53 protein-coding genes and 3 tRNA genes (1 of these 56 only partly in view) are annotated in these 56904 nt (G+C 55.0%); 36 read left to right on the top strand and 20 right to left on the bottom strand.

Annotation, left to right across the window (positions count from 1 at the left end; genetic code table 11):
* Positions 1 to 40: 40 nt before the first annotated feature.
* The 4 genes from yhcN (K5Y33_RS19470) to argR all read right to left on the bottom strand — a co-directional run bounded on the left by yhcN (K5Y33_RS19470) (position 41) and on the right by argR (position 1989).
* Positions 41 to 307, bottom strand: coding sequence for a peroxide/acid stress response protein YhcN (gene yhcN, locus K5Y33_RS19470; RefSeq protein WP_008101968.1), 267 nt, complete (start codon positions 305 to 307; stop codon positions 41 to 43).
* A 101-nt stretch (positions 308 to 408) separates the two neighbouring features.
* On the bottom strand, positions 409 to 675 hold the full coding sequence (locus K5Y33_RS19465) for a YdgH/BhsA/McbA-like domain containing protein (RefSeq protein WP_210081717.1): 267 nt from the start codon (positions 673 to 675) through the stop codon (positions 409 to 411).
* Positions 676 to 765: 90 nt separating this feature from the next.
* Entirely contained in the window at positions 766 to 1029 is a 264-nt protein-coding gene (yhcN, locus tag K5Y33_RS19460) for a peroxide/acid stress response protein YhcN (protein ID WP_101762851.1), read from the bottom strand.
* A gap of 489 nt (positions 1030 to 1518) precedes the next feature.
* A complete protein-coding gene (gene argR, locus K5Y33_RS19455; protein WP_008101964.1) occupies positions 1519 to 1989 on the bottom strand; it encodes a transcriptional regulator ArgR in 471 nt (156 codons plus the stop codon).
* Between the two features lie 424 nt (positions 1990 to 2413).
* Between argR and mdh the strand changes: the two genes are divergently transcribed.
* Complete coding sequence (gene mdh / locus K5Y33_RS19450; protein ID WP_097095873.1) at positions 2414 to 3349, top strand: malate dehydrogenase; 936 nt, start codon at positions 2414 to 2416, stop codon at positions 3347 to 3349.
* Positions 3350 to 3401: 52 nt separating this feature from the next.
* On the opposite strand, the gene mscM is transcribed toward mdh, so the two are convergent.
* The 3 genes from mscM to rsgA form a co-directional block, all read right to left on the bottom strand.
* Entirely contained in the window at positions 3402 to 6737 is a 3336-nt protein-coding gene (mscM, locus tag K5Y33_RS19445) for a miniconductance mechanosensitive channel MscM (RefSeq protein WP_222234930.1), read from the bottom strand.
* Between the two features lie 15 nt (positions 6738 to 6752).
* Entirely contained in the window at positions 6753 to 7649 is an 897-nt protein-coding gene (asd, locus tag K5Y33_RS19440) for an archaetidylserine decarboxylase (protein WP_101762854.1), read from the bottom strand.
* A gap of 93 nt (positions 7650 to 7742) precedes the next feature.
* A complete protein-coding gene (gene rsgA / locus K5Y33_RS19435; RefSeq protein ID WP_101762855.1) occupies positions 7743 to 8786 on the bottom strand; it encodes a small ribosomal subunit biogenesis GTPase RsgA in 1044 nt (347 codons plus the stop codon).
* 103 nt (positions 8787 to 8889) lie between these two features.
* On the opposite strand from rsgA, the gene orn reads away from it, so the two are divergent.
* From orn to K5Y33_RS19415, 4 genes are all read left to right on the top strand, one after another.
* Positions 8890 to 9438: an oligoribonuclease gene (gene orn, locus K5Y33_RS19430; protein WP_222234929.1), complete on the top strand. Its 549-nt coding sequence runs from the start codon at positions 8890 to 8892 to the stop codon at positions 9436 to 9438.
* 299 nt (positions 9439 to 9737) lie between these two features.
* Positions 9738 to 9813 (top strand) — tRNA-Gly (locus K5Y33_RS19425).
* Between the two features lie 28 nt (positions 9814 to 9841).
* Positions 9842 to 9917: transfer RNA gene (locus tag K5Y33_RS19420), tRNA-Gly, on the top strand.
* 196 nt (positions 9918 to 10113) lie between these two features.
* Positions 10114 to 10189: transfer RNA gene (locus tag K5Y33_RS19415), tRNA-Gly, on the top strand.
* Between the two features lie 435 nt (positions 10190 to 10624).
* On the opposite strand, the gene queG is transcribed toward K5Y33_RS19415, so the two are convergent.
* The gene (gene queG / locus K5Y33_RS19410; protein WP_137386612.1) at positions 10625 to 11764 is read right to left on the bottom strand and encodes a tRNA epoxyqueuosine(34) reductase QueG; all 1140 of its coding nucleotides are present in this window, start codon (positions 11762 to 11764) and stop codon (positions 10625 to 10627) included.
* On the opposite strand from queG, the gene nnr reads away from it, so the two are divergent.
* The 15 genes from nnr to K5Y33_RS19335 all read left to right on the top strand — a co-directional run bounded on the left by nnr (position 11763) and on the right by K5Y33_RS19335 (position 29891).
* Entirely contained in the window at positions 11763 to 13280 is a 1518-nt protein-coding gene (gene nnr / locus K5Y33_RS19405) for a bifunctional ADP-dependent NAD(P)H-hydrate dehydratase/NAD(P)H-hydrate epimerase (RefSeq protein WP_192412269.1), read from the top strand. The genes queG and nnr overlap by 2 nt on opposite strands.
* A gap of 3 nt (positions 13281 to 13283) precedes the next feature.
* Positions 13284 to 13760, top strand: coding sequence for a tRNA (adenosine(37)-N6)-threonylcarbamoyltransferase complex ATPase subunit type 1 TsaE (tsaE, locus tag K5Y33_RS19400; RefSeq protein ID WP_137386610.1), 477 nt, complete (start codon positions 13284 to 13286; stop codon positions 13758 to 13760).
* Positions 13757 to 15415 (top strand): N-acetylmuramoyl-L-alanine amidase AmiB, encoded by a 1659-nt coding sequence (gene amiB / locus K5Y33_RS19395; protein ID WP_137386609.1) that lies wholly within the window; start codon positions 13757 to 13759, stop codon positions 15413 to 15415. Before tsaE ends, amiB begins: the two co-directional genes overlap by 4 nt.
* A 43-nt stretch (positions 15416 to 15458) precedes the next feature.
* A complete protein-coding gene (mutL, locus tag K5Y33_RS19390) occupies positions 15459 to 17306 on the top strand; it encodes a DNA mismatch repair endonuclease MutL (RefSeq protein ID WP_222234928.1) in 1848 nt (615 codons plus the stop codon).
* The gene (gene miaA / locus K5Y33_RS19385; protein WP_110867436.1) at positions 17299 to 18240 is read left to right on the top strand and encodes a tRNA (adenosine(37)-N6)-dimethylallyltransferase MiaA; all 942 of its coding nucleotides are present in this window, start codon (positions 17299 to 17301) and stop codon (positions 18238 to 18240) included. The genes mutL and miaA overlap by 8 nt, the downstream gene beginning before the upstream one ends.
* A gap of 110 nt (positions 18241 to 18350) precedes the next feature.
* Positions 18351 to 18668, top strand: a complete 318-nt coding sequence (gene hfq / locus K5Y33_RS19380) for an RNA chaperone Hfq (RefSeq protein WP_101762863.1) — start codon at positions 18351 to 18353, stop codon at positions 18666 to 18668.
* A gap of 80 nt (positions 18669 to 18748) precedes the next feature.
* On the top strand, positions 18749 to 20029 hold the full coding sequence (hflX, locus tag K5Y33_RS19375) for a ribosome rescue GTPase HflX (protein ID WP_007892011.1): 1281 nt from the start codon (positions 18749 to 18751) through the stop codon (positions 20027 to 20029).
* Positions 20030 to 20256: 227 nt separating this feature from the next.
* Complete coding sequence (hflK, locus tag K5Y33_RS19370) at positions 20257 to 21492, top strand: FtsH protease activity modulator HflK (RefSeq protein WP_101762864.1); 1236 nt, start codon at positions 20257 to 20259, stop codon at positions 21490 to 21492.
* 3 nt (positions 21493 to 21495) lie between these two features.
* The gene (gene hflC / locus K5Y33_RS19365) at positions 21496 to 22500 is read left to right on the top strand and encodes a protease modulator HflC (protein ID WP_101762865.1); all 1005 of its coding nucleotides are present in this window, start codon (positions 21496 to 21498) and stop codon (positions 22498 to 22500) included.
* A 57-nt stretch (positions 22501 to 22557) separates the two neighbouring features.
* On the top strand, positions 22558 to 22755 hold the full coding sequence (locus K5Y33_RS19360) for a DUF2065 family protein (protein ID WP_008103612.1): 198 nt from the start codon (positions 22558 to 22560) through the stop codon (positions 22753 to 22755).
* A 180-nt stretch (positions 22756 to 22935) separates the two neighbouring features.
* On the top strand, positions 22936 to 24234 hold the full coding sequence (locus K5Y33_RS19355; RefSeq protein ID WP_210081723.1) for an adenylosuccinate synthase: 1299 nt from the start codon (positions 22936 to 22938) through the stop codon (positions 24232 to 24234).
* Positions 24235 to 24425: 191 nt separating this feature from the next.
* A complete protein-coding gene (nsrR, locus tag K5Y33_RS19350; protein WP_008103609.1) occupies positions 24426 to 24869 on the top strand; it encodes a nitric oxide-sensing transcriptional repressor NsrR in 444 nt (147 codons plus the stop codon).
* A gap of 16 nt (positions 24870 to 24885) precedes the next feature.
* On the top strand, positions 24886 to 27336 hold the full coding sequence (gene rnr, locus K5Y33_RS19345) for a ribonuclease R (protein ID WP_192412261.1): 2451 nt from the start codon (positions 24886 to 24888) through the stop codon (positions 27334 to 27336).
* Between the two features lie 108 nt (positions 27337 to 27444).
* Positions 27445 to 28179, top strand: a complete 735-nt coding sequence (gene rlmB / locus K5Y33_RS19340; RefSeq protein ID WP_101762868.1) for a 23S rRNA (guanosine(2251)-2'-O)-methyltransferase RlmB — start codon at positions 27445 to 27447, stop codon at positions 28177 to 28179.
* 83 nt (positions 28180 to 28262) lie between these two features.
* Positions 28263 to 29891, top strand: coding sequence for an isovaleryl-CoA dehydrogenase (locus K5Y33_RS19335; RefSeq protein ID WP_222234927.1), 1629 nt, complete (start codon positions 28263 to 28265; stop codon positions 29889 to 29891).
* Here the strand turns inward: K5Y33_RS19335 and bsmA are convergent.
* Together bsmA and K5Y33_RS19325 are read right to left on the bottom strand one after the other, a co-directional pair.
* Positions 29865 to 30191, bottom strand: coding sequence for a biofilm peroxide resistance protein BsmA (bsmA, locus tag K5Y33_RS19330; RefSeq protein ID WP_222234926.1), 327 nt, complete (start codon positions 30189 to 30191; stop codon positions 29865 to 29867). The genes K5Y33_RS19335 and bsmA overlap by 27 nt on opposite strands.
* A 54-nt stretch (positions 30192 to 30245) precedes the next feature.
* A complete protein-coding gene (locus K5Y33_RS19325) occupies positions 30246 to 32177 on the bottom strand; it encodes a methyl-accepting chemotaxis protein (protein ID WP_222234925.1) in 1932 nt (643 codons plus the stop codon).
* 158 nt (positions 32178 to 32335) lie between these two features.
* Between K5Y33_RS19325 and yjfP the strand changes: the two genes are divergently transcribed.
* Complete coding sequence (gene yjfP, locus K5Y33_RS19320) at positions 32336 to 33085, top strand: esterase (RefSeq protein ID WP_222234924.1); 750 nt, start codon at positions 32336 to 32338, stop codon at positions 33083 to 33085.
* Between the two features lie 46 nt (positions 33086 to 33131).
* On the opposite strand, the gene K5Y33_RS19315 is transcribed toward yjfP, so the two are convergent.
* A complete protein-coding gene (locus K5Y33_RS19315; protein WP_222234923.1) occupies positions 33132 to 33341 on the bottom strand; it encodes a hypothetical protein in 210 nt (69 codons plus the stop codon).
* A 386-nt stretch (positions 33342 to 33727) separates the two neighbouring features.
* Between K5Y33_RS19315 and rpsF the strand changes: the two genes are divergently transcribed.
* The 4 genes from rpsF to rplI are packed head-to-tail and all read left to right on the top strand — an operon-like array spanning position 33728 to position 35168.
* On the top strand, positions 33728 to 34123 hold the full coding sequence (gene rpsF, locus K5Y33_RS19310; protein WP_101762874.1) for a 30S ribosomal protein S6: 396 nt from the start codon (positions 33728 to 33730) through the stop codon (positions 34121 to 34123).
* A 6-nt stretch (positions 34124 to 34129) separates the two neighbouring features.
* On the top strand, positions 34130 to 34447 hold the full coding sequence (priB, locus tag K5Y33_RS19305) for a primosomal replication protein N (protein ID WP_007892027.1): 318 nt from the start codon (positions 34130 to 34132) through the stop codon (positions 34445 to 34447).
* A 4-nt stretch (positions 34448 to 34451) separates the two neighbouring features.
* Positions 34452 to 34679: a 30S ribosomal protein S18 gene (rpsR, locus tag K5Y33_RS19300; protein WP_002210155.1), complete on the top strand. Its 228-nt coding sequence runs from the start codon at positions 34452 to 34454 to the stop codon at positions 34677 to 34679.
* A 39-nt stretch (positions 34680 to 34718) separates the two neighbouring features.
* Positions 34719 to 35168, top strand: coding sequence for a 50S ribosomal protein L9 (gene rplI, locus K5Y33_RS19295; RefSeq protein WP_008103594.1), 450 nt, complete (start codon positions 34719 to 34721; stop codon positions 35166 to 35168).
* Between the two features lie 179 nt (positions 35169 to 35347).
* Here the strand turns inward: rplI and K5Y33_RS19290 are convergent, their stop codons facing one another.
* Positions 35348 to 36001, bottom strand: a complete 654-nt coding sequence (locus K5Y33_RS19290; protein ID WP_222234922.1) for a LysM-like peptidoglycan-binding domain-containing protein — start codon at positions 35999 to 36001, stop codon at positions 35348 to 35350.
* Positions 36002 to 36217: 216 nt separating this feature from the next.
* Here K5Y33_RS19290 and fklB point away from each other — a divergent pair, with 216 nt between their 5' ends.
* The 3 genes from fklB to K5Y33_RS19275 all read left to right on the top strand — a co-directional run bounded on the left by fklB (position 36218) and on the right by K5Y33_RS19275 (position 37521).
* Positions 36218 to 36838, top strand: coding sequence for an FKBP-type peptidyl-prolyl cis-trans isomerase (gene fklB / locus K5Y33_RS19285; protein ID WP_008103590.1), 621 nt, complete (start codon positions 36218 to 36220; stop codon positions 36836 to 36838).
* Between the two features lie 128 nt (positions 36839 to 36966).
* On the top strand, positions 36967 to 37215 hold the full coding sequence (locus tag K5Y33_RS19280; RefSeq protein WP_101762875.1) for a type II toxin-antitoxin system Phd/YefM family antitoxin: 249 nt from the start codon (positions 36967 to 36969) through the stop codon (positions 37213 to 37215).
* On the top strand, positions 37216 to 37521 hold the full coding sequence (locus K5Y33_RS19275; RefSeq protein WP_101762876.1) for a type II toxin-antitoxin system RelE/ParE family toxin: 306 nt from the start codon (positions 37216 to 37218) through the stop codon (positions 37519 to 37521).
* A gap of 3 nt (positions 37522 to 37524) precedes the next feature.
* Here the strand turns inward: K5Y33_RS19275 and K5Y33_RS19270 are convergent, their stop codons facing one another.
* Positions 37525 to 39471 (bottom strand): bifunctional 2',3'-cyclic-nucleotide 2'-phosphodiesterase/3'-nucleotidase, encoded by a 1947-nt coding sequence (locus tag K5Y33_RS19270; RefSeq protein WP_222234921.1) that lies wholly within the window; start codon positions 39469 to 39471, stop codon positions 37525 to 37527.
* Between the two features lie 293 nt (positions 39472 to 39764).
* On the opposite strand from K5Y33_RS19270, the gene cysQ reads away from it, so the two are divergent.
* On the top strand, positions 39765 to 40511 hold the full coding sequence (gene cysQ, locus K5Y33_RS19265; protein WP_101762878.1) for a 3'(2'),5'-bisphosphate nucleotidase CysQ: 747 nt from the start codon (positions 39765 to 39767) through the stop codon (positions 40509 to 40511).
* 97 nt (positions 40512 to 40608) lie between these two features.
* On the opposite strand, the gene K5Y33_RS19260 is transcribed toward cysQ, so the two are convergent.
* Positions 40609 to 41172: a YtfJ family protein gene (locus K5Y33_RS19260; RefSeq protein ID WP_101762879.1), complete on the bottom strand. Its 564-nt coding sequence runs from the start codon at positions 41170 to 41172 to the stop codon at positions 40609 to 40611.
* Positions 41173 to 41485: 313 nt separating this feature from the next.
* On the opposite strand from K5Y33_RS19260, the gene K5Y33_RS19255 reads away from it, so the two are divergent.
* Positions 41486 to 41692 (top strand): DUF1107 domain-containing protein, encoded by a 207-nt coding sequence (locus K5Y33_RS19255; protein ID WP_007892150.1) that lies wholly within the window; start codon positions 41486 to 41488, stop codon positions 41690 to 41692.
* 64 nt (positions 41693 to 41756) lie between these two features.
* Here the strand turns inward: K5Y33_RS19255 and K5Y33_RS19250 are convergent, their stop codons facing one another.
* Positions 41757 to 43106: a hemolysin family protein gene (locus K5Y33_RS19250; protein WP_110867426.1), complete on the bottom strand. Its 1350-nt coding sequence runs from the start codon at positions 43104 to 43106 to the stop codon at positions 41757 to 41759.
* Positions 43107 to 43557: 451 nt separating this feature from the next.
* Between K5Y33_RS19250 and K5Y33_RS19245 the strand changes: the two genes are divergently transcribed.
* Genes K5Y33_RS19245 through K5Y33_RS19235 form a run of 3 tightly spaced genes read left to right on the top strand, consistent with a single transcriptional unit; the run spans position 43558 to position 49420 of the window.
* Complete coding sequence (locus tag K5Y33_RS19245) at positions 43558 to 45297, top strand: autotransporter assembly complex family protein (protein ID WP_192236143.1); 1740 nt, start codon at positions 43558 to 43560, stop codon at positions 45295 to 45297.
* Positions 45294 to 49064 (top strand): translocation/assembly module TamB domain-containing protein, encoded by a 3771-nt coding sequence (locus K5Y33_RS19240; RefSeq protein ID WP_222234920.1) that lies wholly within the window; start codon positions 45294 to 45296, stop codon positions 49062 to 49064. The genes K5Y33_RS19245 and K5Y33_RS19240 overlap by 4 nt, the downstream gene beginning before the upstream one ends.
* 2 nt (positions 49065 to 49066) lie before the next feature.
* Positions 49067 to 49420: a gamma-glutamylcyclotransferase gene (locus K5Y33_RS19235; RefSeq protein ID WP_101762883.1), complete on the top strand. Its 354-nt coding sequence runs from the start codon at positions 49067 to 49069 to the stop codon at positions 49418 to 49420.
* A 53-nt stretch (positions 49421 to 49473) separates the two neighbouring features.
* Here K5Y33_RS19235 and ppa read toward each other — a convergent pair whose 3' ends face one another.
* From ppa to K5Y33_RS19220, 3 genes are all read right to left on the bottom strand, one after another.
* On the bottom strand, positions 49474 to 50004 hold the full coding sequence (ppa, locus tag K5Y33_RS19230; protein WP_007892166.1) for an inorganic diphosphatase: 531 nt from the start codon (positions 50002 to 50004) through the stop codon (positions 49474 to 49476).
* A gap of 100 nt (positions 50005 to 50104) precedes the next feature.
* Positions 50105 to 50554: a DUF441 domain-containing protein gene (locus K5Y33_RS19225; RefSeq protein ID WP_007892168.1), complete on the bottom strand. Its 450-nt coding sequence runs from the start codon at positions 50552 to 50554 to the stop codon at positions 50105 to 50107.
* A gap of 70 nt (positions 50555 to 50624) precedes the next feature.
* Positions 50625 to 51038: a lysozyme inhibitor LprI family protein gene (locus tag K5Y33_RS19220; protein WP_101762885.1), complete on the bottom strand. Its 414-nt coding sequence runs from the start codon at positions 51036 to 51038 to the stop codon at positions 50625 to 50627.
* Between the two features lie 169 nt (positions 51039 to 51207).
* On the opposite strand from K5Y33_RS19220, the gene K5Y33_RS19215 reads away from it, so the two are divergent.
* A complete protein-coding gene (locus K5Y33_RS19215) occupies positions 51208 to 52779 on the top strand; it encodes a methyl-accepting chemotaxis protein (RefSeq protein ID WP_192412243.1) in 1572 nt (523 codons plus the stop codon).
* Positions 52780 to 52830: 51 nt separating this feature from the next.
* On the opposite strand, the gene fbp is transcribed toward K5Y33_RS19215, so the two are convergent.
* Positions 52831 to 53838 (bottom strand): class 1 fructose-bisphosphatase, encoded by a 1008-nt coding sequence (gene fbp / locus K5Y33_RS19210; RefSeq protein WP_008103565.1) that lies wholly within the window; start codon positions 53836 to 53838, stop codon positions 52831 to 52833.
* Between the two features lie 166 nt (positions 53839 to 54004).
* On the opposite strand from fbp, the gene mpl reads away from it, so the two are divergent.
* A complete protein-coding gene (mpl, locus tag K5Y33_RS19205; protein ID WP_101762887.1) occupies positions 54005 to 55360 on the top strand; it encodes a UDP-N-acetylmuramate:L-alanyl-gamma-D-glutamyl-meso-diaminopimelate ligase in 1356 nt (451 codons plus the stop codon).
* A 128-nt stretch (positions 55361 to 55488) separates the two neighbouring features.
* Here mpl and yjgA read toward each other — a convergent pair whose 3' ends face one another.
* Positions 55489 to 56031, bottom strand: a complete 543-nt coding sequence (gene yjgA, locus K5Y33_RS19200; protein ID WP_179452057.1) for a ribosome biogenesis factor YjgA — start codon at positions 56029 to 56031, stop codon at positions 55489 to 55491.
* Positions 56032 to 56147: 116 nt separating this feature from the next.
* On the opposite strand from yjgA, the gene pmbA reads away from it, so the two are divergent.
* A protein-coding gene (gene pmbA / locus K5Y33_RS19195; protein WP_222234919.1) for a metalloprotease PmbA crosses the window boundary here: on the top strand, positions 56148 to 56904 show its 5' portion. Its footprint extends 584 nt past the window's final position; the window shows 757 of its 1341 coding nt (coding positions 1–757); its start codon is at positions 56148 to 56150; its stop codon lies beyond the right edge, outside the window.

The raw sequence follows: 56904 nt of genomic DNA, 5'->3' as shown, positions 1-56904 counted from the left end.
GGCGAGCGGGGCCAAAGGGTTCGTCTTAATTGACGAGGAATTACTTATACAGCTCAGCTGTCACGTGGTAGCTGTCGCCGGTTTTCGCTTCAATCACTTTGTAAGCGCTGGCACCTTGCTCATCCGCTTTCTGAGAAAGCTCGGCACGATAGTCCATTGGCGAACCGCCGGTTCCGCTGATTGAAATGGTGCTGCCGGTAGGTTGCAGATTCTGCGCCTGTTGTTCGGTGACCAGTTGTGCTGCAGAAGCACCAAAGGCGAACAGGGAAAGCAGGGTAGCAGTTGCGATGGTTGTTTTGATTTTCATAATTTTCTCCTCGTTTAATCAACAACCTGCGGCAGAAAAGGGGTGGCGGGTCGTCGATCTATTGCCTGGCGCCATCAAGGCACCGGACGTTCAATTAGTGATTATTTGTACAGTTCAGCAGTTACGTGGAAAGTATCGCCACGGTTGCTTTCGATGATGCGGTAATGGCTGGCACCCTGCGCATCGGCTTTCTGTGACAGTTCCTGACGCACGTTGGTCTGGTCGCCGTCAACACCGCTCACGCTGATGGTTTGGTTCAGAGATTGCAGCTGTTCAGCTTGTTGGTTTGAAACCAGGCTGGCGGCACTCGCGCCAAAAGAAAGAACAGAAGCCAGGCCCAGTACTGCGATAGCTAATTTGCTTTTCATGATTCACTCTCCTGAAATGGGGGCCGGCAACCTGAGAGGCAAGAGCGTCTCAAACGGGTTGCCGTTCACATTGCTTTTTAAGTCAATAACTTATTTGTACAGCTCAGCGGTTGCGTGGTAGCTGTCACCGGTATTCGCCTCAACCACGCGATAGGCTTTAGCACCTTGCTGGTCGGCTTTATCGTTTAACTGCTGACGGATATCCATTGGAGAACCGCCCACGCCGCTGACGCTGATGGTGCCCGCAGGTTGCAGATTCGCTGCCTGTTCGGCATTAATAGAATCTGCTGCAAAAGCACCAAATGACAGGGCAGAGAGAACACTTAAAGTCGCGATAGTAGTTTTAACGTTCATGATAATTTTCCTCGTCGTCTATTTTTATCTTTTTCTTTCGTGTGATTTGCATCACGAAAACAAGTATAGATCTAATCACCCATGAAATTAATACCGAGCTAATAATGTTTGGTTGTAATTCTTTATCCTTATGGCACTTTTTTAGAACCTGAAGTTATAAAAAACGCCTGGATCTTAACCATAGGTGGTTATTTCACCGTAAAAACAATGATCTACATCAAATTATCTTTTAGTGCGAAAGATCGTGGTTGATCTCGCTGGCTGATACAGATAGAGAAGGGAAAGACACTGAGCACAATGTGTAAAGCAGCGTAAAATAGCGCATAAGGTTAAACGGGCATAAAGGTCGTACCAATGATAGCGGCTGAAAAGAACCGACAGGCATATGGATAACTTATTATTTACAAAGGGATTTGTAACAGAATGGTTATAAATGAAGCGCAAAGGGCAAGATAACCGGCAGAGGAACTGCCGGTATGCAGCAGGGTTTTATAGCTCTTGTTCGAATAAAACCAGGATCGCGTCGTACAGCTGTTTTACCGAGAAGGTGCGCGCGGGGGTAATAAAAATGGTGTCATCACCGGCAATGGTGCCGAGAATGCCTTCCGCTTTGCCCAGCGAATCCAGCAGGCGCGCAATCAGCTGCGCCGCGCCCGGACTGGTGTGAATCACCACTAACGCATCGTTGTAATCGATATCCAGCACCAGATTCTTCAGCGGGCTGGTGGTGGTGGGCACGCCGAGTTCAGCAGGCAGGCAGTAAACCATCTCCATCTTGGCGTTGCGCGTGCGCACCGCGCCAAACTTGGTCAGCATGCGAGAAACTTTGGACTGATTAATATTCTCGAAGCCGTCTTCCTGCAGCGCCTGCACGATTTCGCCCTGGGAGCTGAATTTCTCTTCCTTCAATAAGGCTTTAAACGCCTTAATCAAGTCGTCTTGTTTCGATGGGTTTCGCATAAGCTACCAATTAAAAAGGGGTTGCAGAGGGCAACAGGCCCACGGCAGATAAATTATTATGCATTTAGATGAATTTTTATGCAATAAGTCTGGTAAGAGAATCGCGGTAATGACCTGCGGGGCGGGCATCATAACAGAATATGATGTTGCACCAAAATCGCGGGTGGACGCGCAAAGCGAAGGTTGCAAAGTTGTTATATTATTGAAGTGGTAACAACAATATCGATGATCATTGCCGTCCATTGTCTTCTGGCTGCGAATGAATCATTCAGGCGACTTCTGAAGTGGAGATGTCTCGGGAGCCGATTGCGGCGTAGTGTTTAGTGCGCGACAGGTTTAGTCGCTATCGCCTGAGAAGTTGATTAAACTCGTAACCTGATGGATTTTCGGCATATCTCTGCCCCACCTTAATAAGGAGTTCAGGATGAAAGTTGCCGTTCTCGGTGCCGCTGGTGGTATTGGCCAGGCGCTCGCACTGCTGCTCAAAACGCAATTACCCGCAGGCTCAGCTCTCTCACTTTACGATATCGCTCCGGTAACGCCCGGTGTGGCGGTCGATCTCAGTCATATCCCAACGGCAGTCACCGTGGAAGGGTTTAGCGGTGAAGATGCTACACCTGCGCTGCATGGTGCTGATGTGGTGCTGATCTCCGCGGGTGTGGCACGTAAGCCGGGCATGGATCGCGCCGACCTGTTTAACGTCAACGCCGGTATCGTGCGTAACCTGATCGAACAGGTTGCCAGTACCGCGCCAAAAGCGCTGATTGGCGTCATCACCAATCCGGTGAATACCACGGTGGCGATTGCGGCCGAAGTGCTGAAAAAAGCCGGCGTGTATGACAAGAATCGCCTGTTTGGCGTTTCCACCCTCGATATCATCCGTGCCAATACCTTTGTCGCGGCGCTAAAAGGCAAGCAGCCTAACGAGATTGAAGTGCCGGTGGTGGGCGGGCATTCTGGCGTAACGATTCTGCCGCTGCTGTCGCAGGTGAAAGGCGTGAGCTTCAGCGAGCAGGAAGTGGCGGATCTCACCAAACGTATTCAGAACGCGGGCACCGAAGTGGTGGAAGCCAAAGCCGGTGGCGGATCGGCGACGCTGTCGATGGGACAGGCAGCGGCCCGTTTTGGCCTGTCATTGATTCGTGCCCTGCAAGGCGAAGCCAACGTGGTGGAGTGCGCGTATGTGGAAGGCGATGGCGAATATGCCCGCTTCTTCTCGCAGCCGCTGCTGCTGGGCAAAAACGGCATCGTTGAACGCCGTCCGCTGGGCACGCTGAGTGCCTTTGAACAGCAGGCGCTAAACGGCATGCTGGAAACGCTGAAGAAAGATATCGCGCAGGGCGAAGAGTTTGTGAAGTGATAAACTCCGAGCGGCAATAAAAAACGCCCGGCATCTGCCGGGCGTTTTGTTTTTATAATCCGCCAGATTTGAAGGTTTTATTGGCGGGCGCACCGTTAGTCGCGGGGTTTTGCTTTCCTAACGTCTCCATGCGTACCTGGAATGGTGGGAACGGCATCTCAATGCCGTGCTCCTCAAAGCCGCGCAGAATCAGTTGATGCAGTTCATGGCGCAGCGGCATGCGATGCCCCATCTCCGCCGCGTGCACGCGCAGTTCAAACAGCTGAATACCTTGCTGCAGATCGACCAGGAACACATCCGGCGCCGGCATATCGAGCACGTAGGTGCAGCGATCGGCCGCTTGCTTAAGAATGTTGGTCACTTCATCGCTGTTGACTCTGGCGGGCGCTGGAATCGTCAGCACCACACGCGTGACCGAATCCGACAGCGACCAGTTCACGAACTGCTCAGTAATGAAGGCCTTGTTCGGCACGATGATCTCTTTGCGGTCCCAATCGGTGATGGTGGTGGCACGCGTGTTGATGCGCGTGATGCTGCCAGTCAGGTCGCGAATGGTCACGGTATCGCCAATACGGATCGGTTTCTCAAACAGGATAATCAGGCCGGAGATAAAGTTAGCGAAAATCTCCTGCATGCCGAAGCCCAACCCCAGACCCAACGCCGCAACCAGCCACTGCAGCTTCGACCACTCAATGCCCATCATTGAGAAGCCAATCAAGCCGCCAATCAGCATCAAAGCATACTTGGTCAAAGTGGTAATGGCGTAGCCGGTGCCCGGCGCCAAACTGAGATGCTGCAACAGCGCCAGCTCCAGCAGCGCGGGCATGTTACGCACCAGCTGCGTGGTGATGATCAGCACCAGAATCGCAATCAACACCGCACCCAGCGTAATCGCCTGCACGCTGTCCACGCCCTGAATGGTGGTGCTGGCATTCCACAGCGGAATGTTATCAAGGAAGCTAAACGCCGAGTGGATTTCTGACCACAGCACAATCACCGAAACCAGCGCAATCAGCGTCAGGATTGAACGCACCAGACGCAGCGACTGTGCGCTGATCTCATCGAGATCAATGCTTGGCTCATCGATTTCGATGGTGTCGGCATTCGCTGGCGATGATTGCTCTTTCTCTTCTTCACTGCGCGCGCGGTTGGCCAGCATATCGGCACGACGCTGACGTGCACGGTCAAAGGCGATGCGGCGGCGCTGAATCAGCATCCAGCGGCGGATGATGTGATACACCACCAGCAGGAAGAACCAGATGCCCACCGAGGTTTCCAGACGCGCCAGCAGCGCCTGCGCGGTGGCGAGATAACCGATGCAGGAGGCGAGGGCAGCCACCAGCGGCAGGGCGATCATCAGGTTCCACAAAATGCGGTTTACGAAGTTATCGCCGTTGCCCTCTTTATCCAGATAGAGCGGAATACCGGCGCGTTTCAGGCTAACGGTAACGATACTCAGCGCGCCACAAATCAGGATGAAGCACACGCGTCCCAGCGTGCCGGAGAATTGCGGATCGTCGAGATTGGCAAAGGCGATCAGCAGCATGATCAGTGGCACAATCAGCCCTACCGATAGCGAGTAATAGCGCATGGCACGCGCCACGCGCGCTTGCGGCCAGCGGAAATGCACCACAAACAAGCCATCGGGACGTGCAAACGCGGCGCTGATCATAAAGGCCCACAGCAGCGGCAGCGTGGCGGTGATGCCATCGCCAATCGCCACGGCGAACGGATAAGGCCAGGCATGTTGTAAACCGTAACCGAGCGCGGCCCACAATACCGGCAGCGGCACCGCCACCAGAATTGACCAAAATACCGTGCGCAGCGTCAGGCTGAAGCGATCCTGCGTCACTTTGCCGACGCGGCTGGCGGAGCGCTCCATAAAGGCGTTGTAGTGACGACGCGAGCTGATGCTGAAGCCAACCAGCAGAATCGCACCAATAATCGGTAACACGGTTTCGCGATTGGTAAACATCATCGCCAGCGCTTTGCCGAGTTGGCCGGCGGTATCCAGCGACAACAGACGCTTGAGATCCTGCGCCATCTCCACCGGGAAATTCAGGCCGATGGTATTAACGTCAGCGGTCCAGAACAGATAGCGATGCGTCGCATCTTTAACTTCGGCTAAGGCATCCTGCAGCTGCGTATTGGAAACTTTGAGCTTAGTGATTTCCAGAATCAGCGTATCGCAACCGGAAATCAGTGAGTTCAGCAGTTCGCGCTGGGTTTTGAGTTGCGCTTCGAGGATGCGCACCTGATCGCTGCTGAACGGCGTGCCGTCATCCTGTTTGGCTTTGCGCAGTTCCTGCTGGCGCTCCAGCAGATCCTCATAATGCAGACGCTGCACCCGCAGCTGGCCCATTTCGCTGTCAATCTGCTGAGATTTCGGCATCTCTGGCAGACGGGCAACCTGCGCACGCAAGGCTTCGCCCAACAGATTGGACGCCCCCAGCCATTGCGACTGCTCACGCAGCGTGCTCAGCGCCTGACGCACCTGCAAGGTCTGATTGGTGGCCAGACGCTGCTGCGAAGCGACTAAATCCATGCGCTGCGCTTGCTGATTGAGGTCTGCGGAGAGTTCGCGGTTAACGCGGAACTGATCGCTGATCGAACTCGGCAGATCGCCGCTGTTTTCCGCCAACTGCTCGGTGCGCTCCAGCGCCAGTTCAGCTTCGCGCTGGCGCTGATTGTTGAGCTGATTGCGCAGCGCCTGCAGATAGTTATCCAGTTGAGTCGCTTTGCGCTGATGTACTTCGGCGCGCATGCGCGCCAGTTCCTGACGGTTATTCGCCGAAAGCTGCGCCAGCTCTAACTCGTCCACGCGCGCTTTGTTGGCGGCGTTTTCCGCCTGACGCGCGTAAATCTGCGCCTGCGCCAGCGGCGTAGTCGCCGTCGAAGCGCTCTGCGCGCGACGATCGCTTTCGGTCATCGCCCGGCGTGCATCGGTTTGCTGCTGCGGCAGCTGCGACAGTGAATCGCTGATCTCGCGCGCGCGATCCTGCTCCTGCTGCGCCTGGCGGCCTTCCTCCAGCAGCTGGCTGCTGACCTGCAACAGCTCCTGATCCAGCTCGGCGCTGCTCATATTGCTGCGCACCGCCTTACTGCTGTCCGTCAGCGTGGCGATCTGCTGACGTAATTCGCGCGCCAGCCGCGGGAAATCATCAATCACCTGCTGATACTGCTTCGCGCGCTCCAGCGACTCATCGCGCTCGTTGAGGAAATTGATCGCCGATTCGAGCGCCTGCACCTGTTCAGTTTGCGCGGGTGAGCTTTTCGCCGATTTAGCCGCATCCAGTTCCTGCTTTAGCTGGCTGGATTGCGGAACGGTGGCTGCAAATACAGAACTGCTGAGCACAAGGCTCAGCAGCAAGGAGAGGAAAACACGCACGGGAGAGATTCCGGGTTATTTGCTAAGTGAGACGCTGTCGCCAGGCTGAGGCAGGGCGATGGCCAGCGGCTGACCGAGGCGGGTTTTGCTTTCGGCTTCAAGGCTCTCTGCCAGCTTCACGCGATTCGGCGCGAACAGGTTGATCACCGTTGAACCCAACTTGAAGCGACCCATTTCCTGGCCTTTCAGCAGCACCACCGCACCATCATGATCGGCAGACGGATAGCGCCAGCGTTTAATCACACCTTCGCGCGGTGGCGTAATGGTGCCCGCCCACACGGTTTCGATGCTACCCACAATGGTGGCACCGACAAGGATCTGCACCATCGGGCCATGATCGGTATCGAATACGCAGATCACGCGCTCGTTACGCGCAAACAGATTCGGGATGTTACGCGCGGTCAGCGGGTTGACGGAGTAGAGATCGCCCGGCACATAGATCATTTCGCGCAGGATGCCGTTACACGGCATATGCACGCGGTGATAATCGCGCGGGGCGAGATAAGTGGTAACAAACTCGCCGTCATGAAACTGATCCGCCAGATCGTCGTTACCGGCCAGCAGCGCCTGCAGGCTGTAAGTGTGGCCTTTGGCCTGGAAGATCTGATCGCCGGCAATGCGGCCCAGCTGGCTGATCGCGCCATCCGCGGGCAGCGCCAGTAATGAGGCATCAGTATCGATCGGACGCGCGCCCTCTTTTAACGGACGCACGAAGAAATCATTGAAGGTGCGGTAGCTGCCGGTATGGGGCTTGCTGGCTTCCGCCATATCCACTTTGTAGTACCAGACAAATAGGTCGATGACCGCTTTAGTGAGCCAGCCACCACGGCGGCTGGCACCCCAACCGGCGAGTTCGGTGAGGCCTTTTTTAGGCAAAATATGATTCAGGCCGAGTTTAAAACGATCAAACACCGTTGCCTCCTGGCTTAATTACGTGTCGTTAACAAAAAAGGGGGCGGATTGTAGCAGCGCCCCAGCGCGTTGGCGAATGTGCCGTTGTACTGCTTAATCTGCGTCGGAGGAAAAGTTTTTACGCGTCTTTACCTGCGCCATACTTTCCAGAATTCGGTGGTAGTTATCGAAGCGGGAGATATCAATCTTGCCCTCTTCCACCGCTTCGCGAATGGCACAGCCAGGATCGGTATCGTGCTTACAGTCGCGGAAACGGCAACCGCCAAGGAATTCACGGAATTCGACAAAGCCGCGCGTCACTTGTTCCGGCTCCAGATGCCATAAACCAAACTCACGCACGCCCGGTGAATCGATCACATCGCCGCCCGCCGGGAAGTGGTAAAGGCGTGACGCGGTGGTGGTGTGCTGACCTAATCCAGAAACGTTCGACACATCGTTGGTCAGAATTTCAGCCGCTACCTCCAGGCCAAGCAGGTTATTCAGCAGGCTCGATTTACCCACGCCAGATTGGCCGGCAAAGATGCTGACGCGGCCGGTTAAGGCGCTTTCCAGTTCAACCAGGCCATCTTTGGCGTGGCTGGAAACCATCAAGACGCGATAACCAATGTTGCGATAAATCTCCATCTGCTCATCAACAAACGCGCGGCCTTCGGCATCTAAAAGGTCGGTTTTGTTGAGCACCAGCAGCGGTTCCACGCCAAGGGTTTCGCTGGCGACCAGGTAACGATCAATGATGTTGAGTGACAGCTCTGGCAGGATCGCCGAAACGATAATAATCTGATCGATGTTGGCGGCGATGGGTTTCACGCCGTCATAGAAGTCTGGGCGCGTAAGCACCGTCTTACGTTCGTGTACCGCTTCGACGATCCCTTTGCCGCCGCCAATGGCAGCGCGCCATAAAACGCGATCGCCAGTGACCAGCGAGCGAATGGTGCGGCGGATGTTACAGCGATGCACAACGCCTTCGCTATCTTCCACGTCTGCGTGCATGCCGAAACGGCTGATCACCACGCCATCAGCTGCTTCTCCAAACAGACTATCATCCGGCTCCGGCTTATCGCTCCGTTGCTGCAGACGACGCTGATGGTTGGCGCTTACGCGACGTTGTTGACCTTTCGACAGTTTGTTTTTACTCACGCATCCTCTCACGGCTTTCGCCAGGTTTCGCCCTGCTGGGCAAAACGTCTATGATACACCTGAAATGAGTTTAATGACGACTTTGGCAACAGGCGGGAAACGCATGACAGCTGGAAATGAAAACAACCTGATTTGGATCGACCTCGAAATGACCGGATTGGATCCGGAACGCGATCGCATTATTGAGATCGCTACCATCGTGACCGATGCCAACCTTAACATCCTGGCAGAAGGCCCGGTGTTCGCGGTGCATCAATCTGACGATCAGTTGGCGTTGATGGATGACTGGAACGTGCGCACGCACACCAATAGCGGATTGGTGGCGCGCGTCAAAGCCAGCGAGCACGATGACCGTGCGGCGGAACTGGCCACCATCGAGTTCCTGAAACAGTGGGTGCCGGCGAACACCTCGCCGATTTGCGGCAACAGTATTGGTCAGGATCGTCGCTTCCTGTTTAAGTACATGCCTGAACTGGAAGCCTATTTTCACTATCGCTATCTTGATGTCAGCACGCTGAAAGAGCTGGCGCGCCGCTGGAAACCGGATATCTTGCCAGGTTTTAAAAAGTCCGGTAGCCATCAGGCACTGGATGATATTCGCGAGTCCGTCGCCGAGCTGGCGTACTATCGCGAGCACTTACTGCAGCTTTAACCGCCGCGGGTGCGCAGGAAATCATCAGGTTGTCGATAAAAGCAGCGAACGCGCGGAAAGCGCAAAATTTTGCTTTTAGACTCTTGCGACTGAAAGGATTTCTCGTATAATGCGCACCCCGTACCGGTGAAGAATTTCATGCGGAACGGAGAAGTAAAGTAGTACGGCGAAGTTCAGAATCGAGTAGTTGAGTTGGGTACAAGGCGGCAACTGAGCGAATATCTGGGAGCTTACTTCAGTAAGTGACCTGATTGAGTGAAGGAAGCCAACGCAGTAACCAACACAAATACGATGATTATGCGGGAATAGCTCAGTTGGTAGAGCACGACCTTGCCAAGGTCGGGGTCGCGAGTTCGAGTCTCGTTTCCCGCTCCAAACTTTCGTTGAGTAGTAAACCTCTAATGCGGGAATAGCTCAGTTGGTAGAGCACGACCTTGCCAAGGTCGGGGTCGCGAGTTCGAGTCTCGTTTCCCGCTCCAGAGTTTGTAGTAAACCATCCAAATCACGGATTTAGTCGTTAGCGTGATTGTTGTGACAAAATACGAAGAGTCAGAATCGAGTATTTTAGTTTGCAACAAGGCGGCAACTGAACGAATCCCTGGGAGCTTACATGAGTAAGTGACCTGGGTGAGTGAAGGCAGCCAACGCAGTAGCAGACTAAAATACGAAGATTATGCGGGAATAGCTCAGTTGGTAGAGCACGACCTTGCCAAGGTCGGGGTCGCGAGTTCGAGTCTCGTTTCCCGCTCCAGATTTTCATATTCACTAATGTTATTTGCCCTTAGGCGCAATCAGAATTAAAACTGCTGCAGATCTTTTTTGATCGCATGCGACACCGTTTTTTTCTGGAAATTTTGCACGCCTCGCTAGCAGCGATAATGCTTGTTGTCTGATGCAGTTATCTTACAGGTTATCCACAATGCGCCTGCAAGCTTCTGACGGCGTTTTCCCCGTTGTTTAAAACTGTTTTGAACAGAGTTATCCACAAGCTCTGGACAAACCCCTGCGCGCTAAATACGACGTGAATATTTACAATAATCGCTTAATTGATTGATTTGTAAGTGGTTATAACTATTTCAGACTGTGATCTTGCCCTTAAGACGAAATTACGATCTCCGTCACGATTCAGTGGGATAATTTTATTCACAGCATGTGGAAAAGCGTTTTATCCTGTGCGACTGCTCAATCACGCATCACGTTGCAGGCCTTTTTCGACCGCGCGCACCAGCCGCTGTTTCTTCGCTGGCTGCACTTCTACCGCTTGCGCCGCGCGTTTCTGCAACTGCTGTGCAATCGCCCATTCAATATGCTCATCAAGCAGGGGATGTTCGCCGCTGCGCAATGCTAATGCCGCCATATTTTCTTCTGCCCAGGGCGCATTACCCAATGCCACCGCAATATTTCGCAACCAGCGCAAATGCCCAATACGCCGAATCGCTGAACCTTCGGTGATACGCAGAAATTTGGCTTCATCCCATTTGAACAGATCGGTGAGCGGCGGCGCATGCAGCACCGCGCGCGGCGAGAAATCATCTTCATCGGTTAACTGGCCGTAACGATTCCACGGGCAGATCAGCTGGCAATCATCGCAGCCATAAATTCGATTACCAATCAGCGGACGGAACTCTTCAGGAATTGCGCCTTCCAACTCGATGGTGAGATAGGAGATGCAGCGACGCGCATCGACCACGTAAGGTTCGACGATAGCGGAAGTGGGGCAGATAGTGATACAGGCGACACAGCGTCCACACTGCTCTTCCTGGGGCTGATCGACCGGTAACGGCAGATCAATCAGCAGTTCGCCGAGGAAGAACCACGAACCCGCTTCACGGTTGAGGATCAGCGAATGTTTGCCGGTCCAGCCTAAACCGGCTTTAGCGGCAATCGGGCGTTCCAGAATCGGTGCGGAATCGACGAACGGACGAAAATTGCGTTCGCCACAGTGCGCCTGAATCATTTCTCCGAGCTTTTTCAGTCGATTGCGCAATACTTTGTGATAGTCGCGGCCCAGCGCATAACGGCTTACATAGCCCAGCTGCGGATTTTTTAAGGTGCTGGCAAAGGCGGCTTTAGCTGGAAGGTAATTCATGCGTACGCTAATCACGCGCAGCGTGCCAGGTAGCAGCTCATGCGGCCGCGCACGCATCATGCCGTGGCGCGCCATCCAATCCATCTCGCCGTGATATTGCTTATCCAGCCACGCCTGCAGTTTGGGCTCTTCGGCGCTCAGATCGGTATCGCAAATACCCACCTGCTGGAAGCCGAGGTCGCGTCCCCACTGTTTAATTTGTTCAGCGAGCTGTTGAAGATCGAGAGGATATGACATGAGAAACCAGGCAATTGAAGCAAACGCGCGCAGTTTAACACACTCTGTCTGGCCTGCGCAGGCGATGGCGCAACTGGAACGCGATGCCGCCGATAGCCTGGGCTTAACGCTGTTTGAGCTGATGCAACGTGCGGGCCAGGCCAGCTATGAATTAGGCCGCCAGCTGTGGCCGCAGGCGCAGCATTGGTTGATCCTGTGCGGGCACGGCAACAATGGCGGCGATGGTTATGTGGTGGCGCGACTGGCGCAGGCAGCAGGATTGAACGTGACGCTGCTGGCGTGCGCAGGCAGCAAAGCCTTGCCAGAAGAGGCGCAGCAGGCGCAAGACGCATGGCTGGCGGCGGGCGGTGTGATTCACGCGGCGGATGCGCCCTGGCCGGAGCAGGTTGAGGTGATTGTCGATGCGCTGCTCGGCACCGGCCTGAATCGCGCGCCCGCCGATCCCTACGATCGCCTGATCACACTCATCAACGCGCATGCCGCACCGGTGCTGGCGATCGATATTCCCTCTGGTTTGCTGGCGGCTAATGGCACGGCGCCGGGCGAAACGGTCATCGCCGATCACACGCTAAGCATGATTACGCTGAAACCCGGCCAACTGACCGGCAAGGCGCGCGATTACGTTGGCGTTCTGCACAACCATGAGTTGGGCTTGTCGGCATATCTTGCCGCTGAGCAGGCTCCGATTTCACGCTATGACGCCGGGGATTTAACGCGCTGGCTGAAACCACGTCGCGCTACTTCACATAAAGGTGATCAGGGGCGGCTATTGGTGGTCGGCGGTGACAGCGGCACGGCGGGCGCGATTCGCATGACCGGTGAAGCCGCCCTGCGAACCGGCGCCGGACTTGTGCGCGTGCTGACACATGAAGATAATATTGGCCCGATTCTCACCGCGCGACCGGAGCTAATGGTTGATGCGCTGAGCGATGAACGGCTGGATCAGGCGCTGGAGTGGGCGGATGTGATCGCTGTTGGGCCGGGGCTCGGCCAGCGCGATTGGGCTCAGAAGGCACTGAAAAAGATCGCGGCCAGTGAAAAGCCGATGCTTTGGGATGCGGATGCGCTTAACCTGCTGGCAATCAAGCAGGATAACCGTCAGAATCGCATCATTACGCCGCATCCCGGCGAAGCTGCGCGCTTGCTGGGGGTGAAAACCAGCGAGATTGAGAGTGACCGCTTACACGCTGCGCGCGCCTTGGCGAAACGCTACGGCGGCGTGGTGGTTCTGAAAGGCGCGGGCACGGTGATTGCCAGCGCGGCGGGTGACATCGCCATTGCCGATGTGGGCAACGCGGGCATGGCGTCTGGCGGCATGGGCGATGTGCTGAGCGGGATTATTGCCGCTCTGCTCGGCCAGAAACTGACATTACTTGATGCAGCCTGCGCAGGCTGTGTCGCGCATGGGGCAACAGCCGATGCCGTCGCGCGTCAGCGCGGTACTCGCGGCATGTTAGCCACTGATTTGTTCGAGCTGCTGTGGCAGTTTGTTAATCCAGAGATGATCCAACAATAAAGCATGAAGACCTGTGTTATCCCTTTGCCCGATGAGGCGGCAACCCTGAATCTGGGTGCGCAATTGGCGCGCGTCTGCAACAGCGCGCTGGTGATCTATCTTTATGGCGATTTGGGTGCCGGTAAGACCACCTTTAGCCGTGGTTTTCTGCAGGCGCTCGGCCATCAAGGCAATGTAAAAAGCCCAACGTATACGCTGGTCGAGCCCTACGAGCTCGGCTCTCGCACGCTGTACCATTTCGATCTCTATCGTCTTGCCGATCCCGAAGAGTTGGAGTTCATGGGCATCCGCGACTATTTCACCGGCGATGCGCTCTGTCTGGTGGAGTGGCCGCAGAGGGGCACCGGCGTGCTGCCTGAGCCCGATTTAGCGCTGACGTTGCGCTACGTGGATGCGGCGCGTGAAGCCGAAATAAGCGCGATTTCCGCCACGGGCGAAGCGCTGTTAACCCAATTCCAGCAAGGCAGGGATCCGGCATGATGTCACGGATGAAAATCATTGTACTGGGCTTGCTGTGCCTGTTTTCTGCCTCGGCGTTGTCTGCCACGTTATCGGATATCAAAGTCGAAAATGGCGATAGCCAGGCTACCGTCACGCTGAGCTTTAACGGTCAGCCCGTGTATGGCTTTTTTCCGCTGCACAATCCCAATCGTGTAGTGCTGGATATTCGTCAAAGCGGCGCGATTAAAGGATTGCCGCTCAATTTTAGCGGCGAAAATATTGTGCAGCGCATTCGCCATAGCCAGCCGAAGGATAAGCAAAGCCTGCGTTTAGTGTTCGAACTGACGCAGCCCGCGCAGACGCGCGCCAGCACGCAGCGCGATGGCAGTAATTATCGCGTGGTGTTCACCATTCGTGGGACGCAGCCAGCGAAGCGCCCGGCCGCTGCCGCGCCTGTTACCACCGCGCGTGAAAGCCAGCCGAGCAGCAGCAGCCAGGGCAATCCGTTTAACGCCAATCAGGTGACAGCGGTGACCAGCAGCAATACCACCGTGCGTCCCGGCAACTCGGTTAGTCGCAACGATGTGGTAATTGTGGCGATTGATGCCGGGCACGGCGGTCAGGATCCCGGCGCATCCGGCCAGCACGGTTTGCACGAGAAAAATGTCACCATCTCAATTGCGCGTAAGTTGAAAGCGCTGATGGATCAGGATCCGATGTTCAAACCGGTGCTGACGCGTAACGGCGACTATTTCATCTCGGTAATGGGCCGCTCAGAAGTGGCGCGTAAAGAGAACGCGAACCTGCTGGTATCCATTCACGCCGACGCCGCGCCAAATCACTCAGCCACCGGCGCATCGGTTTGGGTGCTGTCTAACCGCCGCGCCAATAACGAAATGGCGAACTGGCTGGAACAGAAAGAAAAACAATCTGAGCTGCTGGGCGGCGCAGGGGATCTGCTGGCGAACAGCCAGGCCGATCCCTATCTTAGCCAGGCAGTGCTGGATTTGCAGTTTGGTCATTCACAGCGTGTAGGTTATGACGTCGCCGTCAAAGTCCTGCAGCAGTTGCGCGGTATTACGCCGCTGCATAAGCGTCTGCCGGAACATGCCAGCCTTGGCGTTTTACGTTCCCCGGATATTCCCTCTTTACTGGTCGAAACCGGCTTTATTAGTAATGCCGCGGAGGAGCGGCTGCTTGGCAGCAGCGCGTATCAGGAGAAGATTGCTCAGTCGATTTATAAAGGCCTGCGCAATTATTTCCTTACGCATCCGCTGCAATCGATCCCAAAGGAGGAAAACCGGCCGCTGGACAGCGCACCAGCGGTTAGCGTCGCCAGCAACCCGGCGACCGGTACGGTGCAATATACCGGCGCGACGCAGCGCCATACCGTCACGCGTGGCGAAACGCTGTCGGGCATCGCGGCAAAATATGGCGTGAGCATGGCGACGTTACGTGAGATGAATAGCCTGAAGCGCGATGTGGTTTGGGTGGGACAGCGCCTGAAGGTGCCCGCGAAATCCAGCGTCAGCGTGGCGGCGAGTCGTCCAACCCGGCATAAAGTGGTGCGCGGTGATTCCCTCACGGCGATTGCCGCGCACTATGGCGTGAGCTCGAAAGCCATCATGCAGGCGAATAATATGAAGTCGAGCAATGTGATGCTGGGGCAAAACTTAAAAATTCCGCAATCCTGATTGTTGGCTCCCCGTGAGCCAACCAGCCAGAAGGATCACCACCATGCCAATACAGATTTTACCGCCGCAGCTGGCGAACCAGATTGCCGCAGGCGAAGTGGTTGAGCGCCCGGCGTCGGTCGTAAAAGAGCTGGTGGAAAACAGCCTTGATGCCGGTGCCACGCGCATTGACGTCGATATTGAGAAAGGTGGCGCGAAGCTCATCCGCATTCGCGACAACGGCTGCGGTATCGCCAAAGCCGAGCTTGCAATGGCATTGGCGCGGCATGCGACCAGCAAAATTGCTTCGCTTGATGACCTTGAGGCGATCATGAGCCTCGGCTTTCGTGGCGAAGCGCTCGCCAGTATCAGTTCCGTTTCTCGTTTAACGCTGACTTCACGCACCGCCGACCAAAGCGAAGCCTGGCAAGCCTACGCGGAAGGGCGCGACATGGATGTGACGGTGAAACCGGCTGCGCATCCGGTAGGTACCTCGCTGGAAGTGCTCGACCTGTTCTATAACACGCCCGCTCGCCGCAAATTCATGCGCACTGAAAAGACCGAGTTTACCCATATCGATGAGGTGATTCGTCGTATTGCGCTGGCACGCTTTGACGTCGCTATTTCGCTTAGCCACAACGGTAAGTTAATGCGTCAGTATCGCGCGGTCAGTGAAGATGCGCAGCGGGAGCGGCGTTTAGGGGCCATTTGCGGCACCACGTTTATGCAGCACGCTTTACGCATTGAGTGGCAGCACGATGATTTAGCGCTGCGCGGTTGGGTCGTCGATCCTCAGGGTTCGCGCCAGGTTACCGATCTGCAATATTGCTACGTCAACGGACGCATGATGCGCGACAAGCTCATCAATCACGCGATTCGTCAGGCTTATCAAACGCAGCTTGGTGACGATCAGCAGCCAGCTTACGTGCTCTATCTGGAGATCGACCCGCATCAGGTGGATGTCAACGTCCATCCGGCTAAGCACGAGGTGCGTTTTCATCAGTCGCGTCTGGTACATGATTTTATCTGGCAAGGCGTGATGAGTGCGCTGCAAGCCAGCCGCGCGCCGGAATTGCCCATCGCCCACGCCGAAGAACCAGCGCCAAAGTGGCAGCCAGAAAACCGTCAGGCGGCAGGCGCGAACCACTTTGCACAACCCAGCAACACGCCACGCAGCGGCGGCGCTTCTGCGGCCGCGAACTGGCAGAACAAAGAGCCGGTTTACAGTGCGCGTGAAGGTAATGCCTATAAGCAGTTGATGAAAACGCCGATGGTAGAAACGCCGCGCGCTGCGCCAGTTCCTGCCGCGGCTCCGGTACGTCTGCCGGAAAAGCGTGAAGCTCCGCTGGCCGCCCATGCGCAAAGCTTCGGCCGTGTGTTGAGTGTTTTGCAGGATCGATATGCGCTGCTGGAACGTGGTAGCGCATTGCAATTGTTATCGCTGGCCGTGGCGGCGCGCTGGCTAAAACAGGCCCAGCTTGAACCAGGGGAAGAAGGTTTAAAACCGCAGCCGCTGCTGATCCCGGTGCGCCTGAAAATTGCTGCGCCCGAGCTGGCTGCCATCGCCGATCATGCCGCGCTGCTGAGCCAGATGGGCATTGATTTACAACGAGAAGGGCAACACGTGACGTTGCGCGCGGTGCCTTTACCGTTACGAACACAAAATTTACAAATCTTGATTCCAGAACTGTTAGGCTACCTGGCCCGGCAGCAAGAGGTTTCTGCATCCACGTTGGCCCAATGGCTGGCGCGTCGAGATGATGCAGAAGACGCTCACTGGAATCACTCGCAGGCGATTGCACTGCTGGCAGAGCTGGAAAGGCTTTGTCCGCAACTGCTGAAGTCGCCGCCTTCAGGTCTGTTACAGACCATTGAGATTGAGAGCGCGCTAAACGCGTTGAAGCATGAGTGAACTAAACCAGGCTAGCCGGCCAAAGGCAATTTTTTTGATGGGGCCTACCGCCTCCGGTAAGACGGCATTAGCGATTTCGCTGCGTCAGCAACTTCCGGTGGAACTTATTAGCGTTGACTCTGCCTTAATCTATCGCGGGATGGATATCGGCACGGCGAAACCGTCGGCAGAAGAGTTAGCACTGGCGCCCCATCGTTTGCTGGACATTCGCGATCCGGCGGAAGCGTATTCCGCCGCAGAATTTCGTCGCGATGCGTTGGCAGAAATGGCGGATATCACCCGGAAGGGGAAGATTCCGTTGCTTGTTGGTGGAACCATGCTCTACTTCAAGGCATTACTTGAAGGATTGTCGCCGTTGCCCTCGGCCGATCCCGAGGTGCGTCAGCGAATAGAGCAAATGGCGGCGGAGAAAGGGTGGGAAGCCTTGCACCGTCAGCTGTGTGAAATCGATCCGGTCGCCGGTAGTCGTATTCATCCGAATGATCCGCAGAGACTTTCGCGAGCACTGGAAGTTTTTTTTATTTCGGGTAAAACTTTAACGGAACTGACAAAAACCTCCGGCGAAGCGTTACCCTACGACGTGTACCAGTTTGCTATCGCACCTGCGAGTCGTGAACTGATACATCAACGCATTGCGTTGCGTTACGACCAGATGCTAGCGTCAGGATTTGAAGCGGAGGCTCGTGCACTGTTTGCGCGAGGTGATTTGCATACGGACATGCCTTCCATTCGCTGTGTAGGTTATCGCCAGATGTGGTCTTATTTGTCAGGTGAAATCGATTACGACGAAATGGTTTATCGGGGAATTTGCGCCACTCGGCAGCTCGCTAAACGCCAGATGACCTGGTTACGTGGCTGGCCTGAAGTACACTGGTTAAACAGTGATGAGCCAGAGTTAGCGCGTAATGCGGTGCTTAAGGTAGTTAGTGCGTAGCAGGGATGATTGTGTACAATTGGTCCGTTATCGTGCGCAAATTTTTACGCAGTTTTTCTGAACCACGGTTCTTAAAGCAACAAACAACAAGCATATAAGGAAAAGATAGAATGGCTAAGGGGCAATCTTTACAAGACCCGTTTTTGAACGCATTGCGTCGTGAACGTGTACCGGTTTCGATCTATTTGGTGAATGGTATTAAGCTGCAAGGGCAAATTGAATCCTTTGATCAGTTCGTCATTCTGTTAAAAAACACGGTCAGCCAGATGGTGTATAAACACGCCATCTCTACAGTGGTTCCTTCTCGTCCAGTGTCGCACCATAGCAATAACGCGGGCGGCAGCGGTGGTAGCAGCAACTATCATCACAGCGGAAGCAATCAAAGCGCTCAGTCGCAGCCACAACAAGACGGCGATAACGCAGAATAATTTTGCGCTGCCGTAAAGCCAGGGCTGGAGAACGAGCACGTTTTCCTGTCCTGGTTATTTTATTTTAGCGAGGTTATAGCTTGTTTGACCGTTATGATGCCGGTGAGCAGGCCGTACTGGTACACATCTGGTTCTCCCAAGACAAAGAGCTGGAAGATTTGCAGGAGTTTGAAACTCTTGTCTCTTCTGCGGGCGTTGAAGCGCTGCAAGTCATTACGGGCAGCCGTAAAGCGCCACATCCCAAATATTTTGTCGGTGAAGGAAAGGCAGTTGAAATTGCCGATGCGGTAAAAGCGAGTGGAGCATCGGTCGTTTTATTCGATCATGCCTTAACTCCTGCTCAGGAACGTAATCTTGAACGGCTGTGCGAATGTCGCGTAATCGATCGCACCGGCTTAATTCTCGATATATTCGCCCAGCGCGCCCGCACCCATGAGGGTAAATTGCAGGTCGAGCTGGCACAACTACGCCATTTAGCAACCCGTTTGGTTCGCGGATGGACACACCTTGAACGCCAGAAAGGCGGTATCGGTTTACGTGGTCCGGGTGAAACTCAGCTGGAAACGGACCGACGCTTGCTGCGTGGCCGTATCAGTCAGATTCTCTCCCGTCTTGAACGCGTCGAAAAACAGCGCGATCAGGGCAGACAAGCGCGCGCCAAAGCTGACGTGCCAACCGTTTCGCTGGTGGGTTACACCAACGCCGGTAAATCCACCCTGTTCAACGCGATTACCTCTGCGGATGTGTACGTAGCGGATCAACTGTTCGCGACACTTGATCCGACATTGCGCCGTCTGAATGTGGCGGATGTGGGTGAAGTGGTTTTAGCAGACACCGTTGGTTTTATCCGTCATTTGCCGCACGACTTAGTCGCGGCGTTTAAAGCCACGCTGCAGGAAACGCGTCAGGCGACATTGCTGCTGCATGTGATTGACGCCGCCGATTTGCGTGTGAATGACAACATTGATGCAGTAAATGAAGTTCTGGAAGAGATTGAAGCTGACGAAATTCCGGCGCTGTTGATCATGAACAAAATCGATATGCTTGAGGACTTTGTGCCGCGTATCGATCGCAACGAAGAGAACCAGCCGATTCGTGTGTGGTTATCTGCACAGAGCGGCGTGGGTCTGCCGTTGCTGTGGCAGGCGCTCTCTGAGCGTTTAGCCGGTGAAATCGCGCAGTACGATTTACGTCTGCCGCCGGAAGCGGGCCGTTTGCGCAGTCGTTTTTATCAGTTGCATGCTATAGAAAAAGAATGGAATGAAGATGATGGCTGTGTGAGTTTGCACGTGCGTATGCCGATAGTTGATTGGCGTCGTCTGTGTAAACAAGAGCCGTCGCTAGCCAGTTATATTGTTTGAAATTGCCCAAACGCCTTTACTCAATATCTTTTAGATTGTCGTCATTATCGTTGCAGGCCGAATGTGCAGGATTTACCCGAATATTTCGGATTCCAGCAAGGCGGCAACTGAGTGAATCCCCAGGAGCTTACATCAGTAAGTGACTGGGGTGAACGAAGGCAGCCAACGAAGCTGCAATCCGAAAGATGAAGGGTAAAAAACGTAAATACAATAAATGGAGTAGAAACATGGCGTGGAATCAGCCCGGAAATAACGGACAGGACCGCGACCCGTGGGGAAGCAGCAATAATCAAGGCGGCAACTCTGGGGGAAATAAAGGAGGTCGCGATCAGGGACCACCTGATCTGGATGATATCTTCCGAAAGTTGAGTAAAAAACTCGGCGGACTGGGCGGTGGCAAACAGAATGACAATGGCCAGCGCAGCGGCGGTAGCGGTGGCAAAGTAGTTGGCATTGTTGCCGTAGCGGCAGTCGTTATCTGGGCGGCTAGCGGTTTCTACACCATCAAAGAAGCGGAACGTGGCGTCGTCACGCGCTTTGGCAAATTTAGCCATCTGGTTGAGCCAGGCCTCAACTGGAAACCGACTTTCGTCGATCAGGTTCGCGCCGTAAACGTAGAAGCCGTACGTGAACTGGCGGCGTCTGGCGTGATGTTGACGTCGGATGAAAACGTAGTGCGCGTTGAGATGAACGTGCAGTACCGCGTGACCGATCCTGAGCGTTATCTTTATGCCGTGACCAGTGCCGATGACAGCCTGCGTCAGGCCACCGACAGCGCCTTGCGTGGCGTGATTGGTCGCTCAACCATGGACCGCATCCTGACGGAAGGTCGTACCGTGGTACGTAGCGAAACTCAGCGTGAGCTTGACGAGACTATCCGTCCGTACAACATGGGTATTACCCTGCTGGACGTAAACTTCCAGGCGGCACGCCCACCAGAAGAAGTAAAAGCCGCGTTTGATGATGCGATTGCCGCGCGTGAAAACCGTGAACAGTATGTTCGTGAAGCTGAAGCTTATTCGAACGAAGTTCAGCCGCGTGCTAATGGTCAGGCGCAACGTATCCTCGAAGAGGGTCGTGCTTACAAAGAACGTACGGTGTTAGAAGCGCAGGGTGAAGTGGCGCGTTTTGCTCGCTTGCTGCCTGAATATAAAGCTGCACCAGAAATCACGAAAGAGCGTCTCTATATTGAAACCATGGAACGTGTGCTGAGTCATACCCGCAAGGTATTGATCAGCGATCGTGGTAATAATTTGACAGTCCTGCCATTGGATCAACTGATGCGCGGTGGTCAGGCATCTGGCCAGGGCGGTCAGAAAATGACGAATTTAATGAAGTCTCCTTCGTCGTCCGATAGTAATGCGAGCCGTGGAGATTCTTCATCTTACAGTCCAGACAGCATCATGGATCAGCGTCGCGCCAACGCGCTGCGCAACGATACCCAGCGCCAGGGGAGGGAGTAATCGATGCGTAAGCCAATCATCGCCGTAATTATTGTAGTGCTGGTGGTGCTTTACGCGTCACTGTTCGTGGTGCAGGAAGGCCAACGCGGCATCGTGCTGCGCTTTGGTAAGGTTCTGCGTGATGACGAAAACAAACCGCTGGTGTACGCACCGGGTCTGCATTTCAAAATTCCGTTTATCGAAACCATGAAATCACTTGATGCGCGCATTCAGACCATGGATAACCAGGCTGACCGCTTTGTTACCAAAGAGAAGAAAGACCTGATCGTTGATTCTTACATCAAGTGGCGCATCAGTGACTTCAGCCGTTACTACCTGGCAACCGGTGGTGGCGACGTTTCTCAGGCAGAAGTGCTGCTGAAACGTAAGTTCAGTGACCGTCTGCGTTCTGAAATGGGTCGTCTGGATGTGAAAGACATCGTGACTGATTCACGTGGCCGTTTAACCACCGACGTGCGTGATGCCCTGAACACCGGCAGCGCTGGCAATGATGATGACGTTCAGACGCCAGCAGCGGATGATGCGATTGCGAGTGCGGCAGCACGTGTAGAACGTGAAACCAACAGCAGTGAGCCGGCACCAAACCCGAACAGCATGGCTGCGTTAGGTATTGAAGTTGTCGACGTGCGCATCAAGCAGATTAACCTGCCGACTGAAGTGTCTGACGCGATCTACAACCGTATGCGCGCCGAGCGTGAAGCGGTAGCGCGTAGTCAGCGTTCACAAGGTCAGGAAGAGGCAGAGAAACTGCGTGCACAGGCCGATTATCAGGTTACGCGCACGCTGGCAGAAGCACAGCGTGAAGCGCTGATTTCGCGCGGTGAAGGTGATGGTGAAGCGGCAAAACTGTTTGCTGATGCCTTCAGCCAGGATCCGGATTTCTATGCCTTTATCCGCAGCCTGCGCGCCTATGAGAATAGCTTCTCAGACAACCAGGATGTGCTGGTGCTGAGCCCGGATAGCGATTTCTTCCGCTATATGAAAGCGCCCTCTAACGCCACGCGTTAAGAACTGATATAAAGTCCAGGCCGACAATGTTGTCGGCCTTTTTTTTGGGAAAAAATCATGAATTCAACCATCTGGATGGCGCTGGCTTTGGTTTTGGTGCTGGAAGGACTTGGACCGATGTTTATGCCACGTGCGTGGCGGCGGATGATTCTGGCGATGACGCAGTTGCCCGATCGTCTCTTGCATCGTTTTGGTGGCGGTTTAGTGGTGGCCGGCGTGGTGATTTACGCCATGATCAGCATGCATGCGCGTTAATCAGCCTGAAATTATGTGAGGCCGCCCGACTCAATTGTGTCTGTTGGCCGCTGTTCCCCCAACATGTTGTGAGCTGAGCAAAACTCAGGCAAAAAACAGCGCAATCGTATGCTAAAAGTGCTGAAAGAGTAAAAGTCAGGTGGTAGAATCCATTTTTAAGCAATCGGTGATTTTGAAAAAATGGGTAAGAACGTCGTCGTACTGGGCACCCAATGGGGTGACGAAGGTAAAGGTAAGATCGTAGACCTTCTGACAGAGCGCGCGAATTACGTCGTGCGTTACCAAGGTGGCCATAATGCAGGCCACACACTTGTCATCAACGGTGAAAAAACCGTCCTCCACTTAATTCCATCTGGCATCCTGCGTGAAAACGTCACCAGCATCATTGGTAACGGCGTTGTCCTGTCGCCTGAAGCGCTGATGAAAGAGATGAAAGGTCTGGAAGAGCGCGGTGTGCCGGTACGTGAACGTCTGTTGATCTCTGAAGCCTGCCCATTGATTCTGCAGTACCACGTAGCAATGGACGTGGCGCGCGAAAAAGCGCGTGGCGCTAAAGCTATCGGCACCACCGGTCGCGGTATCGGTCCTGCCTATGAAGATAAAGTGGCACGTCGCGGTCTGCGCGTGAGCGATCTCTTCAACAAAGAAACCTTTGCGGTGAAGCTGAAAGAGATCGTCGATTTCTACAACTTCCAGCTGGTTAACTATTACAAAACCGACGCAGTTGACTACGAAAAAGTGCTGAGTGATACGCTGGCGGTGGCCGATATCATTACCAGCATGGTGGTTGATGTGTCTGATCTGCTGGACGGCGCGCGCAAGCGTGGCGACCTGATCATGTTTGAAGGTGCGCAGGGTACGCTGCTGGATATCGACCACGGTACCTATCCATACGTGACCTCATCAAACACCACCGCAGGTGGCGTAGCGACGGGTTCAGGTATTGGTCCACGCTATGTTGATTACGTGCTGGGTATCGTGAAAGCCTACTCAACGCGCGTTGGTGCCGGTCCATTCCCAACCGAACTGTTCGATGAAACCGGTGAGTTCCTGTGTAAACAAGGTAACGAGTTCGGCGCGACCACCGGTCGTCGTCGTCGTACCGGCTGGCTGGATGCGGTTGCCGTTCGCCGTGCCGTACAGATCAACTCCCTTTCAGGTTTCTGCATGACCAAACTGGACGTGCTGGATGGCCTGAAAGAAGTGAAAATCTGTGTGGCTTATCGCATGCCAGATGGCCGCGAAATGACCACCACGCCGCTGGCAGCTGAAGGCTGGGAAGGCATTGAGCCGATTTACGAAACCATGCCAGGCTGGAGCGAGACCACATTCGGCGTTAAGACGCTGGAAGGTCTGCCGCAAGCTGCACGTGACTACATCAAACGTGTAGAAGAAGTGACCGGTGTGCCGATTGATATTATTTCTACCGGCCCAGACCGCAGTGAGACCATGATTCTGCGCGACCCGTTCGACGCATAATCTCCTCAGGCCGGACTCTGTCCGGCCTTTGTATTTCTAATCTTTGACTCCACTCACTCTATTTTTTCTTGCAAATATCGATACTTGCCGGAAAAAAACGCACCGGCCACCACGCTCTGGTTTATCATCATATTTAAACATCACGCCGACCGGCGCATAACCATAACGTTCGATGATTCACTGAGGTATATGTGCAGCTAACAAGTTTTACCGATTATGGTCTGCGTGCCCTGATTTACATGGCGACGTTACCGGAAGGTAAGCAGACCAACATTACCGAAGTCACCGATACCTACGGGGTGTCGCGTAACCATATGGTTAAAATCATCAATCAACTTAGCCGGGCTGGCTTTGTCGCCGCAACACGCGGTAAAAACGGCGGAATTCGTTTAGGCATGGACCCGGAAAAAATCGTCATTGGCGATGTGGTGCGAAGAATGGAGCCATTGCAGCTCGTGAACTGCGACGAGTGTGTGATCACGCCAGCCTGTCGTTTGCGTAAAGCATTGCACGATGCGGTCCAGCTATTCCTCAAGGAACTGGACAAGTATACGCTGGCCGATTTGGTCAAAGATAACGATTCGCTGTACCAACTTTTATTGTCCGAACCGCCGGTGGCAATCCAAATTAAATGACATCGGAGGAACCGTAATGTCAAAAGATCCTTATCAGGATAGAGAAGCTGAAAAATACGAAAACCCAATTCCAAGCCGCGAATTTATTCTGGCACTGCTGGAAAAACGCGAAAAGCCGACCAGCCGCGATGACATCGCGCAGGAATTGAATATCACCAGCGAAGAGCAGTTGGAAGCGCTGCGTCGTCGTCTGCGCGCCATGGAGCGCGATGGCCAGCTGGTGTTTACTCGCCGTCAATGTTACGCCCTGCCAGAACGTCTTGATCTGCTTCGCGGTAAAGTGATTGGCCATCGCGATGGCTATGGCTTCCTGCGCGTAGAAGGTCAGAAAGATGATTTCTATCTCTCTGCTGAGCAGATGAAATTCTGCCTGCACGGCGACGTGATTCTGGCGCAGCCAGGCAGCGCCGATCGTAAAGGTCGTCGTGAAGCGCGCGTGGTGCGCGTGCTTGAGCCACGTAACAGCCAGATCGTCGGCCGCTACTTTACCGATGCAGGTACTGGTTTTGTGGTGCCGGATGACAGCCGCCTGAGTTTCGACATCCTGATCCCGCAAGAAGAAACGCTTAACGCGCGTATGGGTTCAGTGGTGGTGGTTGAAATCACCCAACGTGCGACGCGTCGCACCAAAGCGATCGGCAAAGTGACCGAGCTGCTGGGCGACGATATGGGCACCAGCCTTGCGGTCGATATGGCGGTGCGCACCCATGAAATCCCGCACACATGGCCGGAAGAAGTTGAGAAGCAGATCGCTAAGCTGAAAGAAGAAGTACCGGAAGAAGCGAAGCTGGGACGTGTTGATTTACGTAAGTTGCCGCTGGTCACCATTGATGGTGAAGATGCACGTGACTTTGATGATGCGGTTTTCTGCGAGAAGAAACGCGGCGGCGGCTGGCGTTTATGGGTGGCCATTGCCGACGTCAGCTATTACGTACGTCCGGGCACGCCGCTGGACGATGAAGCGCATCAGCGCGGCACCTCGGTCTATTTCCCGTCGCAGGTTATCCCGATGCTGCCGGAGATTCTCTCCAACGGCTTGTGCTCGCTGAATCCGCAGGTTGATCGTTTGTGCATGGTGTGTGAGATGACCATCTCCTCCAGCGGCAAACTTACCGGTTTCAAACACTATGAAGCGGTGATGAATTCCCATGCGCGACTGACCTACAACAAAGTGTGGAACATTCTGCAAGGTGATGCCGATCTGCGTGAACAATACGCGGCTCAGGTTCCTCATCTGCACGAGTTGCACAACATGTATCAGGTGCTGGAAACCGCGCGCGAGCAGCGTGGCGGCATTTCGTTTGAGACCGATGAACCCAAGTTCATCTTCAACGCCGAGCGTCGCATTGAGCGCGTTGAGCGCACCTCACGCAATGATGCGCATAAGCTGATTGAAGAGTGTATGATTCTCGCCAATATCGCCTCGGCGCGTTTTGTTGAGAAAAATGAAGAGCCTGCGCTGTTCCGCGATCACGATCGTCCAAGCGAAGACAGCATCAAAAGCTTCCGTACCGTACTGAACGAGCTGGGCTTAAGCCTGCCGGGTGGCACTAAGCCACACCCGACCGATTATGCCGCCTTGCTGAAGCAAGTGGCCGATCGCCCAGACGCAGAAATGCTGCAAACCATGCTCCTGCGTTCGATGAAACAGGCGGTTTACGATCCTGAAAACCGGGGTCACTTCGGCCTGGCGCTGGCGTCGTACGCGCACTTCACCTCGCCGATTCGCCGCTATCCGGATTTGCTGCTGCATCGCGCCATCAAATATCTGCTGGCAAAAGAGCGCGGCGAAGTGGACGGCATCACCACGCCGACCGGCGGCTATCACTACGACATGCAGCAGATGCTGCAGCTGGGCCAGCACTGTTCACTGACCGAGCGCCGTGCTGATGAAGCCACGCGCGATGTTGCCGATTGGCTGAAGTGTGACTTCATGCAGGATCAGGTCGGCAACGTGTTCAACGGCGTGATCTCCAGTGTGACCGGCTTTGGTTTCTTCGTGCGTCTTAACGAACTGTTTATCGATGGTTTGGTGCACGTTTCCTCGCTGGATAACGACTATTATCGCTTCGATGCGGTGGGTCAGCGTCTGATTGGTGAATCCGGCGGCCGTACTTATCGTCTGGGCGATGCGGTGGAAGTGCGCGTTGAAGCCGTGCATATGGACGAGCGTAAAATCGACTTCGCGCTGATCTCCAGCAAGCGTGTACCGCGCGGCGAAGGCAAAACCGAACGTGAGCGTGAGAAACGCGGTGGCAAACCGCCAGCCAAGCGTCGTCGTGATGCCGGCAAGAAGGGCACTTTCGAACCTGATTCAGCGTTCCGCGGCGAAAAGAAAAAGCCTGCGGTTGCTGAAAAACCGGCTAAAACCGAGAAAAAAGGCAAAAAAGTCTCCGAGAAAACCCGTAAAATCGCCGCCGCCACCAAGTCTAAGCGCGCGTCGAAGAAGCAGCCTGACGAAGCCTGATAGTTTGGTCGCCTTGCAGGGCGACCTGACGAAACCGTTGTAGGGTGCGCATTCATGCGCACCTGAATCTCCGTATTCAACGATCTAAATCCAACCTTGAGCAAAGTAATGAGTGAAATAATTTTTGGTATTCATAGCGTGCAGGCGCTACTGGAACGTGATCCTCAGCGTTTTCAGGAAGTCTTTATCCTTAAAGGCCGCGACGATCGTCGCCTGCAGCCGCTGATCCTCGCACTGGAAGCTCAGGGAATCCCGGTGCAGGTGGCGAACCGTCAATGGCTAGATAGCCAGGTTGAAGGCGGCGTGCATCAGGGCATCGTGGCGCGCGTGAAGCCGGGCAAGCAGTATCAGGAGGGTGATTTACCGGATCTGCTGCAGAGCCTTGAGAAACCGTTCCTGCTGGTGCTGGATGGCGTTACCGATCCGCACAACCTCGGTGCTTGCCTGCGCAGCGCGGATGCCGCGGGCGTGCATGCGGTCATCGTGCCAAAAGACCGCGCAGCACCGTTGAATGCCACCGCGAAGAAAGTGGCCAGCGGCGCAGCGGAAAACGTGCCGTTGATTCGCGTCACCAACCTGGCGCGCACCTTGCGCTTGCTGCAGGAATACCACGTCTGGGTGGTTGGCACCGCAGGCGAAGCCGATCACACCGTTTACCAAAGCAAAATGACCGGCCCAATGGCGCTGGTGATGGGCGCGGAAGGTGAAGGTATGCGTCGTTTAACGCGTGAACATTGCGATGAGCTGATCAGCATCCCAATGGCAGGCAGCGTCTCGTCACTCAACGTGTCAGTTGCCACCGGCGTGTGCTTGTTTGAAGCCGTACGTCAGCGTCAGGCGTGATCCCCACCGCAAAAAATTTTCCAGGCCAGGCATAACTGCACATCCTCTTCATACTTGAAAAATGAGTATGAGGAGGACGTTGTATGAACTGGCAAACCCACACCGTATTCAACCAGCCCGATCCGCTCAGTAACAGCAACCTGTTCACGCGCGATATCGCCCTGTGCGAGGCCGTTGCACGCGAAGGTGCCAGCTGGGATCGCGAATGGCTGGCTTCCGTCGGCTTGCAACTTGGCAGCGCCGAATCCCTTGAACTAGGCCGCTTGGCGAACGTCGAAGCGCCTGAACTGCTGCGCTACAACGCGCGCGGTGAACGCCTCGACGAAGTGCGTTTTCATCCCGCCTGGCATCTGCTGATGCAGGGATTGTGCGCCAGTCGGCTTCACAATCTCAGCTGGCAGCCCGACGTTCAGCCACAGGCGATGGTGGCGCGTGCCGCACGATTCATCCTGCATGCCCAAGTGGAAGCCGGCTCGCTCTGTCCGGTGACGATGACGCACGCCGCCATTCCGCTGCTGCAGAATCATCTGCCTGAACCCTACGCTGACTGGCGCGAAGCGCTGCTCAGCGATCGTTACGATGCGCATCATCTGCCTGGCAACAAGAAACGCGGTCTGTTGATTGGCATGGGCATGACGGAAAAACAGGGCGGCACCGATGTGTTGAGCAACACCACACGCGCCGAACCGCTCGGCGTGCGCGGGCCGGGCGAAGCGTATCGCATCACCGGCCATAAATGGTTTTTCTCGGTCCCGCAAAGCGATGCGCATCTGATTCTGGCGCAAACGTCACAGGGATTGAGTTGCTTCTTCCTGCCACGCTTGCTGCCGGACGGCACGCGCAACGCTATTCGCATCGAACGCCTTAAAGACAAGCTCGGCAATCGCTCCAACGCCAGCGCTGAAGTGGAATTTCAGGATGCTATCGGCTGGCTGATGGGCGAAGAGGGCGAAGGGGTGCGGCTGATCCTCAAGATGGGCGGTATGACGCGCTTCGACTGCGCGCTGGGCAGTCACGGACAGATGCGCCGTGCGCTGTCGATTGCCGTGCATCATGCGCAGCAGCGTCAGGTGATGGGCAAGAACCTTATCGATCAACCGTTGATGCGCGCGGTGCTGGCGCAACAGGCGCTGCAGCTGGAAGGACAAACCGCACTGCTGCTGCGGCTGGCGCGTGCCTGGTCAACACCGGCCAGCGAACATGAGCGCTTATACGCACGCCTGTTCACACCTGCCGCCAAATATGTGATCTGCCAGGCGGGCATGCCTTTTGTGGCAGAAGCGATGGAAGTGTTGGGCGGCATTGGCTATTGCGAAGAGAGCGAGCTGCCGCGTCTTTATCGTGAGATGCCAGTGAATAGCATCTGGGAAGGCGCCGGCAATGTGATGTGCCTGGATGTCCTGCGGGTGCTCGGACGTCACGCCGAGGTGATGACCATGCTGCATGATGAGTTTGATGCGGTGAAGGGCAGCAATCGTCACTTTGATCGCCGCTGGCGGCAATTACGCTTGCAGCTCGCCAACCCGCGTGAAGGGCAGGCGCGAGAAATCACGCGCGAGTTACTGCAGCTGGCAAGTGCCGCGATTCTGCTGAAAGTGGCAGAGCCGCCGCTGGCCGATGGCTGGTGTCAGCAGCAGCTTGATCTGCGCGGCACACGGGCATTAAGCGACGATCTCTGCGCGCGCTTACTGTTGCGCTGCAGCGCCGGTTGACGGCGCACCATACAGAATGGCAGTGGCGTACCAGAAGCTGGGAAGGGTGGTTTCATCCAGCATCAGAATTTGATAGTAAACCGCACCCGTCTGGTTGGCTTTCGCGGCAATAGCGCGCTGTGCATCATCCGGCGAGCCGCGTGTGGTGGTGGTGATAGTGCCGAGCTTCGGCAGGCCAATACTCTGCGCGCGTGAAATTTCCTGCGCGTGCTGCATGGGCGGCGGCGGAGCTTGTGGCGTGGTGGTGAAAGCGGCGCAGCCGCTGAGCAGCAGCGTTAAGGCCAAATAGAGAGTACGCATAGCAACTCCTGAAGCAGGAAGATGGCTCAAGTGTAAGCCATCTTCCTGTGGCTTTTAGTCCTTCAGATGAAAAATGCTCACCAGCTGCGTCAGATGATGCCCTTTCTTACTCAGATGATTGGCGGTGGTTTCTGACTGGTTAATCATATCGCTGCTTTGATGCGTGGCCTGGCTGATGTGATTCATAGCCAGATTCACCTGACCAATGCCCGCCGCCTGTTCCTGCGCGGCAATATTGATTTCACCCATCAGCGTTTTAACCTGCTCGATGTGATTGACGATATGGCTCATCGCATCGCGCGTCTGCTCAGATAACGTATGGCCGGCCGCCACTTTATCGATGGAGCTGGCAATCAATCCATCAATCTCTTTGGCTGCCGTAGCACTGCGCTGTGCCAGCGCGCGCACTTCCGCCGCGACCACCGCAAAGCCTTTACCGTGTTCACCGGCGCGAGCGGCTTCAACCGCGGCATTGAGCGCCAGAATGTTGGTCTGGAAGGCGATCGACTCAATCACATGGGTGATATCGGCGATGCTCTGCGACGCCACGCGAATCTCCGACATGGTTTCCACCGAACGTGCCACGGTGCTGCCGCCGTGATTCACGGTATTAGCCGCTTCACCGACCAGCGCCATCGCCTGCCGCACGTTGGCAGCGGTTTGTGCCACGGTGGCGCCAAACTGCTCCATGCTGGCCGAGGTTTCTTCCACGCTGCTGGCCTGACGGCCAATCTGCTCGCTGATGCTGGAGCTGCTGGCAGCGATGGTATCGGTGCCGCTGCTGATTTCCCGCGCCGCCGAACGTACCTGACTGACGACTTTCTCCAGTCCATCGCCAATGCCGTTGATCGCGCTGACCAACTGACCAATCTCATCACGACGTGAAGAGTCGAGATGTGCCTGCAGATTACCAGCGGCGTACTGTTCTGCCAGATGGATCACCTGCTGCAGCGGACGCGTGATGGCGCGGCGGCTGTACCACATAAAGCCAATGGCAAACGCGATCACCAGCGCCAGGCCAATCGCCATAAACAGGTTACGGCTGTGCGTGATTGGCGCCAGCAGGCTGGCACGGCTCACTTCACCGGCGATGATCCAGTTCCAGCCCGGCAGCTGCTGCCACGCCAGCAGTTTGGTTTCGCCATCCAGTTCAATCGCCACTAATCCCTTCGGCTGGCTAAGCAATTGCTGCTGCGTGGCGTTATCCCAGCGCGGCAGTTTGCCTTCAGCGTGACGATCAAACAGATATTGGCCCTGGCTGCTGCCCGGCGTCCCATTCAACACCGAGAAGGTGCCGCTGTCACCAAGATGGCGCGCCAGCACTTTGTCACGCATCAGCACGTACTGCGCGTCGATCTGTACCCCGACGAACAGGATGGCGATCACTGCGCCGCTGCTATCCTGCACCGGCTGATACTGCGTGATGTAACGATGGCCAAACAGCGTCGCCAGGCCGCGATAGACCGTGCCCTGATTGACGCTGCGCCAGGCGGCGCTGCTGCGATCTAGTTTGGTGCCCACCGCGCGGCTGCCATCCTCTTTTTTCAGCGAGGTGGCGATGCGGATGTAGTCTTCGCCGTCACGCACGAAGATGGTGGATACCGCACCGGTACGATCGAGAAAATCATCTACCGCGATCTGATCAAGGTTGAGGGTTTTCAATCCCGCTCGCAGCGTTGGCGTGCTGAATTCACCTACCTGCACACGTTCGCTGTCGTCACGACTAAAACGTTTTGGCAGGAAGCTTTGGAACAGTTTGGTGTAATTTGCCACCTCTTCCGACAGCGTGGCGTTGAACATGGTGGCCATTTCATTAATGCCTTGCACCTGATTCTGCATATCATCGGTTGCCAGCTGCTCCAGCTGACGTGCCGCGTTATGGCTCAGGGTCAAGGTCAGCGTAAATAGCACAATTGCCACGCTCAAAGACGTCAATACAGACAGCTTGATTCCGAGACCCATGGCGCTGAGAGAAAGACGCTTCATAAAGTACCTTTTGAGATTATTGAAGGGGTACAAGATCAACGGCAAAGTGGGCTAAATGTTTAGGGCAGAAATTATTCAAACTTAATGTGAAGTGGCTCGCATTTTATCAGGCAGCGCTTACACTGAGTCCAGTGATAATCATTCTCAATGGAGGCGGTATGATTGAGTTGGCAACGGAGAATCTGGCAGGCATTGAATGTATCCACGCATCACCGGCCGGGCAGCGCCAGGCGCGCTTGCCGACGGTGTTGTTCTATCACGGTTTTACCTCATCGAAAGAGGTTTACAGCTACTTTGCCGTGGCGCTGGCGCAGGCTGGTTTCCGCGTGATCATGCCCGATGCGGACATGCACGGCGCACGTTACAACGGCGATACCGACGCGCGGATGACCCACTTCTGGGAGATCCTTAAACAGAACATCGATGAAGTGCCGTTGCTGGAAAAGGCGCTGCGCGATAACGACTGGATTGCGGATGAGCGTTTTGCCGTGGCGGGCGCCTCGATGGGCGGCATGACCGCGCTGGGCGCGATGGCACGCTATCCGCAGATTCACAGCGTGGCGTGTTTGATGGGTTCCGGCTATTTCATGCAGCTGAGTCATACGCTGTTTCCGCCGCTGGTGGCGCGCACGCCAGAGCAGAAAGCGGCTTTTGCCGCGCGTTTCGCACCGCTGGCGCCGTATGATCCCAGCGAACAGCTGGAGAAACTGGCGAATCGACCTTTACTGTTGTGGCACGGCGAAGCGGATGAAGTGGTGCCCTTTGCTGAAACGGCGCGTTTGCAGAAAGCCTTAGGCGAGGCAGAACTCGATCACCATGTGACCACGCTATCTGAAAAAAACATCGGCCATAAAATCACGCCTGCGGCCCTGACGGCGCTGGTCAGTTTCTTTAAACATCATTTATAAAAATGCGGGTTGGCGTGATAGGCGCCAGCCCGTTTAGGTTGCCGAATCAGAGTTGTGATGACAACCGTTCGGCGGCGCTGGTATTGGCACTGACTGGGTTACTGCTTGCAGGCGCATCCAGCCGATTGACGTAGACATAGCCTGATGCCGCGTTGCTGCTGTGACTTCTCATCTGCTGCACGAAGTCAGCGGAGCTGGCAAGAGCGGGTGTAGACAGGAAGAGACCCAGTAAAGTGGCGAAAATGATCGTTTTCATTATCGACTCCTCACTCCAGGGATTGCACTCTCAGACGAGGCGAAAAGCGGAATTCGTTGCGCCTGTAAACAGTGTAGTTCTTAACCAATTTGCCGCCAGATCGTCCCTTTGAACGCCTTCTTCAGAGAATTTGATAAAACGCTCTCTAACTCACTGATGCATCTCACTTAGCACAATAAGCCGCATCAGCTGGCACGCTAGCCGCCATTTGATGAATTGTGCGCTTGAGTTTCCGCGAGGACGCCAGTATGATTACGCGTCAATTTTTCAGCTGCATTCAGAGGTGTGTTTCATTTTTTAAATGATTCGCAACCTATAACGTTCCTTGCTTCCGTGGGCCGCAGCTGACCCTGACAGGAGGCTGAATAATCCGTAAGGAGCTATCGATGCGTCATTACGAAATCGTATTTATGGTCCACCCTGACCAGAGCGAACAGGTTCCAGGTATGATCGAGCGTTACACTGGTGCTATCACCGGTGCACAGGGCACGATTCACCGTCTGGAAGACTGGGGCCGCCGTCAGCTGGCTTACCCAATCAACAAACTGCACAAAGCTCACTATGTTCTGATGAACGTAGAAGCGCCGCAGGAAGTGATTGACGAGCTGGAAACTAACTTCCGCTTCAACGACGCCGTTATCCGCAGCATGGTTATGCGCGTTAAGCACGCGGTAACTGAAGCATCTCCGATGGTTAAAGCTAAAGACGAGCGTCGTGATCGCCGCGAAGACTTTGCTAACGAATCGGCTGATGACTCAGATGCTGGGGATTCTGAAGAGTAATCCGACATGACGGCAAATCGGCTGCGCCTGTCTGGCACTGTGTGCAAGACGCCGGTTCGAAAAGTCAGTCCGTCAGGGATTCCTCATTGCCAGTTCGTGCTTGAGCATCGTTCTGTGCAAGAGGAAGCCGGTTTCCACCGGCAAGCCTGGTGTCAAATGCCGGTGATTATCAGCGGCAGCACCCATCAGGTGATTACTCAACATATAACGGTCGGCACGCAACTCACTCTCGAAGGCTTTATTAGCTGCCATCAGGCACGCAATGGTCAGAGCAGAATGGTGTTACATGCCGAGCAGATTGATTTGATAGATTCTGGAGACTAGCCAAATGGCACGTTATTTCCGTCGTCGCAAGTTCTGCCGTTTCACCGCGGAAGGCGTTGTAGAGATTGATTACAAAGATATCGCTACACTGAAAAACTACATTACCGAAAGCGGTAAAATTGTCCCGAGCCGTATTACCGGTACTCGTGCAAAATACCAGCGCCAGCTCGCTCGTTGCATCAAGCGCGCTCGCTACCTGTCCCTGCTTCCGTACACTGATCGTCATCAGTAATCGGTAGTTGTCCATTAACGACTTTAAGAGGATAAGGTAATGCAAGTTATTCTGCTTGATAAAGTAGCAAACCTGGGCAGCCTGGGTGATCAGGTTAACGTTAAAGCGGGCTACGCTCGTAACTTCCTGGTTCCACAGGGTAAAGCTGTTCCTGCTACCAAGAAGAACGTTGAGTTCTTCGAAACACGTCGCGCTGAACTGGAAGCCAAACTGGCTGACGTTCTGGCTGCTGCTAACGCACGTGCAGAGAAAATCAACGCACTGGGCAACGTAACCATCGCGTCTAAATCAGGCGACGCTGGTAAGCTGTTCGGTTCCATCGGTACCCGTGACATCGCTGATGCAGTAACTGCAGCTGGCGTTGAAGTGGCTAAAAGCGAAGTTCGTCTTCCAGAAGGCGTACTGCGCACCACCGGTGAGCACGAAGTTGACTTCCAGATCCATAGCGAAGTCTTCGCTAAACTGGTTGTGAATGTAGTTGCTGAGTAATTGTTACTCTAAATAATTCAAGGTGCAGGAAGGCGGCAAGGGAATGAATCCCCTGAGCTTACTTCGGTAAGTGACAGGGGTGAATGAGCGTAGCCAACGCATCTGTAACTTGGATTATGACGAGTATACTCGGTAATGCGAAAACGCCGGCCATGTGCCGGCGTTTTTGTTTCTGCGTTTTACTGAGCGCGGATAAAGCTGCCATCCGGCTGACGCGTAAACAGCACCGGACCGTTGCTGCCATCCACCGTTAAACCGGTCACCACGCCTTGCGCGTTCTGACGAATTTTCACCTGCTGACCATTCTGTAACGCACTCAGCGGCTGCCCATCACCTTCGACTCGCGCCATGGCAAACACATCATTCACCGGTAAATTATTGTCGCGGAACAGCTGTGCCAGCGTCTGGCCTGATGCCACATTATAGGTGCGCCACTCGCCCTGCGAATCGGTTTTCGCCGGCGTGTTATGCTGTTGATTATTATCGTAAATCTCCGCCTGCATCGGCACTTCTTTAGCGCCAGTGTCCGCCGGACGCTCAACCGGATATTGCGGCGTGCTGCTCGGCCAGAGAAACGCCACCAGCAGCACCAGCAGGGCAATGACGATGCCGCGACGATGCAAAGCGGGTAGCGGATCCATCCAGCGCACATCATCCAGCAAATGCCAGACGCGCTGAAGTGCGGCGGGAACGCGGGAAGGGTGATCGGAAGCCATTCGTGAATCCTCCTCGCTGGCGGCCTGGCGCGGAATGCGCGGCAGCCAACGTTGCAACCAAGGTAATAAAGTACGCGGTGCGCGCGTCCTGCGACGTCGTGGGGCGATCTGGCCCATGTATTCTCTCTTGTTCCGACGGTGGCGGGTGAAAACCTCGCCACAGCTATAGTATGAGCAATGCTGACAGGAAGTGCCTGGCAGCATTGAAAAATTTGACCGCTGTATTGTTTCCGTTTCGCCGGGAAATGTCATCTGCGGCGCGTGAGATTTTACGCCAGCCGCCCGCGCTGGTATGCTGCCGGTTCTATTTTTCTCCGGGATTAAGGAATCAAGATGACGACCCCTTCATTCGACAGCGTCGAATCACAAGCAAGTTACGGTATCGGTTTACAGGTAGGCCAGCAGCTGCAAGAGTCTGGACTGCAGGGTCTGCAGCCAGAAGCACTGCTCGCCGGCCTGCGCGACGCGCTGGAAGGGAACTCACCGGCCGTCCCGGTTGACGTGGTACATCGCGCACTGCGTGAAGTGCACGAGCGCGCTGAAGGCGTGCGTCGTGAGCGTGTAGAAGCGATGGCGGCAGAAGGTCAGACTTTCCTTGAGCAGAACGCACAACGCGAAGGCGTAAGCAGCACCGAAACCGGTCTGCAGTTCAGCGTCATCACGCAGGGCGAAGGTCCAATTCCTTCACGTCAGGATCGTGTGCGCGTGCATTACACCGGCAAACTGATCGATGGCACGGTATTCGACAGCTCAGTCGCGCGTGGCGAACCCGCAGAATTCCCGGTTAGCGGCGTAATCGCCGGTTGGATCGAAGCGCTGACGCTGATGCCGGTCGGTTCGAAGTGGGAACTGGCGATTCCACACAACCTCGCTTACGGCGAGCGCGGTGCTGGCGCCTCCATCCCGCCATTCAGCACCCTGATCTTCGAAGTTGAACTGCTGGAAATTCTGTAAGTCGCCAAGTTGATTCTCAAAACCGGCACACGATCGTGCCGGTTTTTTTATATCTGTAGAACAAGCTGGTTTTAAATTAATCAGCGTATATAATGTGCGAATCGAACGATTCACACGAAAGGTGCGGTATGCATTCACTTTCCGCCAACGAAGCCAAAACCCAATTTGGCGATATGCTGCTGAAAGCGCAGCGTGAGCCGGTCCAGATTAGCCGTAATGGAAAGCCGGTAGCAGTGGTCATCTCCGCTGAGGAGTATCAGGCGATAGAGGCCATGAAGCAGCAATTTTTGCAGGAAAAAATTGCCCGAGCCAGAAATGATATTGCCAACGGACAACTGACCGATGGTGAAACCTTTTTCGACCAACTGCTGGATTAAATGGCTAATTATCAGCTTACGGATGAAGCGCGACAGGATCTTGTCGATATTCGCCGGTTCACTATGCAGAACTGGGGTGATGCGCAATCAAAAATCTATTTAAGGCGTTTGCAGGAGACGTTACGCACGCTGGCAGAAATGCCGGCATTGGGAAAAAGCAGAGCGCTGGATGTTGCAGAAGGTGTGCTCAGCTTTCCCTATGTTAGCCACATGGTTTATTACCAGCCAGGCCAGAAAGGCATTATTATTTTGGCGGTATTACATCAGAGCAGGGTGCCAGCTACGCATCTGGCAACCCGCTTATAACAACTATTTCTTCTGCAAATCCACCTGCCACAACGCAAAACCTATCTCATCGCTGCCCACCGCTTTCATCGGGTAATCGGCGTGCTGCTCGATAAACTTCGTTGCTTTCGCGCCAGGCGCGGTCTCAAAACGGATATCCAGCGGCGTGCTGCTGTTAATCGGCGCTAAACGCCAGTTGTGATCGGCCTGCGGTTTTACTTCGCCATGCGCTTTGGTTTCGCTGCTGATATAAACGGCAACCACCGACCGGTTCTCATCCGGCGACGCGAAGGCGACATACTTATCGCCGGTGCCGGCAAACTTGCCGCCATAAGCGCGATAGTTATTGGTGGCGACCAGGAAACTGGCCTGAGGATCAATAGGTTTGCCTTGCCAGCTAAGATCCTTAATGCGCGAAGCCCCCTTGTTGATCAGCGAGCACTCTGCGTCATAGCGCGCCGGCTGCGTAACATCGATTTGATACTGCACGCCATCGATCACATCAAAATTATAGGTACGGAAATCCCAGTTAATCAGCGCTTGCGGTTTGCTGCTGTGCGGATCGATTTGGTTAAACTGCGCGGCTGAACACTCCAGCCACTCTTTCACCTGTGCACCGCTGACTTTCATCACCACCAGCGTATTGGGATAGAGATAGAGATCGGCGGCGTTACGGAAAGTGAGGTTACCTTTCTCCACTTCGACATAGCTGGCGGGATCGTTTTTGCGGCCGCCAGCTTTAAACGGCGCGGCGGCGGAGAGCACCGGCAAGCGGCCAAGATCAGGATCGCCCTGAATAAAGTGCTCGACGTAAGCGCGCTGCGCGTTGTTAACGATCTGCACCGTGGGATCGTCCTGCACCAGCGACAAGTAGCTGTACATCACGTCGGCGGATTTACCGATCGGTTTGGCAACAAAATCGCGCGTGGCGCGGTGATCTTGCTCCAGCACTTTCACCAGATCGGCATCTTCGGCAGCCAGCGATTTTTTCGCCGCGCTGTCATAAATTGGACGTGCCTCGGCTTTGCCCTGCGCAACCTGCCATTTGCCGCCCTCGTTATTCAGCACCAGATCGACCACACCCAGATGATCGCCCCACATACCGGGCATCACCGCCGGAATACCGTTAAGTGTGCCTTGAGCGATATCAGCGCCTTTAATTGCCGCAAACTCTTTGCTCGGGAAGACCGCGTGAGCGTGACCGAACATGATGGCGTTGATGCCAGCAACCTGGCTGAGGTAATAGACCGAATTTTCGGCCATGGCATGATAGGGTTCACTGCTCAAACCGGAGTGCGGAATAGCGATGATTATTTCAGCACCTTTTGCGCGCATTTCCGGCACATAGCGCTTCGCTGTTTCAGTGATGTCATCAACCCGCACTTTTCCCTGCAGATTGTTGCGATCCCAAACCATAATCTGCGGGGGAACGAAGCCGATGTAACCAATTTTCAGCGTATGCGGCTTACCGTCACGGTCTGTAACGGTGGTTTCCTTGATTAAGTAGGGCGTGAACAGCGGTTTTCCGCTCTTTTCATCGATAATGTTGGCGTTGACGTAAGGGAAACGCGCGCCGGCCAGCGCTTTTTGCAGATAAGGTAAACCGTAATTGAACTCATGATTACCGAGGTTTCCGACCGCGTAATCCAGCGTATTCATCGCTTTATATACCGGATGAACTTCGCCCGGTTTTAGCCCTTTCGCCGCCATATAATCGCCCAGCGGACTGCCCTGAATGATATCGCCGTTATCGACCAGCACGCTGTTCTTCGCTTGCGCGCGGGCCTGCTGAATTAAGGTGGCGGTGCGTACCAGGCCAAATTTCTCCGTCGGCGTATCTTTGTAATAATCGAAATCCATCATGTTGCTGTGCAGATCGGTGGTTTCCAGAATGCGCAGATCCACCGTAGCAGCCTGTACCGTGGCGGCAGTTATACAGAGTGCCAATAACGACATGCTCGCTTTGAACATCGCTTGCTCCTTGTTCGGTCCAATGGGCCTCTCAAAATAATGTAAAACCATGACGAATTATCATTTCAATTTGTGATGAAGCTCGGACTTTCATCCAATATCTCCCGCCGGGCCGCGCTAAAAGCGCATTCAGCATCCCGCCATAGCCGCCGATGATGAACTATGGTATTGATATTCAAATAGATTGCCGTAGCAGACAGCACAGTCGCAGGCTGTTGAATGACAACTGCTAAAATAAGGACAGATTGGCAGTTGGTGTCTGACAGGCAGAATCAGCGGAAAAGAGGTAAAGAATGTTAGATAAAATTTGTCAGCTGGCGCGTGATGCGGGCGATGCCATTATGCAGGTATATAACGGCGCAGAGCCGGTTGACGTGACCCGTAAGTCGGATGATTCTCCCGTTACCGCGGCCGATCTCGCGGCGCATCGCGTGATTGTGCAAGGTCTGACGGCGCTTTCGCCGGGGGTGCCGGTGCTATCTGAAGAGGATCCCCCGAGCTGGGACGTGCGTCAGCACTGGCAGAAATACTGGCTGGTCGATCCGCTCGATGGCACCAAAGAGTTCATCAAGCGCAACGGCGAGTTTACGGTCAACATTGCGCTGATCGAAAATGGCAAACCGGTATTGGGCGTGGTGTATGCGCCCGTGCTGGGCGTGATGTACTCGGCGGCTGAGGGTAAAGCCTGGAAAGAAGAGAACGGCCAGCAGACGCAGATTCATGCGCGTGAAGCGCGTCCACCGTTAGTGGTGGTTAGCCGTTCGCATTTTGAGAGCGATACCGAGTTGCAGGAGTATTTGCATCAGCTTGGCGAGCATCAAACCACCGCGATTGGTTCATCGCTGAAGTTCTGTCTGGTAGCCGAAGGCAGCGCGCAACTCTATCCGCGCTTCGGGCCCACTAACATCTGGGATACCGGCGCAGGCCATGCGGTGGCGATTGCGGCTGGTGCGCATGTCCACGATTGGCAGGGCAAAACCCTCGATTACACCCCACGCGAATCGTTCCTCAATCCCGGTTTCCGCGTTTCATTGTTTTAGGCTTTCAGCGGCGCAATTTAATACGTAATAAATTGCGCCGCTAAAGAATGTGCAATGCATGGATGCATCCGTATTGGCCGTCCACGGCAACTTCCGTTCACTTCTGCAACAACTCATGAATTAACTTCATCGCCTGCTGCACTTCGTCCTGCGTCAGCGGACCATCTTTGACGTAGCGCACATGTGCGGTGTTATCCAGCACCACAATCGCGGATCCGCCTTTCTCCAGCTGCCAGGCCTGACGCGCGCTGCCGTTGCTATCGACGATAAACTGCGACCATGGGAACTGCTGCTTATTGCTCTCAAGGCTGCTGCGCACGAACATGCCGGTGCCCGGAATCGCATCGTCGGTATTGACGATAGTGGTGGTTTGATAACGATCGTGCGGCAGATGCGCAGCTTTGATGGCTTCAATTAACGCCGCATTCTGCTCTTTAGCAGAAGAGCGCCCGGCAATATGCAGGATAACGCGAACTTTTCCGCTTAGCTGCGCGCTATTCCAGGATTTGTAGCTAAACTTATCTTCATCTTGTTGATAAACCAGCTCTCCTTTGTCGTTAACGCCAACGGCTGGCACGCGTTCACCCAGTTTGAAGGCATGTGCCGCAGCCAGGCCCGGCAGCAAGAGTGCCAGTGCTATCACAGTGTGTCTCAAACGCATTTATTACTCTCCTTGGTGATCCGACCAGTTGTTCATGTTCCTGCAATATTAGGCGTGGATGATGCGTCTGTCGCAATGAGTTAACAGGTTTGCAACCTATGCCACAATTCCATAATGAGTGAAGGTTTATACTGGGTTTAGTGAGGCTGATAACAGAGTATTCTGTAATGATGTGTCAATTCAGTAAATAATTCACCTTTTCGGAACACGGCTAAGAAAGGATGCTCTATAGTTATGCCTCATTTGCGCTTCACGGGTTCGTACCAAATTTGGTGACGACGGAGCGTATTAAACATTTTAGGAGTTAAACAGCATGAAGATCTTCCAGCGCTATAATCCGCTGCAAATTGCGAAATATGTCAAAACGCTATTTAGAGGAAGGTTGTACATCAAGGACGTGGGCGCGTTCGAGTTTGATAAGGGCAAAGTGATGTTGCCGCGTGTCAAAGATAAACAGCATCTCAGCGTGATGTCAGAAATCAATCGCCAGGTGCTGCGGCTGCAAGCCGAGTACAACTAAGTAAGCATAAGAAAGGGCGCCGATGGCGCCCTCAGTTTTTAGTGCGGTTGTTGGCTTGTCGCCATCAATCGCGATCCTGCGACGACTCAGATTCATCCACCGTATTTTTGTTCACATTCAGCACCGGCGGGCGTTCATCGATACGCGTGACCAGCAGCTGGTCGATACGGTAGCTATCAATATCCACCACTTCAAACTTGTAGCCGGAAAACTTCACAAAGTCGGTACGCTTCGGAATCTTGCGCAGCATATACATCATGAAGCCGCCGATGGTTTCATAATTGCCAGACTGCGGGAAATCATCGATATCCAGCACGCGCATCACGTCATCAATTGGCGTGCCGCCTTCGACCAGCCATGAGTTCTCATCGCGCGCGACAATCTGCTCTTCCTGACCTTGACCCACCAAATCGCCCATCAACGTGGTCATTACATCATTCAACGTAATGATGCCCACCACCAGCGCGTATTCGTTCATGATCACCGCGAAGTCTTCACCAGCGGTTTTGAAGCTTTCCAACGCTTCAGAAAGCGTCAGCGTATCCGGCACAATCAGCGCTGAACGAATCTGTACGCCGCTGTTCAGCGTCAGGCTTTGATTGCCGAGTACACGCAGCAGCAGCTCTTTGGAATCGACATAGCCGACGATGTGGTCGATATCGCCATCGCAGACGATGAATTTCGAATGCGGATGCTGGGCGATTTTGGTTTTCAGCGTGGTTTCATCTTCGTGTAAATCGAACCACACCACGTTCTCGCGCGAGGTCATTGATGACGGCACGGTACGTGATTCCAGCTCAAACACGTTCTCAATCAGCTCATGTTCCTGCTTACGCAGCACACCCGCCAGCGCACCGGCTTCCACCACCGCATAGATATCGTCGGAGGTGATGTCGTCTTTACGCACCATCGGCAGTTTGAACAGACGGAAGAAGACGTTCGCCAGGCCGTTGAACAGCCACACCAGCGGACGCAGCACCACCAGACAGAAGCGCATCGGGTTGATGATGCGCAGCGCTACGGCTTCTGGTGCAATCATGCCGACGCGTTTTGGCGTCAGGTCAGCAAACAGAATGAACAGGCTGGTCACGATGGTGAAGGAGCAGATAAAACTGAGCTGTTCAGCCAATTCGGGTGCCATGATGCGGCTGAATAAGCTATTAAAGGCGGGCGAAAACGCCGCATCGCCGACGATACCGCCGAGGATCGCCACGGCATTCAGGCCAATCTGCACTACGGTGAAGAACATGCCAGGTTGTTCCTGCATCTTCAGCACGCGCTGGGCATTGATATTGCCTTCGTCAGCCAGCAGCTTCAGTTTGATCTTACGGGCGGCGGCCAGCGAGATCTCCGAAAGGGAGAAAAATGAACTGATGACGATCAGTAAAAGAATGACAAGCAAGCTATCGAGCATAAAAGGTCCGTTGGGTTAATCACTTGTCATTTTTGGCCTGGGCAGCGCGGGAATGGGCGTACGTCCGGTACTTGCCAGTCAAACAGGCTATCCGTGCCAAAAATGTCTGCGCCATTTCGACAAGATAAGGTTAACGTCGGGGCAGAAAGGGTGCAGGCGAGGCCTGCTGGTCGCTGATTATAGCAGCAGCGCTTATCATGCCGCTATAGGCGCGCATCAGGGGGTCGGATTAATCTGAGTGAACGTCATTCGCGAGCTTAAGAATCGCCTTGGTTGTTGTATCGTTTAGCACATTTACCCACAATAGGTCACAATTTGGCTTAGTCGCTGAATTTGCGCCAGTGGGGGGAAAAGAGCGGCTATGCTGATGGGTAAACGCGCGCTGGTGATACCCTTCCAGAGAATAAACGCCCCTGCGGAATAGGGGCCGGCATTATTAACAGGAGTACGTGTGCCACGATTTCATATTTATTGTTTGGCCAGCCTGTTGCTTGCTGCACCTGCCGTTGAGGCAGCCAAAGTGCGCTTGCAGCTGGACGGTCTTAGCGGGGATTTGCAAAAGAACGTCAGGGCACGCTTGTCCACCATCGGCAGTGACGAGGTGTCGAACGACGGCCGTTTCCGCGCGCGCGTTGCGGAAGCGATCAAAGAAGGCCTGCGGGCGCTGGGTTATTACGAACCGGAGATCGATTTTGAATCGCGCCCGGCACCGCCGCAAGGTGGTCGTCCGGTATTGATCGCACACGTTAAGCCCGGCGAACCGGTCAAGATCGGCGGCAGCACCATTGTGATCGAAGGTGAAGCCCGCACCGACAAGGATTACCAAGCCTGGGTCAAACAGGGCACGCCGAAAGTCGGTACACAGCTGAATCACGGCGCCTATGACAAATTTAAAAACGGCTTCTCCAGCCTGGCATTGCGTAATGGTTACTTCGACGGTGACTTTAAGCAAAGCCAGCTTGGCGTTTCGGTTGAACGGCGCGAAGCCTTCTGGGACATCAATTACGACAGCGGCCCGCGCTACCGTTTCGGTGATGTCGGTTTCCAGGGCTCGCAAATCGACGAAGCCTATCTGCAAAATCTGGTGCCGTTCAAAAAGGGCGATTACTACAGCTCGCGCGATCTGGCCGAACTTAACCGCCGCTTGTCGGCGACCGGCTGGTTCAACTCGGTGGTGGTCGCGCCTGAGTTTGATAAAGGCCGTCAAAGCAAAGTGCTGCCGCTGAATGCGGTGGTATCGCCACGCGTGGAAAACACTATTGAAACCGGCGTCGGTTACTCCACCGATGTCGGGCCGCGCATTAAAGGCACGTGGAAAAAACCGTGGATTAACAGCAGCGGCCACAGCCTGGCCGCCAGCGCCTACGTTTCTGCGCCGGAGCAGCAGCTCGATCTCAGCTACAAAGTCCCGCTGCTGAAAAGTCCGCTGGAGCAGTATTACACCTTCTCCGGCGGCGTGAAGCGTACCGATCTCAACGACACCAAAGCCGATACCACCACGCTGGCGATGTCGCGAAACTGGGACAGCAGCAGCGGCTGGCAGAAGGCAATCAACCTGCGCTGGAGCCTCGATCACTTTACCCAGGCCAGCGTGACCAACACCACTATGCTGCTCTATCCGGGCGTTAGCCTGAACCGCACCCGTTCGCGCGGCGGTCTGATGCCGACATGGGGTGATTCGCAGCGCTACTCGGTGGACGTGTCGGATACCACATGGGGTTCGGACGTTGATTTCGTCATCATGCAGGCGCAAAACGTCTGGATTCGCACGCTCGCCGATAAGCATCGCTTTGTGGCGCGCGGCAATGTGGGCTGGATCGAAACCAACGACTTCGACAAAGTGCCGCCGGATCTGCGCTTCTTCGCCGGTGGCGATCGCAGTATTCGTGGTTACAAATACAAAGACGTATCGCCACGTGATGATAACGGCAAGCTGACCGGCGCCTCGAAAATGGCCACCGGCTCGCTTGAATATCAATACAACGTGACCGGCAAATGGTGGGGCGCGGTGTTCGTCGATTCCGGCGAAGCGGTCAACGACATCAAACAGAGCAACCTGAAAACCGGCGCCGGCTTCGGCGTGCGCTGGTCTTCTCCGGTCGGGCCGATCAAGTTTGATATCGCGCGGCCGATTGGCGACGACAAGGAGCATGGATTGCAATTTTATGTAGGATTGGGGCCTGAACTATGAAGCTGTGGAAAAAGGTCCTGATTGGCATCGGTATTTTTCTGGTGCTGCTGTTGGGCAGCATCGCGTTTCTGGTGGGCACCACGCCGGGTTTGCATCTGCTGCTGAAAGGCGCCGATCGCTGGGTGCCAGGTTTGTCGATCAAACAGGTGGAAGGTGGCTGGCGCGATCTGACGCTAAGCGGCGTGAAGTATGAGATGCCGGGCGTCAGTGTGGATGCCGGACGTTTCCACCTGGCGCTGAATCTCAACTGCCTGCTGCATTCGTCAGTGTGTGTCAATGACATCGCGCTGCAGGATGTCAGCGTGGTGGTCGATAGCAAAAAAATGGCACCGGCCAGCGCACCGCCGCCGGAAGAGGAGAGCGGCAGCACCAATCTCAGCACGCCGTATCCCATCACGCTCAGCAAAGTCGGGCTGCATAACATCAACGTTAAAGTGGATGACACCGCAATTTCCCTGCTCGACTTTACCAGCGGCCTGCAGTGGCAGGATCGCGTACTGACGCTGACGCCAACCCATATCCAAAGCCTGCTGATCGCGCTGCCGAAAGCGGCCAAGGTGGTGGATGAGCAAGTAGTGCAGCCAAAAGTGGAGCAGCCGCAGCCGGATGAACAGCCGCTGGGCGAAACGCTGCAGGCGATGTTCGCTAAGCCGCTATTACCAGATATGCCGGACTTCCAGCTGCCGCTGGATATCACCGTGCAGGAACTGCTGGGTGAGCAGCTGCGCATCACCGGCGATACCGACATCTCAATCACGCGTCTGCTGTTAAAAGCCAAAACCGCCGATCGTCATCTCCAACTGGAAACCTTTGATGTCGATTCGCCGCAAGGGCAGGTGAACGCCAGCGGTGAAGCAACGTTGGCCGATAACTGGCCGGTGAATTTTGCGCTGAACGGCACCCTCAATCTCGACCCAATCAAGGGCGAGAAGATCAAAATGAACCTTGCAGGCGCGATGCGTGACGAGCTGAAGCTCGGGCTGAATCTTTCCGGTCCGGTGCGTGCGCAGCTGGATGCGACTACGCAGCCTGCGGTCGCCGGTTTGCCGCTGGCGCTAAAACTCACCAGCCCGCAGCTGCGCTGGCCGCTCACCGGCGCGGTGCAGTATCAGGCGGATAATCTCGATTATCAGTTCAAAGGCAAAGCCACCGATTACGTGATGTCGCTGCGCACTGCGGTGAAAGGCGAAGGCGTGCCGCCTGCCAGCATTGCGCTGGACGGCAAAGGCAACGAGCAGCAGTTCAATCTTGATAAGCTGCGCGTGGCGGCGCTGCAGGGCAATATCGATCTGACGGCGCTGGTGGACTGGAGCAAAGCCATCAGCTGGCGCAGCGAATTGACGCTTTCGGGCATCAACACCGCCAAACAGTATCCGGATTGGCCAGCGAAGCTGGAAGGCAAAATTGCCACGCGCGGCAGCTTGTACGGCGGAACCTGGCAGCTCAGCGTGCCGCAGCTCGAGCTGAAAGGAAACGTTAAGCAGAACGCGGTGAGAGCCAAAGGTACGTTGACTGGCAACAGCTACAACCAGTGGAAAGTGCCCGGCCTTAACATTGCGCTGGGTCGCAACCATCTGGACGTGAAGGGCGAGCTGGGCGACACGCTCAATCTCGACGCCAGCATTGATGCGCCAAAGCTGGATAACGCGCTGCCGGGCCTGGGCGGCGTCGCCAAAGGCACCATCAAAGCACGCGGCACCTTACAAGCGCCGCAGCTGCTGGCCGATCTCACGGCTACTGGTTTGCGCTGGCAGCAGCTGCAGATCCGTCGTGTGGCGTTGCAGGGCGATGTGAAATCCAGCGATCAGATCGCCGGTAAGCTGCAACTGCGCGTGGAACAGCTGCAGCAGGACGCGCTGAAAGTGAACCTGTTAACGCTGAACGCCGACGGCAACGAAAAGCAGCATCAGCTTAAGCTCGAGGTACAGGGCGAACCGGTTTCCGGTCAGTTGGCGCTGAACGGCAGCTTTGATCGCAAAACCGAGCGCTGGCAGGGCAATCTCAACAACACGCGTTTCGACACGCCGGTAGGCGAATGGCGACTGACGCGGGCGATGGCGATTGATTACCTCAACAGCAAGCAAACCGCCACCATTGGGCCGCACTGCTGGCAGAACCCGAACGCGCAGCTGTGCGTACCGGAACCGATTGAAGCCGGTGCCAGCGGACATGCGCATGTGGTGCTCAATCGCTTCGATTTGGCGATGATCAAACCGTTCCTCACCGATGCCACCAAACTGAACGGTGTGTTCAGTGGTGATGCGCGCGTTAACTGGACCGCCGACGGCGCGCTGCCAACCGGCACCTTAGCGCTGAAAGGCAGCGGCGTGAAAGTGGAGCAAGACGTGCAGGGCAACAGTTTGCCCATCGCCTTCGACACGCTGAACCTGAATGCGGCGCTGCGTAACGGTCGCGCACAGCTTGATTGGTTGATCCATATCGTCAACAACGGCCAGCTGAGCGGCAATGTGCAGATCGCCGATCCTGAGAATCGGCGTCAGCTGTCGGGCAACATCGGCATCAGCAATATTTCGCTGGCGATGCTGAATCCGGCGCTGATGCAGGGCGAGAAGATTAAAGGCAACCTGAACAGCAACCTGCGCCTTGGCGGCACGCTGCAGCAGCCGCAGGTGTTTGGTCAGTTGGGGCTGAGCGATGTGGATGTCGACGGCAGCTTTATGCCGGTCGATCTCACCGCCGCCAACCTTAACATGGTGTTCAACGGCATGAGCTCAACGCTCAACGGCATGATTCAGACGGCGCAGGGCAATCTTAACCTGAGCGGCAACGCCGACTGGAGCCAGCTGGATAACTGGCGCGCGCGCGTGGCGGCGCAAGGTAGCCGCATCCGCGTTACCGTGCCGCCAATGGTGCGCATGGATGTCTCGCCGGATCTGGTGTTTGAAGCCACGCCGGCCGCGTTCAGCCTTGACGGCAAAGTGGATATTCCGTGGGCGCGCATTACCGTGCAGGAAGTGCCGGAAAGCGCCACCGGCGTCTCCTCTGATGAAGTGATGCTGGATCAAAATCTCAAGCCGATTCAGCCGAAAACGGCGGCGATTCCGATCAACAGCAATCTGGTGATCCACGTCGGTAATGATGTGCGGCTCTCGGCATTTGGCCTAAAAGCCAGGCTGAATGGCGATCTCAAACTGGTGCAGGATAAAAACGGCCTCGGCTTGAATGGCCAGATTAATATCCCATCCGGCCGTTTCCACGCGTATGGTCAGGATCTGCTGGTGCGTAAAGGTGAGCTGCAATTCGCCGGACCGCCGGACCAGCCTTACGTTAATCTCGAGGCGATCCGTAATCCTGAGGCCACAGAAGATGATGTCACCGCCGGATTACGGGTAACCGGGCTGGCGGATGAGCCGAAAGTGGAAGTGTTCTCCGATCCGGCGATGTCACAGCAGGAAGCGCTTTCTTACCTGTTACGTGGTCAGGGACTCAACAGCGATGGCGACAGCAACGCATTAACTTCCGCGCTGGTGGGATTGGGGGTTGCGCAAAGTGGTCAGGTTGTGGGTAAAATCGGCGAGACCTTCGGTGTCAGTAATCTCGCGGTTGATACCGCTGGCGTAGGCGATAGCCAGCAGGTGCAGGTGAGTGGTTACGTGTTGCCGGGTCTACAAGTAAAATACGGTGTTGGCATATTTGATTCACTGGCGACCTTAACCTTGCGTTATCGCCTGATGCCCAAACTCTATTTAGAAGCCGTGTCGGGTCTCGATCAGGCACTGGATCTGCTCTATCAGTTTGAGTTTTAGCAATGCGAATAATTGTCTATGGCAGTTTACGGCGCAAACAGGGAAACAGTCATTGGATGACGAATGCGCAGTGGCTCGGCGACCATCAGATTGTGGGGTTTGATCTCTACAATCTGGGTCACTATCCGGGCGTGGTGGAAGGAGAAGGCAGCGTTTATTGCGAGGTGTATCGCATTGACGCCAGCACGCTCGGCGAACTTGATGCCTTGCGCACCAAAAATGGCGAATACAAACGCCAGCTTATTCAGACGCCTTACGGCAGTGCCTGGCTGTATGTCTATCAGCGTTCAGTTGCGGGTCGCACGCACATCGCGAGCGGTGACTGGTTAAGGCGAGATGGCGAAACAGAGGCATAAATAAAAACACCGTCCATTGGACGGTGTTTTTTTATGCGTGGCAGAAAAGAATCTTATTTCTTCTGCGCGCGCTCGTAAGAGGCGATGATTTCAGCTTTGGCCGCTTCTGCGTTGTCCCAGCCGTCAACCTTCACCCATTTGCCTTTTTCCAGATCTTTGTAGTGCTCGAAGAAGTGGGTGATCTGCGCTTTCAGCAGTTCTGGCAGGTCGTTCACATCTTTGATGTGATCGTACTCTTTGCTCAGCTTGGTGTGCGGCACCGCAACCAGTTTGGCATCTTCGCCAGACTCGTCGGTCATTTTCAGCACGCCAACGGGACGGCAGCGGATCACTGAGCCCGGTACCAGCGGATAAGGGGTTGGCACCAGCACGTCAACCGGGTCACCATCCAGAGACAGGGTGTGGTTGATGTAGCCGTAGTTGCACGGATAGAACATGGCGGTAGACATGAAACGGTCTACAAACAGGGCGCCAGACTCTTTGTCGACTTCATATTTGATCGGATCGGCGTTTGCCGGGATCTCAATGACAACGTAGATATCTTCTGGCAACTCTTTACCTGCAGGCACCTGGTTCAAACTCATCTGGCTTTCCTTCATTAGTCATATGTTGAGTGACGGCTATTATAGCCAACTGACTCTGAAAGTATGCCCCCTTTTTGGCGTTTCGGAATGCTCCAACCCGCTACTTCGCCGTGACAAACAGCGAGACGATCCCCGCCGCAATCAGTGGTCCAACCGGCACACCACGGAAGAAGGCCACGCCAATCACCGTACCAATCAACAGTCCACCAATCACCGACGGCTGCACGCTCATAAAGTTCACGCCGCGTCCGCCCAGCCAGGCGACAAAAATGCCCACCACAATGGCCACAATCGATTGCCAGTTAGCGAACGATTTCAACAGTGAAGAAGCCGGCAGCGTACCGCTTGCCAGCGGCGCCATCACCGCAACGGTGAGGATGATGATACCAATCTGAATGCCCTGTTTTTCCACATAGGGAAAGAATTGCGACAGCGGAGTGAGCTTGATCGCCAGCAGGATCAGAATCGAGATGGTAACGGCGCTGTTATGAACGAAATAGCTGAGGACGGCGAGGCAAACAAGAATGATGGTGGAGGCATAAGCAGCCATGGTTTCTCCCTGCAGATCAATGGGCGCGCTGGCCGATGCCAGCGCTATGCGTATTAAACGCTTACATTAATCAACAATCGTCGGGGTTGGCGCAACTGCCTTTGTTAATTGATTGCAACATCAGCGCCTGATTACGCACCAGACTGACGCCCTGCGCACCAACTGACAGCGCGGCCATCGTGCCCTGGCTGCTAACAAAATAGCTGCGGCTGGCATCCAGCCAACTGTCGCGATAGGTCAGCCACGCGCGCTGGGCGCTGCGCAATTTGTCTTTAGGTGCGCCGGTTAATTTTTTCATTGCTTGGGTGTACTGCGCGTTCATCTCTTTATCCCAGGCTTTATTGGCGGTGCCGTAGCATTGAGACATGCCGGCGGTGCTGGATTCCTTATTCAGACACTGATCGAGCTGCTGATCGATAGGGTTTTGTTGCGCTGCCGCAAAACCACTGACCAACAAACACGCCATCGGGAGCCATTTTTTCATCGTTTCATTCCTTAAATTTTGCTGGGGCAGAGTTCAGTAAAAATGAAGTCTGGATGATCGTCAGCCAGTTGACCATCAACAATGGATAAAGTTTCCGCGATCAACTGCCGATAATCTTTCCGTTTTAGGGCCAGCGGATTTCTGCCTTTTCTTGCAAACGGGGATAATCATGTTCAAACAGCTATCAATTCGTACTGCATTACTCACGCTTTTGGCTTTTATGACGCTGCTGCTGCTGGCAGTCAGCGCGATGGGCATCTCTGCCATCAACGCAGGCAATCAATCACTGGATGCCATTAACCGCATTCAGGGAATCGAACTGAACAGTTTGTACCAAAGCAATGCCGACCTCATGCGCGCGCGCGGCAGCGCCGCATTGGCCGTGCGCAAAATCGAAATCGGATTACTGGAGGACGGCGCCAGCGTCACCAAACAAGCTGAGGAGGATGTCACCAGTTCCCAGCGTCATCTGAAAGCCTTTATTGATGCCGGAACGGTAACGGCTCAGGGTAAAATCCTCGCCGATGCCGTGGCTACTTCGTTCGCTGCCTATCATAAGGGCGCTATCGTGCCGATGATGGATGCGTTACAAAAGCAGTATACCGACGAATATTACCAGGTTTTGGAAGGCAACCTCTCAACGCTGGCAAGCAACTACGCGAAAGCCGTGCATGATTTTGCCGTTTATGCTGATGAAGTCTCAGCTACACGTCTGGCGCAAGCTGCACACAATGAGTGGCAGATGAAAATCATGATTGGCGTGGCGATGGCGTTGACGCTATTGCTGATCGTCATTGCCTGGCAACTGCTGCGTCGTCTGCTGCTGCGTCCACTTGATGGCGCGATTGTGCATCTGGAGCAAATTGCGGCCGGCGATTTATCCCAGCCGCTGCCCGCAGCAGGAAAGAGTGAATTAGGCCGTCTCAATCAGGCGCTGGCGAATATGCAGCTGGCGCTCAGCAGTTCGGTCAGTCAGGTGCGCGAAGCCAGCTTGCAGATTGACGTGGGAAGCCGCGAGTTAGCGGCGGGCACCGTGCATCTCTCGCAGCGTACCGAAGAGTCCGCCGCTTCGCTGGAGCAAACCGCGGCCAGCATGGAACAGCTCACCGCCACCGTGCGTCTCAATGCCAGCAACGCCAAAGAGGCCAATCAGCTCGCCAGCAATGTATCCGACAGTGCCGATCGCGGTGCCGAAGTGGTCGGCTACGTGATGGAGAAGATGCAGGAGATCACCCAAAGCGCCAATCGCATCGGCGATATCCTCAGCGTGATTGATGGCATTGCCTTCCAGACCAACATCCTGGCACTGAACGCTGCGGTTGAAGCCGCGCGTGCCGGTGAACAAGGACGGGGTTTTGCCGTGGTCGCTAATGAAGTGCGCACGCTGGCTGGTCGCAGCGCTACCGCCGCCAAAGAGATTCGCGAGCTCATCGCAGAATCGCAGACGCGGGTGCAAGAGGGCAGCGATATGGCCACGCGCGCTGGCGAAACCATGGATGAGATTTCAAGCGAAGTGATGCGCGTGACTACGCTGATGAAAGAGATCTCCATTGCTTCGGAAGAGCAGAGTCGCGGTATCGAGCAGGTGAATCAGGCGGTGACGCAGATGGATGAAGCCGCGCAGCAGAACGCCGCGTTAGTCGAAGAAGCCAGCGCTGCCACCCAATCGCTGGAAGCGCAGTCACAGCAGTTGCAGGATTCGATGGCGCAATTCCGTGTAGTCGCGGCGCTGCCTTCGTAGGCAGCAACAAAAAGCCCGCACGGAGGCGGGCTTTGCACAGCGGGAAAAAACTTAGGCTGAATGGTCGTCCGGATATTCACGGATGAAGCGTTCAACGTCGCCCACCATTGCATCGTTGCCGCAGAAGAACGGGCAGCGCTGATGCAGCGTTTCTGGCTGGATGTCGAGGATGCGATTGGCGCCATCGCTGGCTTTACCGCCCGCTTGCTCCGCCAGGAAGGCCATTGGGTTGCATTCGTACAGCAGACGCAGCTTGCCTTTCGGGTGGCTGGCGGTGCTTGGATAGAGATAGATGCCGCCTTTCAGCAGGTTACGGTGGAAGTCGGCCACCAGTGAACCAATGTAGCGCGAGGTATACGGGCGCTTGGTGGCGATATCTTCTTCCTGACAGAACTTCAGGTATTTCTTCACACCTTGCGGGAAGCGAATGTAGTTACCTTCGTTGATCGAGTAGGTGTAACCCTTCTCCGGGAAGGTCATGCGCTCGTGGCTCAGGCAGAATACGCCGAGCGACGGATCGTAAGTAAACGCATGCACGCCCACACCGGTGGTGTAAACCATCATGGTCGAAGAACCGTAAACCACGTAACCCGCGGCAACCTGCTTGTTGCCCGGCTGCATGAAGTCGGCTTCGGTGATTGGCGTACCCGGCTCGCTGATGCGATGGTAGATAGAGAAAATGGTGCCGACGGAAACGTTAACGTCGATGTTTGAAGAACCGTCCAGCGGATCCATTAATACAACGTATTTGCCATTCTCAGAGCCTTCAAAGATGACGAACTCGTCTTCTTCTTCCGACGCGATACCGGCCACCACGCCGCGTGCTTTCAGGGCGGCTTTCAGCTTTTCGTTGGCAAACAGATCAAGCTTCATCTGCTGCTCACCCTGCACGTTTTCCACGCCGCTGGCACCCAGAATATCCACCAGACCCGCTTTGTTGATGTCGCGGTGGATAATTTTAGCGCCAAGCTTAATGGAAGAAATCAGCGCCGTCAGTTCACCTGTGGCGTGTGGAAAGTCGTGTTGCTTCTCGACGATGAATTCGCCTAACGTTTTCATAACACATTCCCTGCATCTACGATGGAGTGGCAGCAGCTGTAACAAGCTACCAACGTATGAGCGCAGTTTAGCCGATTGAACTTTAAAAACCATAGTCCTAATCCGTTTCTTCCCTCTCAACTCGGCGTTACACTGTGCGCCGAACTTTTGAGTAATGGATCTCTTTATGCGTATTCACATCCTCGGGATTTGTGGCACTTTCATGGGCGGACTGGCGATGCTGGCGCGCTCGCTGGGACACGAAGTGACCGGCTCAGACGCCAATGTCTATCCGCCGATGAGCACGTTGCTGGAACAGCAAGGCATTGAATTGACTGAAGGTTACGATGCCAGCCAGCTCGATCCGCAACCGGATCTGGTGATCATTGGTAACGCGATGACGCGCGGCAATCCTTGTGTCGAAGCGGTACTGGAACGCAACATTCCTTACCTCTCCGGCCCGCAATGGCTGCACGATTTCGTCCTGCGCGATCGTTGGGTGCTGGCGGTGGCGGGAACCCACGGCAAAACCACCACAGCCGGCATGGCAGCGTGGATTCTCGAGGCCTGCGGCCTGGAACCGGGCTTTATCATCGGTGGTGTGCCAGGAAACTTCGAGGTTTCGGCAAAATTAGGAAAAAGTCCATTCTTCGTCATCGAAGCGGATGAGTACGACAGCGCGTTCTTCGACAAGCGTTCCAAGTTTGTGCATTACTGCCCGCGCACGCTGATCCTCAACAACCTCGAATTCGATCACGCGGATATCTTTGACGATCTGCGCGCCATCCAGAAGCAGTTCCATCATTTGATCCGTATCGTGCCGGGCCAGGGCAAGATCCTGCTGCCGGAGCACGACAACAACATCAAGCAAGTGATGGCGATGGGCTGCTGGAGCGAGCAGGAAACGGTGGGCGATAACGGTCACTGGCAGGCGAAAAAGTTGACGCCGGACTCTTCACATTGGGAGATCTGGCTCGACGGCGAGAAAGTCGGCGAAGTGAACTGGGCGCTGGTGGGCGAGCACAACATGCACAATGGCCTGATGGCGATTGCAGCGGCGCGTCATGTTGGGGTGAAACCGGGGGATGCCGGTGAAGCGCTGAGCAGCTTCATTAATGCGCGTCGTCGTCTCGAACTGCGTGGTGAAGTGAATGCCATCAAGGTGTACGACGATTTCGCTCACCATCCTACCGCGATTCTCGCCACGCTGGCGGCGCTGCGCAGCAAAGTGGGCGGCACCGCACGCATTCTGGCGGTGCTGGAGCCGCGCTCAAATACCATGAAGATGGGGGTGAGCAAGAACGAGTTAGCGCCATCGCTGGGCCGCGCAGACGAAGTGTTCCTGTTCCAGCCGCACCATATTCCGTGGCAGGTTTCCGATGTGGCCGAGGCGTGCATTCAGCCGGCGCAGTGGAGCGCGGATATCGATACGCTGGTGGAAATGGTGGCGAAGAAAGCCCAGCCAGGCGATTCGATTCTGGTGATGAGTAACGGCGGGTTTGGTGGGATTCACCAGAAACTGCTGGAGCGGTTAGGGCGATGATGGTGCGGGTTTTTCCCTCACCCTAGCCCTCTACCGTAAGCGGGCAAGGGAATGTTTAGGTGGAGCTCGGTCGGCCCCTTCTCCCGCTTGCGGGAGAAGGTTGGGATGAGGGGAAAACCGCAGAAAACTTAAGCTTCTGCCAGCTCGCGCAGATACTGGAAAATCAGGCGGGCGGATTTTGGTGGCTTGTTAGTGGCTTTCTCTTTCTGCGCGTTACGGATCATGCTGCGCAGTTGCTGACGATCGGCGTGCGGATAGAGATTAAACACTTCAGCGACCGCGTCATCACCTTGCTCGATCAAACGATCGCGCAAAATCTCCAGCTTATGGAACAGCGCAACCTGCTGGTTGTGACGGTTCTTCAGCTTATCCAGCGCCTGGCGAATCGGATCTTCATCGCGTGAACGCAACATCTTACCGATCAGCTGCAGCTGACGGCGACGGCCTTCTTTCTTGATGCGCTGCGCCAGCTCAATCGCGTCGCGCAGTTGTTCGTCGAGAGGGATTTTGTCGAGGGAGTTTTTCCCCAACTCAACGAGCTCGGCGCCAAGGCGTTTTAGCTCTTCGGCATCGCGCTTAATTTCGCTTTTGCTGACCCAGATAATCTCTTCATCTTCTTCGTCATTATTATCCGGCACATCGTCGAGCCAGTCTTCGGGCTGCTTGGTCATCTCTTGGCTCCCTAAAAAAAAGAGGCTAATCCTACCAGTTTATCGGGCGACTGCGAAATTGTTCTCTGAGTCTGATAGACTCAATCCATTCATACTTAAGATTAGACGGCAGGTCGATGAACGTATCTACTCAGGTTGCAGAACAACGTAAAGTGTTGGAACAGGCTGTCGCGCAGGCGTTGGAATTGGCAAAAGCCAGCACCGATGGCGCTGAAGTGGCGGTCACGAAAACCACCGGCATCGGCGTCAGTACCCGCTATGGCGAAGTGGAAAACGTCGAATTCAACAGCGATGGTGCGCTCGGCATCACCGTCTACCATCAAAACCGTAAAGGCAGCGCTTCCTCCACCGATCTCAGCCCGGATGCGATCAAACGCACCGTGCAGGCGGCGATCGACATTGCGCGCTACACCTCGGTGGATCCGTTCGGTGCACCGGCAGATCCCGATCTGCTGGCGTTTGAAGCGCCGGATCTCGATCTCTACCATCCGTGGGAGATCGATGCCGATCGCGCTATCGAACTGGCCGCTCAGGCGGAACAAGCGTCGTTGCAGGCCGACAAGCGCATCACCAACACCGAAGGCGGCAGCTTCAACAGCCACGTTGGTATCAAAGTCTTTGGTAACAGCCACGGCATGTTGCAGAGCTACTGCTCCAGCCGCCATTCGCTCTCCAGCTGTGTGATAGCCGAGCAGGACGGCAATATGGAGCGCGATTACGCGTATACCATTGGCCGCGCTTTTGACGATCTGAAAAGCCCGGAATGGGTTGGCGCCGAGTGCGCCCGCCGCACGCTGTCGCGTCTGGCACCGCGCAAGCTTTCGACCATGAAAGCGCCGGTGATCTTCGCGCCAGAAGTGGCGACCGGTTTGT

It is taken from the genome of Pantoea sp. DY-17, assembly GCF_019795975.1.
GTDB lineage: Bacteria > Pseudomonadota > Gammaproteobacteria > Enterobacterales > Enterobacteriaceae > Pantoea > Pantoea leporis.
This window is presented reverse-complemented; position numbering and strand designations above follow the sequence as displayed.

Excerpts from the sequence above, each read along its gene's own strand:
- yhcN (WP_008101968.1), bottom strand. The coding sequence starts at position 307 with ATGAAAATCAAAACAACCATCGCAACTGCTACCCTGCTTTCCCTGTTC.
- K5Y33_RS19465 (WP_210081717.1), bottom strand. The coding sequence starts at position 675 with ATGAAAAGCAAATTAGCTATCGCAGTACTGGGCCTGGCTTCTGTTCTT.
- yhcN (WP_101762851.1), bottom strand. The coding sequence starts at position 1,029 with ATGAACGTTAAAACTACTATCGCGACTTTAAGTGTTCTCTCTGCCCTG.
- argR (WP_008101964.1), bottom strand. The coding sequence starts at position 1,989 with ATGCGAAACCCATCGAAACAAGACGACTTGATTAAGGCGTTTAAAGCC.
- mdh (WP_097095873.1), top strand. The coding sequence starts at position 2,414 with ATGAAAGTTGCCGTTCTCGGTGCCGCTGGTGGTATTGGCCAGGCGCTC.
- orn (WP_222234929.1), top strand. The coding sequence starts at position 8,890 with ATGACAGCTGGAAATGAAAACAACCTGATTTGGATCGACCTCGAAATG.
- nnr (WP_192412269.1), top strand. The coding sequence starts at position 11,763 with ATGAGAAACCAGGCAATTGAAGCAAACGCGCGCAGTTTAACACACTCT.
- queG (WP_137386612.1), bottom strand. The coding sequence starts at position 11,764 with ATGTCATATCCTCTCGATCTTCAACAGCTCGCTGAACAAATTAAACAG.
- tsaE (WP_137386610.1), top strand. The coding sequence starts at position 13,284 with ATGAAGACCTGTGTTATCCCTTTGCCCGATGAGGCGGCAACCCTGAAT.
- amiB (WP_137386609.1), top strand. The coding sequence starts at position 13,757 with ATGATGTCACGGATGAAAATCATTGTACTGGGCTTGCTGTGCCTGTTT.
- mutL (WP_222234928.1), top strand. The coding sequence starts at position 15,459 with ATGCCAATACAGATTTTACCGCCGCAGCTGGCGAACCAGATTGCCGCA.
- miaA (WP_110867436.1), top strand. The coding sequence starts at position 17,299 with ATGAGTGAACTAAACCAGGCTAGCCGGCCAAAGGCAATTTTTTTGATG.
- hfq (WP_101762863.1), top strand. The coding sequence starts at position 18,351 with ATGGCTAAGGGGCAATCTTTACAAGACCCGTTTTTGAACGCATTGCGT.
- hflK (WP_101762864.1), top strand. The coding sequence starts at position 20,257 with ATGGCGTGGAATCAGCCCGGAAATAACGGACAGGACCGCGACCCGTGG.
- hflC (WP_101762865.1), top strand. The coding sequence starts at position 21,496 with ATGCGTAAGCCAATCATCGCCGTAATTATTGTAGTGCTGGTGGTGCTT.
- K5Y33_RS19360 (WP_008103612.1), top strand. The coding sequence starts at position 22,558 with ATGAATTCAACCATCTGGATGGCGCTGGCTTTGGTTTTGGTGCTGGAA.
- K5Y33_RS19355 (WP_210081723.1), top strand. The coding sequence starts at position 22,936 with ATGGGTAAGAACGTCGTCGTACTGGGCACCCAATGGGGTGACGAAGGT.
- rnr (WP_192412261.1), top strand. The coding sequence starts at position 24,886 with ATGTCAAAAGATCCTTATCAGGATAGAGAAGCTGAAAAATACGAAAAC.
- rlmB (WP_101762868.1), top strand. The coding sequence starts at position 27,445 with ATGAGTGAAATAATTTTTGGTATTCATAGCGTGCAGGCGCTACTGGAA.
- K5Y33_RS19335 (WP_222234927.1), top strand. The coding sequence starts at position 28,263 with ATGAACTGGCAAACCCACACCGTATTCAACCAGCCCGATCCGCTCAGT.
- bsmA (WP_222234926.1), bottom strand. The coding sequence starts at position 30,191 with ATGCGTACTCTCTATTTGGCCTTAACGCTGCTGCTCAGCGGCTGCGCC.
- K5Y33_RS19325 (WP_222234925.1), bottom strand. The coding sequence starts at position 32,177 with ATGAAGCGTCTTTCTCTCAGCGCCATGGGTCTCGGAATCAAGCTGTCT.
- yjfP (WP_222234924.1), top strand. The coding sequence starts at position 32,336 with ATGATTGAGTTGGCAACGGAGAATCTGGCAGGCATTGAATGTATCCAC.
- K5Y33_RS19315 (WP_222234923.1), bottom strand. The coding sequence starts at position 33,341 with ATGAAAACGATCATTTTCGCCACTTTACTGGGTCTCTTCCTGTCTACA.
- rpsF (WP_101762874.1), top strand. The coding sequence starts at position 33,728 with ATGCGTCATTACGAAATCGTATTTATGGTCCACCCTGACCAGAGCGAA.
- priB (WP_007892027.1), top strand. The coding sequence starts at position 34,130 with ATGACGGCAAATCGGCTGCGCCTGTCTGGCACTGTGTGCAAGACGCCG.
- rpsR (WP_002210155.1), top strand. The coding sequence starts at position 34,452 with ATGGCACGTTATTTCCGTCGTCGCAAGTTCTGCCGTTTCACCGCGGAA.
- rplI (WP_008103594.1), top strand. The coding sequence starts at position 34,719 with ATGCAAGTTATTCTGCTTGATAAAGTAGCAAACCTGGGCAGCCTGGGT.
- K5Y33_RS19290 (WP_222234922.1), bottom strand. The coding sequence starts at position 36,001 with ATGGGCCAGATCGCCCCACGACGTCGCAGGACGCGCGCACCGCGTACT.
- fklB (WP_008103590.1), top strand. The coding sequence starts at position 36,218 with ATGACGACCCCTTCATTCGACAGCGTCGAATCACAAGCAAGTTACGGT.
- K5Y33_RS19280 (WP_101762875.1), top strand. The coding sequence starts at position 36,967 with ATGCATTCACTTTCCGCCAACGAAGCCAAAACCCAATTTGGCGATATG.
- K5Y33_RS19275 (WP_101762876.1), top strand. The coding sequence starts at position 37,216 with ATGGCTAATTATCAGCTTACGGATGAAGCGCGACAGGATCTTGTCGAT.
- K5Y33_RS19270 (WP_222234921.1), bottom strand. The coding sequence starts at position 39,471 with ATGTTCAAAGCGAGCATGTCGTTATTGGCACTCTGTATAACTGCCGCC.
- cysQ (WP_101762878.1), top strand. The coding sequence starts at position 39,765 with ATGTTAGATAAAATTTGTCAGCTGGCGCGTGATGCGGGCGATGCCATT.
- K5Y33_RS19260 (WP_101762879.1), bottom strand. The coding sequence starts at position 41,172 with ATGCGTTTGAGACACACTGTGATAGCACTGGCACTCTTGCTGCCGGGC.
- K5Y33_RS19255 (WP_007892150.1), top strand. The coding sequence starts at position 41,486 with ATGAAGATCTTCCAGCGCTATAATCCGCTGCAAATTGCGAAATATGTC.
- K5Y33_RS19250 (WP_110867426.1), bottom strand. The coding sequence starts at position 43,106 with ATGCTCGATAGCTTGCTTGTCATTCTTTTACTGATCGTCATCAGTTCA.
- K5Y33_RS19240 (WP_222234920.1), top strand. The coding sequence starts at position 45,294 with ATGAAGCTGTGGAAAAAGGTCCTGATTGGCATCGGTATTTTTCTGGTG.
- K5Y33_RS19235 (WP_101762883.1), top strand. The coding sequence starts at position 49,067 with ATGCGAATAATTGTCTATGGCAGTTTACGGCGCAAACAGGGAAACAGT.
- ppa (WP_007892166.1), bottom strand. The coding sequence starts at position 50,004 with ATGAGTTTGAACCAGGTGCCTGCAGGTAAAGAGTTGCCAGAAGATATC.
- K5Y33_RS19225 (WP_007892168.1), bottom strand. The coding sequence starts at position 50,554 with ATGGCTGCTTATGCCTCCACCATCATTCTTGTTTGCCTCGCCGTCCTC.
- K5Y33_RS19220 (WP_101762885.1), bottom strand. The coding sequence starts at position 51,038 with ATGAAAAAATGGCTCCCGATGGCGTGTTTGTTGGTCAGTGGTTTTGCG.
- K5Y33_RS19215 (WP_192412243.1), top strand. The coding sequence starts at position 51,208 with ATGTTCAAACAGCTATCAATTCGTACTGCATTACTCACGCTTTTGGCT.
- fbp (WP_008103565.1), bottom strand. The coding sequence starts at position 53,838 with ATGAAAACGTTAGGCGAATTCATCGTCGAGAAGCAACACGACTTTCCA.
- mpl (WP_101762887.1), top strand. The coding sequence starts at position 54,005 with ATGCGTATTCACATCCTCGGGATTTGTGGCACTTTCATGGGCGGACTG.
- yjgA (WP_179452057.1), bottom strand. The coding sequence starts at position 56,031 with ATGACCAAGCAGCCCGAAGACTGGCTCGACGATGTGCCGGATAATAAT.